Origin of the sequence: Streptomyces zinciresistens K42 (genome assembly GCF_000225525.1) — a bacterium.
Lineage (GTDB): Bacteria > Actinomycetota > Actinomycetes > Streptomycetales > Streptomycetaceae > Streptomyces > Streptomyces zinciresistens.
This window is the reverse complement of record NZ_AGBF01000029.1, coordinates 1-54483: the sequence shown is the minus strand read 5'-3', so window position 1 is coordinate 54483 and position 54483 is coordinate 1. Positions and strand designations below refer to the sequence as shown.

Annotated in this window: 65 protein-coding genes (1 of these 65 only partly in view); 55 read left to right on the top strand and 10 right to left on the bottom strand. The window is 70.3% G+C overall.

Going from position 1 to position 54483, the window contains the following annotated elements; translation table 11 throughout:
* From rpoB to truA, 38 genes are all read left to right on the top strand, one after another.
* Positions 1-384, top strand: partial view of a DNA-directed RNA polymerase subunit beta gene (gene rpoB / locus SZN_RS12365; protein WP_007494784.1) — the 3' portion only. Its footprint begins 3102 nt before the window's first position; only the last 384 of its 3486 coding nucleotides appear in the window; its start codon lies beyond the left edge, outside the window; it ends in the stop codon at positions 382-384.
* Positions 385-481: 97 nt separating this feature from the next.
* A complete protein-coding gene (locus SZN_RS12360) occupies positions 482-4381 on the top strand; it encodes a DNA-directed RNA polymerase subunit beta' (protein ID WP_007494783.1) in 3900 nt (1299 codons plus the stop codon).
* A 169-nt stretch (positions 4382-4550) separates the two neighbouring features.
* On the top strand, positions 4551-5162 hold the full coding sequence (locus SZN_RS12355) for a DUF1707 and DUF4190 domain-containing protein (protein WP_078508546.1): 612 nt from the start codon (positions 4551-4553) through the stop codon (positions 5160-5162).
* Positions 5163-5502: 340 nt separating this feature from the next.
* Complete coding sequence (gene rpsL / locus SZN_RS12350) at positions 5503-5874, top strand: 30S ribosomal protein S12 (RefSeq protein WP_003948652.1); 372 nt, start codon at positions 5503-5505, stop codon at positions 5872-5874.
* 2 nt (positions 5875-5876) lie between these two features.
* Entirely contained in the window at positions 5877-6347 is a 471-nt protein-coding gene (rpsG, locus tag SZN_RS12345; protein WP_003992340.1) for a 30S ribosomal protein S7, read from the top strand.
* Between the two features lie 39 nt (positions 6348-6386).
* A complete protein-coding gene (gene fusA / locus SZN_RS12340) occupies positions 6387-8513 on the top strand; it encodes an elongation factor G (RefSeq protein WP_007494781.1) in 2127 nt (708 codons plus the stop codon).
* A 156-nt stretch (positions 8514-8669) separates the two neighbouring features.
* Positions 8670-9863 (top strand): elongation factor Tu, encoded by a 1194-nt coding sequence (gene tuf, locus SZN_RS12335; protein WP_007494780.1) that lies wholly within the window; start codon positions 8670-8672, stop codon positions 9861-9863.
* Positions 9864-10481: 618 nt separating this feature from the next.
* Positions 10482-10790, top strand: a complete 309-nt coding sequence (gene rpsJ / locus SZN_RS12330; protein WP_003948644.1) for a 30S ribosomal protein S10 — start codon at positions 10482-10484, stop codon at positions 10788-10790.
* Between the two features lie 16 nt (positions 10791-10806).
* Positions 10807-11451 carry a 50S ribosomal protein L3 gene (gene rplC / locus SZN_RS12325; protein WP_007494778.1) on the top strand — a complete coding sequence of 215 codons (645 nt, stop codon included), beginning with the start codon at positions 10807-10809 and terminating at the stop codon, positions 11449-11451.
* An 8-nt stretch (positions 11452-11459) separates the two neighbouring features.
* Positions 11460-12116, top strand: a complete 657-nt coding sequence (gene rplD / locus SZN_RS12320; RefSeq protein WP_007494776.1) for a 50S ribosomal protein L4 — start codon at positions 11460-11462, stop codon at positions 12114-12116.
* Entirely contained in the window at positions 12116-12535 is a 420-nt protein-coding gene (gene rplW, locus SZN_RS12315) for a 50S ribosomal protein L23 (RefSeq protein ID WP_007494774.1), read from the top strand. Before rplD ends, rplW begins: the two co-directional genes overlap by 1 nt.
* A 38-nt stretch (positions 12536-12573) precedes the next feature.
* Positions 12574-13410: a 50S ribosomal protein L2 gene (gene rplB / locus SZN_RS12310; RefSeq protein WP_007494772.1), complete on the top strand. Its 837-nt coding sequence runs from the start codon at positions 12574-12576 to the stop codon at positions 13408-13410.
* A gap of 12 nt (positions 13411-13422) precedes the next feature.
* Positions 13423-13704: a 30S ribosomal protein S19 gene (rpsS, locus tag SZN_RS12305; protein ID WP_007494770.1), complete on the top strand. Its 282-nt coding sequence runs from the start codon at positions 13423-13425 to the stop codon at positions 13702-13704.
* Between the two features lie 43 nt (positions 13705-13747).
* Positions 13748-14095: a 50S ribosomal protein L22 gene (gene rplV / locus SZN_RS12300; RefSeq protein WP_007494769.1), complete on the top strand. Its 348-nt coding sequence runs from the start codon at positions 13748-13750 to the stop codon at positions 14093-14095.
* Positions 14095-14916 carry a 30S ribosomal protein S3 gene (gene rpsC / locus SZN_RS12295; protein WP_007494766.1) on the top strand — a complete coding sequence of 274 codons (822 nt, stop codon included), beginning with the start codon at positions 14095-14097 and terminating at the stop codon, positions 14914-14916. The genes rplV and rpsC overlap by 1 nt, the downstream gene beginning before the upstream one ends.
* A gap of 5 nt (positions 14917-14921) precedes the next feature.
* Complete coding sequence (gene rplP, locus SZN_RS12290; protein ID WP_007494765.1) at positions 14922-15341, top strand: 50S ribosomal protein L16; 420 nt, start codon at positions 14922-14924, stop codon at positions 15339-15341.
* A complete protein-coding gene (gene rpmC / locus SZN_RS12285) occupies positions 15341-15565 on the top strand; it encodes a 50S ribosomal protein L29 (protein ID WP_007494763.1) in 225 nt (74 codons plus the stop codon). The genes rplP and rpmC overlap by 1 nt, the downstream gene beginning before the upstream one ends.
* Positions 15565-15846: a 30S ribosomal protein S17 gene (gene rpsQ, locus SZN_RS12280; protein WP_007494761.1), complete on the top strand. Its 282-nt coding sequence runs from the start codon at positions 15565-15567 to the stop codon at positions 15844-15846. The genes rpmC and rpsQ overlap by 1 nt, the downstream gene beginning before the upstream one ends.
* Before the next feature lie 99 nt (positions 15847-15945).
* A complete protein-coding gene (gene rplN / locus SZN_RS12275) occupies positions 15946-16314 on the top strand; it encodes a 50S ribosomal protein L14 (RefSeq protein ID WP_003998823.1) in 369 nt (122 codons plus the stop codon).
* A 2-nt stretch (positions 16315-16316) separates the two neighbouring features.
* The gene (gene rplX / locus SZN_RS12270; RefSeq protein WP_007494760.1) at positions 16317-16640 is read left to right on the top strand and encodes a 50S ribosomal protein L24; all 324 of its coding nucleotides are present in this window, start codon (positions 16317-16319) and stop codon (positions 16638-16640) included.
* Positions 16640-17197 carry a 50S ribosomal protein L5 gene (rplE, locus tag SZN_RS12265; protein ID WP_007494758.1) on the top strand — a complete coding sequence of 186 codons (558 nt, stop codon included), beginning with the start codon at positions 16640-16642 and terminating at the stop codon, positions 17195-17197. The genes rplX and rplE overlap by 1 nt, the downstream gene beginning before the upstream one ends.
* A 5-nt stretch (positions 17198-17202) precedes the next feature.
* Positions 17203-17388 (top strand): type Z 30S ribosomal protein S14, encoded by a 186-nt coding sequence (locus tag SZN_RS12260; RefSeq protein WP_003948630.1) that lies wholly within the window; start codon positions 17203-17205, stop codon positions 17386-17388.
* Between the two features lie 212 nt (positions 17389-17600).
* The gene (rpsH, locus tag SZN_RS12255; protein ID WP_007494756.1) at positions 17601-17999 is read left to right on the top strand and encodes a 30S ribosomal protein S8; all 399 of its coding nucleotides are present in this window, start codon (positions 17601-17603) and stop codon (positions 17997-17999) included.
* 24 nt (positions 18000-18023) lie between these two features.
* Positions 18024-18563, top strand: a complete 540-nt coding sequence (rplF, locus tag SZN_RS12250; RefSeq protein WP_007494755.1) for a 50S ribosomal protein L6 — start codon at positions 18024-18026, stop codon at positions 18561-18563.
* A gap of 3 nt (positions 18564-18566) precedes the next feature.
* Entirely contained in the window at positions 18567-18950 is a 384-nt protein-coding gene (rplR, locus tag SZN_RS12245) for a 50S ribosomal protein L18 (RefSeq protein ID WP_007494754.1), read from the top strand.
* A 41-nt stretch (positions 18951-18991) separates the two neighbouring features.
* Positions 18992-19597 (top strand): 30S ribosomal protein S5, encoded by a 606-nt coding sequence (gene rpsE, locus SZN_RS12240; protein ID WP_007494753.1) that lies wholly within the window; start codon positions 18992-18994, stop codon positions 19595-19597.
* A gap of 2 nt (positions 19598-19599) precedes the next feature.
* A complete protein-coding gene (gene rpmD / locus SZN_RS12235) occupies positions 19600-19782 on the top strand; it encodes a 50S ribosomal protein L30 (RefSeq protein ID WP_003974250.1) in 183 nt (60 codons plus the stop codon).
* Between the two features lie 2 nt (positions 19783-19784).
* Positions 19785-20240 carry a 50S ribosomal protein L15 gene (gene rplO / locus SZN_RS12230; RefSeq protein ID WP_007494752.1) on the top strand — a complete coding sequence of 152 codons (456 nt, stop codon included), beginning with the start codon at positions 19785-19787 and terminating at the stop codon, positions 20238-20240.
* A 245-nt stretch (positions 20241-20485) separates the two neighbouring features.
* Complete coding sequence (gene secY, locus SZN_RS12225; RefSeq protein WP_007494751.1) at positions 20486-21802, top strand: preprotein translocase subunit SecY; 1317 nt, start codon at positions 20486-20488, stop codon at positions 21800-21802.
* Positions 21802-22464 carry an adenylate kinase gene (locus SZN_RS12220; RefSeq protein WP_007494750.1) on the top strand — a complete coding sequence of 221 codons (663 nt, stop codon included), beginning with the start codon at positions 21802-21804 and terminating at the stop codon, positions 22462-22464. The genes secY and SZN_RS12220 overlap by 1 nt, the downstream gene beginning before the upstream one ends.
* Before the next feature lie 146 nt (positions 22465-22610).
* Positions 22611-23447 carry a type I methionyl aminopeptidase gene (gene map / locus SZN_RS12215; RefSeq protein WP_007494749.1) on the top strand — a complete coding sequence of 279 codons (837 nt, stop codon included), beginning with the start codon at positions 22611-22613 and terminating at the stop codon, positions 23445-23447.
* 169 nt (positions 23448-23616) lie between these two features.
* Positions 23617-23838: a translation initiation factor IF-1 gene (infA, locus tag SZN_RS12210; protein ID WP_003948620.1), complete on the top strand. Its 222-nt coding sequence runs from the start codon at positions 23617-23619 to the stop codon at positions 23836-23838.
* A gap of 59 nt (positions 23839-23897) precedes the next feature.
* Positions 23898-24011, top strand: coding sequence for a 50S ribosomal protein L36 (gene rpmJ, locus SZN_RS12205; protein WP_003998809.1), 114 nt, complete (start codon positions 23898-23900; stop codon positions 24009-24011).
* A gap of 194 nt (positions 24012-24205) precedes the next feature.
* Entirely contained in the window at positions 24206-24586 is a 381-nt protein-coding gene (rpsM, locus tag SZN_RS12200) for a 30S ribosomal protein S13 (protein WP_007494748.1), read from the top strand.
* Positions 24587-24652: 66 nt separating this feature from the next.
* Positions 24653-25057: a 30S ribosomal protein S11 gene (gene rpsK / locus SZN_RS12195; protein ID WP_003956432.1), complete on the top strand. Its 405-nt coding sequence runs from the start codon at positions 24653-24655 to the stop codon at positions 25055-25057.
* A 147-nt stretch (positions 25058-25204) separates the two neighbouring features.
* On the top strand, positions 25205-26227 hold the full coding sequence (locus tag SZN_RS12190; RefSeq protein ID WP_007494747.1) for a DNA-directed RNA polymerase subunit alpha: 1023 nt from the start codon (positions 25205-25207) through the stop codon (positions 26225-26227).
* A 167-nt stretch (positions 26228-26394) separates the two neighbouring features.
* Complete coding sequence (rplQ, locus tag SZN_RS12185; RefSeq protein ID WP_007494744.1) at positions 26395-26883, top strand: 50S ribosomal protein L17; 489 nt, start codon at positions 26395-26397, stop codon at positions 26881-26883.
* 84 nt (positions 26884-26967) lie between these two features.
* The gene (truA, locus tag SZN_RS12180) at positions 26968-27828 is read left to right on the top strand and encodes a tRNA pseudouridine(38-40) synthase TruA (RefSeq protein ID WP_043730190.1); all 861 of its coding nucleotides are present in this window, start codon (positions 26968-26970) and stop codon (positions 27826-27828) included.
* Positions 27829-27847: 19 nt separating this feature from the next.
* Here the strand turns inward: truA and SZN_RS12175 are convergent, their stop codons facing one another.
* Positions 27848-28732 carry a hypothetical protein gene (locus SZN_RS12175; protein ID WP_007494742.1) on the bottom strand — a complete coding sequence of 295 codons (885 nt, stop codon included), beginning with the start codon at positions 28730-28732 and terminating at the stop codon, positions 27848-27850.
* Between the two features lie 73 nt (positions 28733-28805).
* On the opposite strand from SZN_RS12175, the gene SZN_RS12170 reads away from it, so the two are divergent.
* From SZN_RS12170 to glmM, 4 genes are all read left to right on the top strand, one after another.
* A complete protein-coding gene (locus SZN_RS12170; RefSeq protein WP_078508545.1) occupies positions 28806-30050 on the top strand; it encodes a glycosyltransferase 87 family protein in 1245 nt (414 codons plus the stop codon).
* Positions 30051-30325: 275 nt separating this feature from the next.
* Entirely contained in the window at positions 30326-30769 is a 444-nt protein-coding gene (gene rplM / locus SZN_RS12165; protein WP_007494740.1) for a 50S ribosomal protein L13, read from the top strand.
* A gap of 42 nt (positions 30770-30811) precedes the next feature.
* Positions 30812-31336, top strand: coding sequence for a 30S ribosomal protein S9 (gene rpsI, locus SZN_RS12160; RefSeq protein WP_007494739.1), 525 nt, complete (start codon positions 30812-30814; stop codon positions 31334-31336).
* A gap of 234 nt (positions 31337-31570) precedes the next feature.
* On the top strand, positions 31571-32929 hold the full coding sequence (gene glmM, locus SZN_RS12155) for a phosphoglucosamine mutase (RefSeq protein ID WP_007494738.1): 1359 nt from the start codon (positions 31571-31573) through the stop codon (positions 32927-32929).
* 68 nt (positions 32930-32997) lie between these two features.
* On the opposite strand, the gene SZN_RS12150 is transcribed toward glmM, so the two are convergent.
* Together SZN_RS12150 and coaA are read right to left on the bottom strand one after the other, a co-directional pair.
* Positions 32998-33939: a DUF389 domain-containing protein gene (locus tag SZN_RS12150; RefSeq protein WP_007494737.1), complete on the bottom strand. Its 942-nt coding sequence runs from the start codon at positions 33937-33939 to the stop codon at positions 32998-33000.
* 16 nt (positions 33940-33955) lie between these two features.
* Positions 33956-34945 (bottom strand): type I pantothenate kinase, encoded by a 990-nt coding sequence (gene coaA / locus SZN_RS12145; protein WP_007494736.1) that lies wholly within the window; start codon positions 34943-34945, stop codon positions 33956-33958.
* Between the two features lie 174 nt (positions 34946-35119).
* Between coaA and glmS the strand changes: the two genes are divergently transcribed.
* Complete coding sequence (glmS, locus tag SZN_RS12140; RefSeq protein ID WP_007494735.1) at positions 35120-36967, top strand: glutamine--fructose-6-phosphate transaminase (isomerizing); 1848 nt, start codon at positions 35120-35122, stop codon at positions 36965-36967.
* Here the strand turns inward: glmS and SZN_RS12135 are convergent.
* Both SZN_RS12135 and SZN_RS12130 read right to left on the bottom strand, forming a co-directional pair.
* Complete coding sequence (locus tag SZN_RS12135; protein ID WP_007494734.1) at positions 36928-37149, bottom strand: DUF397 domain-containing protein; 222 nt, start codon at positions 37147-37149, stop codon at positions 36928-36930. The genes glmS and SZN_RS12135 overlap by 40 nt on opposite strands.
* A gap of 8 nt (positions 37150-37157) precedes the next feature.
* The gene (locus SZN_RS12130; protein ID WP_007494732.1) at positions 37158-37997 is read right to left on the bottom strand and encodes a helix-turn-helix domain-containing protein; all 840 of its coding nucleotides are present in this window, start codon (positions 37995-37997) and stop codon (positions 37158-37160) included.
* A 193-nt stretch (positions 37998-38190) separates the two neighbouring features.
* Between SZN_RS12130 and SZN_RS12125 the strand changes: the two genes are divergently transcribed.
* Complete coding sequence (locus SZN_RS12125; protein ID WP_007494730.1) at positions 38191-38601, top strand: ATP-binding protein; 411 nt, start codon at positions 38191-38193, stop codon at positions 38599-38601.
* 189 nt (positions 38602-38790) lie between these two features.
* Positions 38791-39567 (top strand): hypothetical protein, encoded by a 777-nt coding sequence (locus SZN_RS12120; protein WP_007494728.1) that lies wholly within the window; start codon positions 38791-38793, stop codon positions 39565-39567.
* 41 nt (positions 39568-39608) lie between these two features.
* On the opposite strand, the gene SZN_RS12115 is transcribed toward SZN_RS12120, so the two are convergent.
* Both SZN_RS12115 and SZN_RS12110 read right to left on the bottom strand, forming a co-directional pair.
* Complete coding sequence (locus SZN_RS12115; RefSeq protein ID WP_043730183.1) at positions 39609-41045, bottom strand: bifunctional ADP-dependent NAD(P)H-hydrate dehydratase/NAD(P)H-hydrate epimerase; 1437 nt, start codon at positions 41043-41045, stop codon at positions 39609-39611.
* A gap of 84 nt (positions 41046-41129) precedes the next feature.
* Positions 41130-41501, bottom strand: coding sequence for a holo-ACP synthase (locus SZN_RS12110; protein ID WP_043730179.1), 372 nt, complete (start codon positions 41499-41501; stop codon positions 41130-41132).
* Between the two features lie 121 nt (positions 41502-41622).
* Here SZN_RS12110 and SZN_RS12105 point away from each other — a divergent pair, with 121 nt between their 5' ends.
* From SZN_RS12105 to SZN_RS12085, 5 genes are all read left to right on the top strand, one after another.
* Positions 41623-42429, top strand: a complete 807-nt coding sequence (locus tag SZN_RS12105; RefSeq protein WP_007494722.1) for a L,D-transpeptidase family protein — start codon at positions 41623-41625, stop codon at positions 42427-42429.
* 58 nt (positions 42430-42487) lie between these two features.
* Positions 42488-43654, top strand: coding sequence for an alanine racemase (gene alr, locus SZN_RS12100; RefSeq protein ID WP_007494720.1), 1167 nt, complete (start codon positions 42488-42490; stop codon positions 43652-43654).
* A 176-nt stretch (positions 43655-43830) separates the two neighbouring features.
* Positions 43831-45075: an alpha/beta fold hydrolase gene (locus SZN_RS12095; RefSeq protein WP_007494719.1), complete on the top strand. Its 1245-nt coding sequence runs from the start codon at positions 43831-43833 to the stop codon at positions 45073-45075.
* Complete coding sequence (gene tsaE / locus SZN_RS12090) at positions 45041-45553, top strand: tRNA (adenosine(37)-N6)-threonylcarbamoyltransferase complex ATPase subunit type 1 TsaE (protein ID WP_007494717.1); 513 nt, start codon at positions 45041-45043, stop codon at positions 45551-45553. Before SZN_RS12095 ends, tsaE begins: the two co-directional genes overlap by 35 nt.
* 141 nt (positions 45554-45694) lie before the next feature.
* Positions 45695-45877 carry a hypothetical protein gene (locus tag SZN_RS12085; protein WP_007494715.1) on the top strand — a complete coding sequence of 61 codons (183 nt, stop codon included), beginning with the start codon at positions 45695-45697 and terminating at the stop codon, positions 45875-45877.
* A 127-nt stretch (positions 45878-46004) separates the two neighbouring features.
* On the opposite strand, the gene SZN_RS12080 is transcribed toward SZN_RS12085, so the two are convergent.
* Positions 46005-46556, bottom strand: a complete 552-nt coding sequence (locus SZN_RS12080; RefSeq protein WP_086021372.1) for a hypothetical protein — start codon at positions 46554-46556, stop codon at positions 46005-46007.
* 113 nt (positions 46557-46669) lie between these two features.
* On the opposite strand from SZN_RS12080, the gene tsaB reads away from it, so the two are divergent.
* Genes tsaB through SZN_RS12060 form a run of 4 tightly spaced genes read left to right on the top strand, consistent with a single transcriptional unit; the run spans position 46670 to position 49233 of the window.
* Positions 46670-47326: a tRNA (adenosine(37)-N6)-threonylcarbamoyltransferase complex dimerization subunit type 1 TsaB gene (gene tsaB / locus SZN_RS12075; protein WP_007494711.1), complete on the top strand. Its 657-nt coding sequence runs from the start codon at positions 46670-46672 to the stop codon at positions 47324-47326.
* Between the two features lie 50 nt (positions 47327-47376).
* Positions 47377-47874 (top strand): ribosomal protein S18-alanine N-acetyltransferase, encoded by a 498-nt coding sequence (gene rimI / locus SZN_RS12070; protein WP_043730205.1) that lies wholly within the window; start codon positions 47377-47379, stop codon positions 47872-47874.
* Positions 47867-48973: a tRNA (adenosine(37)-N6)-threonylcarbamoyltransferase complex transferase subunit TsaD gene (gene tsaD / locus SZN_RS12065; RefSeq protein ID WP_007494706.1), complete on the top strand. Its 1107-nt coding sequence runs from the start codon at positions 47867-47869 to the stop codon at positions 48971-48973. The genes rimI and tsaD overlap by 8 nt, the downstream gene beginning before the upstream one ends.
* Positions 48970-49233 carry a hypothetical protein gene (locus tag SZN_RS12060; RefSeq protein WP_007494704.1) on the top strand — a complete coding sequence of 88 codons (264 nt, stop codon included), beginning with the start codon at positions 48970-48972 and terminating at the stop codon, positions 49231-49233. The genes tsaD and SZN_RS12060 overlap by 4 nt, the downstream gene beginning before the upstream one ends.
* 69 nt (positions 49234-49302) lie before the next feature.
* Here the strand turns inward: SZN_RS12060 and SZN_RS12055 are convergent, their stop codons facing one another.
* Positions 49303-51615: a beta-xylosidase/alpha-l-arabinosidase gene (locus SZN_RS12055; protein WP_007494702.1), complete on the bottom strand. Its 2313-nt coding sequence runs from the start codon at positions 51613-51615 to the stop codon at positions 49303-49305.
* Positions 51616-51737: 122 nt separating this feature from the next.
* Between SZN_RS12055 and SZN_RS12050 the strand changes: the two genes are divergently transcribed.
* Positions 51738-52847, top strand: coding sequence for a LacI family DNA-binding transcriptional regulator (locus SZN_RS12050; RefSeq protein WP_007494699.1), 1110 nt, complete (start codon positions 51738-51740; stop codon positions 52845-52847).
* A 212-nt stretch (positions 52848-53059) separates the two neighbouring features.
* Here the strand turns inward: SZN_RS12050 and SZN_RS12045 are convergent, their stop codons facing one another.
* The gene (locus tag SZN_RS12045; RefSeq protein ID WP_078508544.1) at positions 53060-54325 is read right to left on the bottom strand and encodes a class I SAM-dependent methyltransferase; all 1266 of its coding nucleotides are present in this window, start codon (positions 54323-54325) and stop codon (positions 53060-53062) included.
* Between the last annotated feature and the right edge of the window lie 158 nt (positions 54326-54483).

The window sequence follows — 54483 nt, the reverse complement described above, 5'->3', positions numbered from 1 at the left end:
TCGATGATCACCCAGCAGCCGCTGGGCGGTAAGGCCCAGTTCGGCGGCCAGCGCTTCGGTGAGATGGAGGTGTGGGCGCTGGAGGCTTACGGCGCCGCGTACGCCCTCCAGGAGCTGCTGACCATCAAGTCCGACGACGTCACCGGCCGCGTGAAGGTCTACGAGGCCATCGTCAAGGGCGAGAACATCCCCGAGCCCGGCATCCCCGAGTCCTTCAAGGTGCTCATCAAGGAGATGCAGTCGCTCTGCCTGAACGTGGAGGTGCTGTCCAGCGACGGTATGTCCATCGAGATGCGTGACACCGACGAGGACGTCTTCCGCGCGGCGGAGGAGCTCGGCATCGACCTGTCGCGGCGCGAGCCGAGCAGCGTCGAAGAGGTCTGACGGGAGTCCGGCGGGCCCTGAGCGATCAGGGCGCCGCCGACCCCCAGGCCCCCGTTTCAGACCAAAGACTTACAACCCTGAGAGGGATTGACGCATAGTGCTCGACGTCAACTTCTTCGACGAGCTCCGGATCGGCCTGGCCACGGCGGACGACATCCGTCAGTGGAGCCACGGCGAGGTCAAGAAGCCCGAGACCATCAACTACCGCACCCTCAAGCCCGAGAAGGACGGACTCTTCTGCGAGAAGATCTTCGGTCCGACCCGGGACTGGGAGTGCTACTGCGGCAAGTACAAGCGCGTCCGCTTCAAGGGCATCATCTGTGAGCGCTGCGGCGTCGAGGTGACCCGCGCCAAGGTGCGCCGCGAGCGGATGGGCCACATCGAACTGGCCGCCCCCGTCACCCACATCTGGTACTTCAAGGGCGTTCCGTCGCGGCTGGGCTACCTGCTCGACCTCGCCCCGAAGGACCTGGAGAAGGTCATCTACTTCGCGGCGTACATGATCACGTACGTCGACGAGGAGCGCCGTACGCGCGACCTGCCCTCCCTGGAGGCCCACGTCTCCGTCGAGCGCCAGCAGGTCGAGAACCGCCGGGACGCCGACCTGGAGGCCCGCGCCAAGAAGCTCGAGACCGACCTGGCCGAGCTGGAGGCCGAGGGCGCCAAGGCCGACGTGCGCCGCAAGGTGCGCGAGGGTGCCGAGCGCGAGATGAAGCAGCTGCGCGACCGCGCGCAGCGCGAGATCGACCGCCTCGACGAGGTGTGGACCCGGTTCAAGAACCTCAAGGTCCAGGACCTGGAGGGCGACGAGCTCCTCTACCGCGAGCTGCGCGACCGCTTCGGCACGTACTTCGACGGTTCGATGGGTGCCGCGGCGCTGCAGAAGCGCCTGGAGTCCTTCGACCTCGACGAGGAGGCCGAGAAGCTCCGCGAGATCATCCGCACCGGCAAGGGCCAGAAGAAGACCCGTGCGCTGAAGCGGCTGAAGGTCGTCTCCGCCTTCCTGCAGACCTCCAACAGCCCCAAGGGCATGGTCCTCGACTGCGTCCCGGTCATCCCGCCGGACCTTCGCCCGATGGTGCAGCTGGACGGTGGCCGCTTCGCGACCTCCGACCTGAACGACCTGTACCGCCGTGTGATCAACCGCAACAACCGCCTGAAGCGGCTTCTCGACCTCGGCGCGCCCGAGATCATCGTGAACAACGAGAAGCGCATGCTCCAGGAGGCCGTCGACGCCCTCTTCGACAACGGCCGCCGCGGCCGGCCGGTGACCGGTCCCGGCAACCGTCCGCTGAAGTCCCTGAGCGACATGCTCAAGGGCAAGCAGGGCCGCTTCCGTCAGAACCTGCTCGGCAAGCGCGTGGACTACTCCGCGCGTTCCGTGATCGTCGTCGGTCCGCAGCTGAAGCTGCACCAGTGCGGTCTGCCGAAGGCGATGGCGCTGGAGCTGTTCAAGCCGTTCGTGATGAAGCGCCTGGTCGACCTGAACCACGCGCAGAACATCAAGAGCGCCAAGCGCATGGTGGAGCGCGGCCGCACGGTCGTGTACGACGTCCTCGAAGAGGTCATCGCCGAGCACCCGGTTCTGCTGAACCGTGCTCCCACCCTGCACCGCCTGGGCATCCAGGCCTTCGAGCCGCAGCTGGTCGAGGGCAAGGCCATCCAGATCCACCCGCTCGTCTGCACCGCGTTCAACGCGGACTTCGACGGTGACCAGATGGCCGTGCACCTGCCGCTGTCCGCGGAGGCGCAGGCCGAGGCCCGCATCCTGATGCTGTCCTCGAACAACATCCTCAAGCCCGCCGACGGCCGTCCGGTGACGATGCCGACCCAGGACATGGTCCTCGGTCTGTTCTTCCTCACCACCGACGGCGAGATGCGGAACGTCAAGGGCGAGGACCGCTCCTTCTCCTCGGTGGCCGAGGCGATCATGGCCTTCGACGCGGGCGAGCTCTCGCTCCAGTCGAAGATCGACGTCCGCTTCCCGGTCGGCACCATCCCGCCCCGCGGCTGGATGCCGCCGGCGCAGGAGGAGGGCGAGCCGGAGTGGCAGCAGGGTGACTCGTTCCGGCTGCGGACGACCCTGGGCCGCGCGCTCTTCAACGAGCTGCTGCCCGAGGACTACCCGTTCGTCGACTACGAGGTCGGCAAGAAGCAGCTCTCCGAGATCGTCAACGACCTCGCCGAGCGCTACCCCAAGGTCATCGTGGCGGCGACGCTCGACAACCTGAAGGCGTCCGGCTTCTTCTGGGCCACCCGTTCCGGCGTGACCGTCGCCATCTCCGACGTCGTCGTTCCCGAGGCGAAGAAGGAGATCGTCCGCGGCTACGAGGCGCAGGACGAGAAGGTCCAGAAGCAGTACGAGCGCGGTCTGATCACCAAGGACGAGCGCACGCAGGAGCTCATCGCGATCTGGACCAAGGCGACCAACGAGGTCGCCGAGGCGATGAACGACAACTTCCCGAAGACCAACCCGATCTTCATGATGGTGAACTCGGGCGCGCGAGGCAACATGATGCAGATGCGTCAGATCGCCGGTATGCGTGGTCTGGTGTCGAACGCGAAGAACGAGACGATCCCGCGTCCGATCAAGGCGTCGTTCCGCGAGGGCCTGTCCGTGCTGGAGTACTTCATCTCCACGCACGGCGCCCGCAAGGGTCTGGCGGACACCGCCCTGCGTACCGCCGACTCCGGTTACCTCACCCGTCGTCTGGTCGACGTCTCCCAGGACGTCATCATTCGCGAGGAGGACTGCGGCACCGAGCGCGGTCTGAAGCTGAAGATCGCCCACCGCGACGCCGACGGCGTGCTGCGCAAGGCCGACGACGTCGAGACCAGCGTCTACGCCCGGATGCTCGCCGAGGACGTCGTCATCGACGGCAAGGTGATCGCGCCGGCCAACGTGGACCTGGGCGACGTGCTCATCGACCAGCTCGTGCACCACGGTGTCGAGGAGGTCAAGACCCGCTCGATCCTGACCTGCGAGTCGCACGTCGGCACCTGCGCCATGTGCTACGGCCGCTCGCTGGCCACCGGCAAGCTGGTCGACATCGGTGAGGCGGTCGGCATCATCGCCGCCCAGTCCATCGGTGAGCCCGGTACCCAGCTGACGATGCGCACCTTCCACACCGGTGGTGTGGCCGGTGACGACATCACCCAGGGTCTGCCGCGTGTCGTCGAGCTCTTCGAGGCCCGTACCCCGAAGGGTGTCGCCCCGATCTCCGAGGCGACCGGCCGCGTGCGGATCGAGGAGACCGAGAAGACCAAGAAGATCGTCGTCACCCCGGACGACGGCAGCGACGAGACGGCGTACCCGATCTCGAAGCGTGCCCGGCTCCTGGTCAGCGAGGGCGAGCACGTCGAGGTGGGCCAGAAGCTCACCGTGGGTGCCACCAACCCGCACGACGTGCTGCGCATCCTGGGTCAGCGTGCCGTCCAGGTCCACCTGGTCGGCGAGGTCCAGAAGGTCTACAACTCGCAGGGTGTGTCGATCCACGACAAGCACATCGAGATCATCATCCGGCAGATGCTGCGCCGTGTGACGATCATCGAGTCGGGCGACGCGGAGCTGCTGCCCGGCGAGCTGGTCGAGCGTTCGAAGTTCGAGACCGAGAACCGTCGTGTGGTCCAGGAAGGCGGCCACCCGGCCTCCGGCCGTCCGCAGCTGATGGGTATCACCAAGGCCTCGCTGGCGACCGAGTCGTGGCTGTCGGCGGCGTCCTTCCAGGAGACGACCAGGGTCCTCACGGACGCGGCGATCAACGCCAAGTCCGACTCCCTGATCGGTCTCAAGGAGAACGTCATCATCGGCAAGCTCATCCCGGCCGGTACGGGTCTGTCCCGCTACCGCAACATCCGGGTCGAGCCGACCGAGGAGGCCAAGGCCGCGATGTACTCGGCCGTCGGCTACGACGACATCGACTACTCGCCGTTCGGCACCGGCTCCGGCCAGGCCGTTCCGCTGGAGGACTACGACTACGGTCCGTACAACCAGTAGGCGAGCGATCGTGTGAAGGGCGGTCACCCCTCGGGGTGGCCGCCCTTCGGCGTGCCCGGACCACCGTGAATTTTCGGGATCAGGGACATATCCGGGTCCGAAACCGATGCCTGGCTTCGCGGTTCGGCGCATCATGGAAGGAATCCGACCGTTGCGGGGGTGGTGCTTCATGACGCAGCCGTGGCAGCCGTGGCACGGGAACCAGGGACCGCAGCCCTGGTACGGGGGCCAGCCGGTGCCCCCGCCATGGGCCGGCGTGCCCGCGCCCGCTCCCGCGAGCGGGAGCGCGCCCGCGATGCTGGCCTCGCACGCCGACCGGGAGCGGACCGTGGACGTGCTGCGCGCCGGGTTCGGCGAGGGGCGCCTGGAGCAGCCCGAGTTCGAGAAGCGGGTCGCGCGGGCCTACCGCGCCCGGACGGTGGGGGAGCTGGCGCTGCTCGTCGCCGACCTGCCGCAGGGCCCGGTGCCGCTGCCGGCGCCCGTGGTGCCGATGCCCGTGCCCGTGCCGCGGACCTTCCTGCCTGTCGCGCAGCCGCCGACCAACGGCAAGGCGGTCGGGTCGGCCGTCTGCGGGGTGCTGTGCCTGGTGAGCCTCGGGCTGACCGGCATCCCGGCCGTGGTGCTGGGGCACGCGGCGCGTTCGGAGATCCGCCGCACCGGCGAGGGCGGTGACGGGCTGGCGCTGACGGGACTGGTGCTCGGGTGGCTGTCCACGGCGGGCTGGGCCCTGCTGATCATGCTCACGATTGTGGCGGCGGTCGCATCCGCGTCACATCGGTGAGGGGCGTCCCCGGGCTCCGCGGACCGGTCGCCGGCCCGCCGGGACCGGCGTTTCGAAGATCGAACACGTCGTGCGGTCTTGACATCGGCCGCGGGGCGTTGCGGGCCGGGCCCATTTGTTTTGACCGCAGCGAATGAGGTAGGTACGCTCAGACCTTGTGCCTGGGGTGTGCCCTGGCTCCCGTGCGTGCCTTCAACCGCACAGCGAGCCGTGAGCGGCCACCGCAATCGTGCCTTTCCGCCTCGCGGCGGGAGTCCGCGGGATTCGACACACCCGACCGCGTGGGTCGGAGATGTTCCAGGTTAGCTTCACCATTCGGCACACAGAAACCGGAGAAGTAGTGCCTACGATCCAGCAGCTGGTCCGCAAGGGCCGGCAGGACAAGGTCGAGAAGAACAAGACGCCCGCACTCGAGGGTTCCCCTCAGCGCCGCGGCGTCTGCACGCGTGTGTTCACGACCACCCCGAAGAAGCCGAACTCGGCCCTGCGTAAGGTCGCGCGTGTGCGTCTGACCAGCGGGATCGAGGTCACCGCTTACATTCCGGGTGAGGGACACAACCTGCAGGAGCACTCCATCGTGCTCGTGCGTGGTGGCCGTGTGAAGGACCTGCCGGGTGTTCGCTACAAGATCATCCGCGGTTCCCTTGACACCCAGGGTGTGAAGAACCGCAAGCAGGCCCGCAGCCGCTACGGCGCCAAGAAGGAGAAGTAAGAATGCCTCGTAAGGGCCCCGCCCCGAAGCGCCCGGTCATCATCGACCCGGTCTACGGTTCTCCTCTTGTCACGTCGCTCATCAACAAGGTGCTGCTGAACGGCAAGCGTTCCACCGCCGAGCGCATCGTCTACGGCGCCATGGAGGGTCTGCGTGAGAAGACGGGCAACGACCCGATCATCACGCTGAAGCGCGCGCTGGAGAACATCAAGCCGACCCTTGAGGTCAAGTCCCGCCGTGTCGGTGGTGCGACGTACCAGGTTCCGATCGAGGTCAAGCCCGGTCGCGCCAACACGCTCGCGCTGCGCTGGCTGGTCGGCTACTCCCGTGCCCGTCGCGAGAAGACCATGACCGAGCGTCTCCTCAACGAGCTTCTCGACGCCTCGAACGGCCTCGGCGCGGCCGTGAAGAAGCGCGAGGACACCCACAAGATGGCCGAGTCCAACAAGGCCTTCGCGCACTACCGCTGGTAGTCGCAGACCCCATCGAGACCGAGAGAAGACTGAAGCCTCATGGCTACCACTTCACTTGACCTGGCCAAGGTCCGCAACATCGGGATCATGGCCCACATCGACGCGGGCAAGACGACCACCACCGAGCGGATCCTCTTCTACACCGGCGTCAGCTACAAGATCGGTGAAGTCCACGACGGCGCCGCCACCATGGACTGGATGGAGCAGGAGCAGGAGCGTGGCATCACGATCACCTCTGCTGCCACCACCTGTCACTGGCCCCTCGAGGACAACGACTACACGATCAACATCATCGACACCCCCGGGCACGTCGACTTCACGGTCGAGGTGGAGCGTTCGCTCCGCGTCCTCGACGGTGCCGTCACGGTGTTCGACGGTGTCGCGGGTGTCGAGCCGCAGTCCGAGACGGTGTGGCGTCAGGCCGACCGTTACGGCGTGCCGCGTATCTGCTTCGTGAACAAGCTGGACCGCACCGGCGCCGAGTTCCACCGCTGCGTGGACATGATCTCGGACCGCCTGGGCGCCCAGCCGCTCGTCATGCAGCTCCCGATCGGTGCCGAGGCCGACTTCAAGGGCGTCGTGGACCTGGTCCGCATGAAGGCGCTCGTGTGGTCCGCCGAGGCCGCCAAGGGTGAGATGTACGACGTCGTCGACATCCCGGCCACGCACACCGAGGCCGCCGAGGAGTGGCGCGGCAAGCTGGTCGAGGCCGTCGCGGAGAACGACGAAGAGATCATGGAGCTGTACCTGGAGGGCCAGGAGCCCACCGAGGAGCAGCTGTACGCCGCGATCCGCCGCATCACCATCGCGTCCGGCAAGTCCAACGACACCACGGTCACCCCGGTGTTCTGCGGCACCGCGTTCAAGAACAAGGGCGTCCAGCCCCTGCTCGACGCGGTCGTGCGCTACCTGCCGACCCCGCTCGACGTCGAGGCCATCGAGGGCCACGACGTGAAGGACCCCGAGCTGGTCGTCAAGCGCAAGCCGTCGGACGAGGAGCCGCTGTCGGCGCTCGCGTTCAAGATCATGAGCGACCCGCACCTCGGCAAGCTCACCTTCGTCCGGATCTACTCCGGTCGCCTGGAGTCCGGCACCGCCGTGCTGAACTCCGTCAAGGGCAAGAAGGAGCGCATCGGCAAGATCTACCGCATGCACGCGAACAAGCGTGAGGAGATCGAGTCGGTGGGCGCCGGCGACATCGTCGCCGTCATGGGCCTCAAGCAGACCACCACCGGTGAGACGCTGAGCGACGACAAGGCCCCGGTGATCCTGGAGTCCATGGACTTCCCGGCGCCGGTCATCCAGGTCGCCATCGAGCCCAAGTCCAAGGGCGACCAGGAGAAGCTGGGTGTCGCCATCCAGCGTCTCGCGGAGGAGGACCCCTCCTTCCAGGTCCACTCGGACGAGGAGACGGGCCAGACCATCATCGGTGGTATGGGCGAGCTGCACCTCGAGGTGCTGGTCGACCGTATGCGCCGTGAGTTCAAGGTCGAGGCCAACGTCGGCAAGCCGCAGGTCGCGTACCGCGAGACGATCCGCAAGGCCGTCGAGCGCGTCGACTACACGCACAAGAAGCAGACTGGCGGTACCGGCCAGTTCGCGAAGGTGCAGATCGCGATCGAGCCGATCGAGGGCGGCGACGCCTCGTACGAGTTCGTGAACAAGGTCACCGGTGGCCGTATCCCGAAGGAGTACATCCCTTCGGTGGACGCCGGTGCGCAGGAGGCCATGCAGTTCGGCATCCTCGCGGGCTACGAGATGACCGGCGTGCGCGTCACGCTGCTCGACGGTGGCTACCACGAGGTCGACTCCTCGGAGCTCGCCTTCAAGATCGCCGGCTCGCAGGCCTTCAAGGAGGCCGCGCGCAAGGCCAGCCCCGTGCTCCTGGAGCCGATGATGGCCGTCGAGGTCACCACGCCCGAGGACTACATGGGTGAGGTCATCGGCGACATCAACTCCCGCCGTGGCCAGATCCAGGCCATGGAGGAGCGGGCCGGTGCCCGCGTCGTGAAGGGTCTCGTGCCCCTCTCGGAGATGTTCGGCTACGTCGGCGACCTGCGCAGCAAGACGTCCGGCCGGGCCAGCTACTCCATGCAGTTCGACTCCTACGCCGAGGTTCCGCGGAACGTCGCCGAGGAGATCATCGCGAAGGCCAAGGGCGAGTAACGCTCCGCGTTCACACGCTTTAGGCTTGACTCCGGAGCCTCAGGGGGCATTCCACCGCAATAGCGGTCGGAGTGCCCCGGGGCCCGGGCTTTCCAGCAAAGATCACCTGGCGCCGATGAAGCAAGGCGTTCAGAACCACTCCACAGGAGGACCCCAGTGGCGAAGGCGAAGTTCGAGCGGACTAAGCCGCACGTCAACATCGGCACCATCGGTCACATCGACCACGGTAAGACGACCCTCACGGCCGCCATTACCAAGGTGCTGCACGACGCGTACCCGGACCTGAACGAGGCCTCGGCCTTCGACCAGATCGACAAGGCTCCTGAGGAGCGCCAGCGCGGTATCACCATCTCCATCGCGCACGTCGAGTACCAGACCGAGACGCGTCACTACGCCCACGTCGACTGCCCCGGTCACGCGGACTACATCAAGAACATGATCACGGGTGCGGCGCAGATGGACGGCGCCATCCTCGTCGTCGCCGCCACCGACGGCCCGATGCCGCAGACCAAGGAGCACGTGCTCCTGGCCCGCCAGGTCGGCGTTCCGTACATCGTCGTCGCCCTGAACAAGGCCGACATGGTGGACGACGAGGAGATCCTGGAGCTCGTCGAGCTCGAGGTCCGCGAGCTGCTCTCCGAGTACGAGTTCCCGGGCGACGACCTGCCGGTCGTCAAGGTCTCCGCGCTCAAGGCCCTTGAGGGCGACAAGGAGTGGGGCCAGACCGTCCTCGACCTGATGAAGGCCGTCGACGAGCACATCCCGCAGCCCGAGCGCGACGTCGACAAGCCGTTCCTCATGCCGATCGAGGACGTCTTCACGATCACCGGTCGCGGCACGGTCGTCACCGGCCGTATCGAGCGTGGTGTCCTCAAGGTCAACGAGACCGTCGACATCGTGGGCATCAAGCAGGACAAGACCACCACCACGGTCACCGGCATCGAGATGTTCCGCAAGCTGCTCGACGAGGGCCAGGCCGGTGAGAACGTCGGTCTGCTCCTCCGCGGCATCAAGCGCGAGGACGTCGAGCGCGGCCAGGTCATCATCAAGCCGGGCTCGGTCACCCCGCACACCGAGTTCGAGGCCCAGGCGTACATCCTGTCCAAGGACGAGGGTGGCCGCCACACGCCGTTCTTCAACAACTACCGGCCGCAGTTCTACTTCCGTACGACGGACGTGACCGGCGTCGTGACCCTCCCCGAGGGCACCGAGATGGTCATGCCGGGTGACAACACCGAGATGAAGGTGGAGCTCATCCAGCCCGTCGCCATGGAAGAGGGCCTGAAGTTCGCCATCCGCGAGGGTGGCCGGACCGTGGGCGCCGGCCAGGTCATCAAGATCAACAAGTAAGTCTGCTGATCTGACCTGGTAGCTCCAGCGCGAGCTCCGGAAGGGGCCCGTACGACCGTGGTCGTACGGGCCCCTTCGCCATGCCCGCGGCCCGCGGCCGCCGGCTCCGCCGCGCGGGCGGGAGGGGCGGCGGGAGGGGCGGCACGGGTCCGCGGAGGACGTCCGGGGCGAGCGGGAGGTGTGCGACGCGGGAGGGGCGGGCGCGCTGGTTTGACCTGCGTCACCCTCGGGGTATTCTCTCCGGCTCGATTGGCCAGGCCCCTGCCCCGTATGGCAGACTAGCGGGGTTGCTCGGCCGAGTGTTGATGCTGCGCGCCTCCCGCCGGGAGGACCGGAAGCGAGTCCCACAGTACTCGTCGCCCTAACTGCCGCAAGGCAGCGCTGGGGCGGACGTACGGGAATCTTCCGGGAAGTGTGAGCGCGACGCCGGCCAGGCACCCGGTGGGCCTCCTGGCTCCCGGCCCGCGGTTCCGGAAGGGCCGCGTTCCCATGCAGGGATGTTCGAACAAGGGGCATCTGTGTCAGCGGGAGCGCGACACGCCCGACCGCGTGGGTCGGAGGAGGCGAGCAGAGTGCCGGGTTCCGGAGCGTAAGAAGAGACAGGACTACTGAGTAGCCATGGCGGGACAGAAGATCCGCATCCGGCTCAAGGCCTACGACCACGAGGTCATCGACTCCTCGGCGAAGAAGATCGTCGAGACGGTGACCCGCACGGGTGCGTCGGTCGCGGGCCCGGTGCCGCTGCCCACTGAGAAGAACGTGTACTGCGTCATCAAGTCGCCGCACAAGTACAAGGACTCGCGCGAGCACTTCGAGATGCGCACGCACAAGCGCCTGATCGACATCCTCGACCCGACCCCCAAGACCGTTGACTCCCTGATGCGACTCGACCTCCCGGCCGGTGTCGACATCGAGATCAAGCTCTGAGGCCGGTGATCTGAGAATGGCTAAGCAGATCAAGGGAATCCTGGGCGAGAAGCTCGGCATGACGCAGGTGTGGGACGCGAACAACCGCGTCGTCCCCGTCACCGTCGTCAAGGCCGGCCCCAACGTCGTGACCCAGGTCCGTACGAACGACGCCGACGGCTACGAGTCGGTCCAGATCGCCTTCGGCGAGATCGACCCGCGCAAGGTGAACAAGCCCCTCAAGGGCCACTTCGCCAAGGCCGACGTCACCCCCCGCCGCCACCTCGTCGAGATCCGCACCGCTGACGCCGCCGAGTACACGCTCGGCCAGGAAGTCACGGCCGAGGTCTTCGAGGCCGGCGTGAAGGTCGACGTCACCGGCAAGAGCAAGGGCAAGGGCTTCGCCGGTGTCATGAAGCGTCACAACTTCAAGGGCCTCGGCGCCGGTCACGGCACCCAGCGCAAGCACCGCTCTCCCGGTTCCATCGGTGGCTGCGCCACCCCGGGCCGTGTGTTCAAGGGCCTCCGCATGGCGGGTCGCATGGGCAACGAGCGGGTCACCACCCAGAACCTGACCGTCCACGCCGTTGACGCGGAGAAGGGTCTGCTGCTCATCAAGGGCGCGGTTCCCGGTCCGAACGGCGGCCTCGTCCTGGTCCGCACCGCGGCCAAGGGGGCCTGAGGTAACCGATGAGCACTGTTGACATCCTTTCGCCGGCGGGCGAAAAGGCCGGTTCCGTCGAGCTCCCCGCGGAGATCTTCGACGTAGAGAAGGTCAGCGTCCCGCTGCTCCACCAGGTCGTCGTCGCGCAGCTGGCCGCTGCCCGCCAGGGCACGCACAAGACCAAGACGCGTGGCGAGGTCCGCGGTGGTGGCCGCAAGCCGTACCGCCAGAAGGGCACCGGTCGCGCCCGCCAGGGTTCGACCCGCGCGCCCCAGTTCGCCGGTGGTGGCGTCGTGCACGGTCCCGTGCCGCGTGACTACTCGCAGCGGACCCCGAAGAAGATGAAGGCCGCGGCCCTGCGCCACGCCCTCACCGACCGGGCCCGCAACAACCGCATCCACGTCGTCTCCGGCGTCATCGAGGGCGAGACCCCGTCCACGAAGTCCGCCAAGTCGCTGTTCGGCAAGATCTCGGAGCGCAAGAACCTGCTCCTGGTCGTCGAGCGCGCCGACGAGGCCGCGTGGCTGTCCGCCCGCAACCTGCCCCAGGTCCACATCCTGGAGCCGGGCCAGCTGAACACGTACGACGTTCTCGTCTCGGACGACGTGGTCTTCACCCAGGCCGCTTTCGAGTCCTTCGTGTCTGGCCCCAAGGCCGCTGACACCGAAGGGAGCGAAGCCTGATGGCCACGCGTCACCCGAGCATTGCCTCCAAGGCCGCCAAGGCGGCCAAGGCCGCGCGCGTCGCCAAGGCGCGCCGCCACGCCACCGAGGGCAAGAACACCGTCGAGACGCCGCTGAGCAAGTCGTACACGGACCCCCGTGACGTCCTGCTGAAGCCGGTCGTGTCGGAGAAGAGCTACGCGCTCCTCGACGAGAACAAGTACACGTTCATCGTCGACCCCAACGCCAACAAGACCCAGATCAAGCAGGCCGTCCAGGCGGTCTTCTCGGTCACGGTCACCGGGGTCAACACGATCAACCGCCAGGGCAAGCGCAAGCGCACCCGCACCGGTTTCGGCCAGCGTGCCGGCACCAAGCGCGCGATCGTGACCCTTGCCGAGGGCGACCGTATCGACATCTTCGGCGGTCCGACCGCGTAAGCGGGTCGGATCGTCCGATATCGGACGAGGACTGAGAAATGGGAATCCGCAAGTACAAGCCGACTACGCCGGGCCGTCGTGGTTCCAGCGTCGCCGACTTCGTCGAGGTCACGCGGTCCACGCCGGAGAAGTCGCTGGTCCGCCCCCTGCACAGCAAGGGCGGCCGTAACAACGCCGGTCGTGTGACCGTTCGCCACCAGGGTGGCGGACACAAGCGCGCCTACCGAGTGATCGACTTCCGTCGTCACGACAAGGACGGCGTGCCGGCGAAGGTCGCGCACATCGAGTACGACCCCAACCGCACCGCGCGCATCGCGCTGCTGCACTACGCCGACGGCGAGAAGCGCTACATCCTCGCCCCGCGCAACCTGCAGCAGGGCGACCGCGTCGAGAACGGTCCCGGGGCCGACATCAAGCCGGGCAACAACCTGGCGCTGCGCAACATCCCGGTCGGTACCACGATCCACGCGATCGAGCTCCGTCCCGGTGGCGGCGCCAAGTTCGCCCGCTCCGCCGGTGCCTCCGTGCAGCTGCTCGCGAAGGAGGGCTCGATGGCCCACCTGCGCATGCCGTCCGGTGAGATCCGCCTGGTCGACCAGCGCTGCCGCGCCACGGTCGGCGAGGTCGGCAACGCCGAGCAGAGCAACATCAACTGGGGCAAGGCCGGCCGCAAGCGCTGGCTGGGCGTCCGCCCGACCGTTCGCGGTGTGGCGATGAACCCGGTTGACCACCCCCACGGTGGTGGTGAGGGCAAGACCTCCGGTGGTCGCCACCCGGTCAGCCCCTGGGGCCAGAAGGAGGGTCGTACGCGTTCGCCGAAGAAGGCTTCGAACAAGTACATCGTCCGCCGCCGCAAGACGAACAAGAAGCGCTAGGAGCGGGTTTAGATGCCGCGCAGTCTCAAGAAGGGGCCCTTCGTCGACGACCACCTGATCAAGAAGGTGGAAGTCCAGAACGAAGCCGGCACCAAGAACGTCATCAAGACCTGGTCCCGTCGCTCCATGATCGTGCCGGCCATGCTCGGCCACACGCTCGCGGTGCACAACGGCAAGACCCACATCCCGGTGTTCGTCACCGAGTCGATGGTCGGCCACAAGCTCGGCGAGTTCTCGCCGACGCGCACCTTCCGCGGCCACGTCAAGGACGACCGGAAGTCGAAGCGCCGCTAGCAGCGGATCGCATTCAGACACGTAAGAAACTGAAGGGACAACCATGGAAGCCAGGGCCCAGGCGCGGTACATCCGCGTCACGCCCATGAAGGCCCGCCGTGTGGTGGACCTCATCCGTGGCATGGACGCCACGGAGGCCCAGGCGGTCCTGCGATTCGCTCCGCAGGCTGCCTCTGTGCCGGTCGGCAAGGTGCTCGACAGCGCCATCGCCAACGCCGCGCACAACTACGACCACACGGACGCCTCCTCGCTGGTCATCAGCGAGGCGTACGTCGACGAAGGCCCGACCCTGAAGCGGTTCCGTCCGCGCGCCCAGGGCCGTGCCTACCGGATCCGCAAGCGGACCAGCCACATCACCGTGGTCGTCGCCAGCAAGGAAGGAACCCGGTAATGGGCCAGAAGGTAAACCCGCACGGGTTCCGGCTCGGTATCACCACCGACTTCAAGTCGCGTTGGTACGCCGACAAGCTGTACAAGGACTACGTCAAGGAAGACGTCGCCATCCGCCGGATGATGACGTCCGGCATGGAGCGCGCCGGCATCTCGAAGGTGGAGATCGAGCGCACCCGTGACCGCGTGCGGGTGGACATCCACACCGCCCGTCCGGGCATCGTCATCGGCCGCCGCGGCGCCGAGGCCGACCGCATCCGCGGTGACCTCGAGAAGCTCACGGGCAAGCAGGTCCAGCTGAACATCCTCGAGGTCAAGAACCCCGAGACGGACGCTCAGCTCGTGGCCCAGGCCGTGGCCGAGCAGCTCTCCTCCCGCGTCTCCTTCCGCCGTGCCATGCGCAAGAGCATGCAGACGGCGATGAAGGCCGGCGCCAAGGGCATCAAGATCCAGTGCGGTGGCCGCCTCGGCGGCGCCGAGATGTCCCGCTCGGAGTTCTACCGCGAGGGCCGCGTGCCCCTGCACACGCTCCGCGCGAACGTGGACTACGGCTTCTTCGAGGCCAAGACGACCTTCGGCCGCATCGGCGTGAAGGTCTGGATCTACAAGGGCGATGTCAAGAACATCGCCGAGGTCCGCGCCGAGAACGCTGCGGCCCGTGCGGGTAACCGCCCGGCCCGTGGTGGTGCCGACCGCCCGGCCCGTGGTGGCCGCGGTGGCGAGCGGCGCGGTCGCAAGCCGCAGCAGGCTGCCGGCGCCGAGGCCCCCAAGGCCGAGGCTCCCGCGTCCGCTCCGGCTGAGAGCACCGGAACGGAGGCCTGACCGACATGCTGATCCCCCGTAGGGTCAAGCACCGCAAGCAGCACCACCCGGGACGCAGCGGCGCTGCCAAGGGCGGCACGACGGTCGCGTTCGGCGAGTACGGCATCCAGGCGCTCACCCCGGCGTACGTGACGAACCGTCAGATCGAGGCCGCTCGTATCGCCATGACGCGTCACATCAAGCGTGGTGGCAAGGTCTGGATCAACATCTACCCGGACCGTCCCCTCACCAAGAAGCCCGCCGAGACCCGCATGGGTTCCGGTAAGGGTTCGCCGGAGTGGTGGATCGCCAACGTCAAGCCCGGACGCGTGATGTTCGAGCTGTCGTACCCCAACGAGAAGATCGCCCGTGAGGCGCTGACCCGCGCGGCCCACAAGCTGCCGATGAAGTGCCGGATCGTCAAGCGCGAGGCAGGTGAAGCGTGATGTCGGCCGGTACCAAGGCGTCCGAGCTGCGCGAGCTGGGCAACGAGGAGCTTCTGGCGAAGCTCCGCGAGGCCAAGGAAGAGCTGTTCAACCTCCGCTTCCAGGCGGCGACGGGCCAGCTCGAGAACCACGGCCGTCTGAAGGCGGTCCGCAAGGACATCGCGCGGATCTACACCCTGATGCGCGAGCGTGAGCTGGGCATCGAAACGGTGGAGAACGCCTGATGAGCGAGAAGAACGTGACTGAGCAGACCGAGCGCAACGCACGGAAGACCCGTGAGGGCCTGGTCGTCAGCGACAAGATGGACAAGACCGTCGTCGTCGCCGTCGAGGACCGTGTGAAGCACGCGCTGTACGGCAAGGTCATCCGCCGTACGAACAAGCTCAAGGCGCACGACGAGCAGAACGCCGCCGGCGTCGGCGACCGCGTCCTCCTGATGGAGACCCGGAAGCTGTCCGCCAGCAAGCACTGGCGCGTCGTGGAGATCCTCGAGAAGGCCAAGTAAGTCTCCTGCGGGGCATTCCCCGCAGGACAGTTCCGCCAGGCTCCGGGGGCCGCTCGACGAGCGGCCCCCGGGGAACCGGCAGACAAACAGGAGATAGACGTGATCCAGCAGGAGTCGCGACTGCGTGTCGCCGACAACACTGGTGCGAAGGAGATCCTTTGCATCCGTGTGCTCGGTGGCTCCGGTCGCCGCTACGCGGGCATCGGTGACGTCATCGTCGCCACCGTCAAGGACGCGATCCCCGGTGGCAACGTGAAGAAGGGTGACGTCGTCAAGGCGGTCATCGTTCGCACCGTCAAGGAGCGCCGCCGTCCGGACGGCTCGTACATCCGCTTCGACGAGAACGCCGCCGTCATTCTGAAGAACGACGGCGACCCTCGCGGCACCCGTATCTTCGGCCCGGTCGGCCGTGAGCTGCGCGAGAAGAAGTTCATGAAGATCATCTCGCTCGCGCCGGAGGTGCTGTAAGCATGAAGATCAAGAAGGGCGACCTGGTCCAGGTCATCACCGGCAAGGACAAGGGCAAGCAGGGCAAGGTCATTGCCGCTTACCCGCGCGACGAGCGCGTCCTGGTCGAGGGTGTCAACCGGGTCAAGAAGCACACCAAGGCCGGCCCGACCGCCAAGGGTTCGCAGGCCGGTGGCATCGTCACCACCGAGGCGCCGGTCCACGTCTCCAACGTCCAGCTGGTCGTGGAGAAGGACGGCAACAAGGTCGTCACGCGTGTCGGTTACCGCTTCGACGACGAGGGCAACAAGATCCGCGTTGCCAAGCGGACGGGTGAGGACATCTGATGGCTACCACCACCACTCCGCGTCTCAAGACGAAGTACCGCGAGGAGATCGCGGGCAAGCTGCGTGACGAGTTCAAGTACGAGAACGTCATGCAGATCCCCGGCCTCGTGAAGATCGTGGTCAACATGGGTGTCGGCGACGCCGCCCGTGACTCGAAGCTGATCGAGGGCGCGATCCGCGACCTGACCACCATCACCGGTCAGAAGCCGGCCGTCACCAAGGCCCGCAAGTCCATCGCGCAGTTCAAGCTGCGCGAGGGTCAGCCGATCGGTGCCCACGTCACGCTCCGCGGTGACCGCATGTGGGAGTTCCTGGACCGCACCCTGTCGCTCGCGCTGCCGCGCATCCGCGACTTCCGCGGTCTGTCCCCCAAGCAGTTCGACGGCCGTGGCAACTACACCTTCGGTCTCACGGAGCAGGTCATGTTCCACGAGATCGACCAGGACAAGATCGACCGCGTCCGGGGTATGGACATCACCGTGGTGACCACGGCGACCAACGACGCTGAGGGCCGCGCGCTCCTTCGTCACCTCGGCTTCCCCTTCAAGGAGGCGTGAGCGAGATGGCGAAGAAGGCTCTCATCGCGAAGGCTGCTCGCAAGCCCAAGTTCGGCGTGCGTGGCTACACGCGCTGCCAGCGCTGCGGCCGTCCCCACTCCGTGTACCGCAAGTTCGGCCTGTGCCGCGTGTGCCTTCGTGAGATGGCTCACCGTGGCGAGCTGCCGGGCGTGACCAAGAGCTCCTGGTAGTCCCGCTTTTCAGGGATCCAGAGGCTCTCGGTAAGCAATGGGCACTGTCAGGCGCCCACCCTTCCATGCCGTAGGCTAGGAGGGTTGGGCGTCTGACATGCCCGTACGACTTACTACGCCGTAGGTCCACCGCGCCGCACCCGTCCCGTCTCGGATCGGGGAGAGGGATGGCGCACCAGGAAACCCCGGCGAGAGAGGCCGAAGGCCAATTCATGACCATGACTGATCCGATCGCAGACATGCTTACGCGTCTGCGGAACGCGAACTCGGCATACCACGACTCCGTGACGATGCCGGCATCGAAGATCAAGTCGCACATCGCGGAGATCCTCCAGCAGGAGGGCTTCATCACGGGCTGGAAGATCGAGGACGCCGAGGTCGGCAAGAACCTCGTTCTCGAGCTGAAGTTCGGCCCGAACCGTGAGCGCTCCATCGCGGGCATCAAGCGGATCTCCAAGCCCGGTCTCCGGGTGTACGCGAAGTCCACCAACCTGCCGAAGGTGCTCGGCGGCCTCGGCGTGGCGATCATCTCCACGTCGCACGGGCTCCTCACCGACAAGCAGGCCGGCAAGAAGGGCGTGGGTGGGGAAGTCCTCGCCTACGTCTGGTAGCGGAAGGGAACGGAGGAAACAGCTATGTCGCGTATTGGCAAGCTCCCCATCACGGTTCCCGCCGGCGTGGACGTCACCATCGACGGCCGTACGGTCTCGGTCAAGGGCCCCAAGGGCAGCCTGACCCACACCGTTGCCGCGCCGATCGACATCGCCAAGGGTGAGGACGGCGTGCTCAGCGTCACCCGCCCCAACGACGAGCGTCAGAACAAGGCCCTGCACGGCCTGTCCCGCACGCTGGTGGCGAACATGATCACCGGCGTGACCGAGGGTTACGTGAAGAAGCTCGAGATCAGCGGTGTCGGTTACCGCGTTGCGGCCAAGGGTTCGAACCTCGAGTTCGCGCTCGGCTACAGCCACTCGATCACCGTCGAAGCCCCCGAGGGCATCACCTTCAAGGTCGAGAACCCGACCCGTTTCTCGGTCGAGGGCATCGACAAGCAGAAGGTCGGCGAGGTTGCGGCCAACATCCGCAAGCTGCGCAAGCCCGACCCGTACAAGGCCAAGGGCGTCAAGTACGAGGGCGAAGTCATCCGCCGCAAGGTCGGAAAGGCGGGTAAGTAAGCCATGGCATACGGACAGAAGATCCTCAAGGGCGACGCCTACAAGCGCGCCGCGATCAAGCGCCGCCACATCCGGATCCGTAAGCACATCAACGGAACGGCGGAGCGTCCGCGTCTGGTCGTTACCCGCTCGAACCGCCACATCGTGGCCCAGGTGATCGACGACATCAAGGGTCACACCCTGGCGTCGGCGTCCACCCTGGACACCTCGATCCGTGGTGGCGAGGGCGACAAGTCCGCGCAGGCCAAGCAGGTCGGCGCCCTGGTCGCCGAGCGCGCCAAGGCCGCGGGCGTGGAGGCCGTCGTGTTCGACCGTGGTGGCAACCAGTACGCCGGGCGCATCGCCGCCCTGGCGGACGCCGCCCGCGAAGCCGGGCTCAAGTTCTGAGCCGCTTCCGTAGCTAGCGGAAAAAGAGAGAGGTAATTCCAATGGCTGGACCCCAGCGCCGCGGTGGCGGTGCCGGTGGCGGCGAGCGGCGGGACCGGAAGGGCCGTGACGGCGGCGCAGCTGCCGCCGAGAAGACCGCTTACGTTGAGCGCGTTGTCGCGATCAACCGTGTCGCCAAGGTTGTGAAGGGTGGTCGTCGCTTCAGCTTCACCGCGCTGGTCGTGGTGGGCGACGGTGACGGCACCGTGGGTGTCGGTTACGGCAAGGCCAAGGAGGTGCCGGCCGCCATCGCCAAGGGTGTTGAGGAGGCCAAGAAGCACTTCTTCAAGGTCCCCCGTATCCAGGGCACCATCCCGCACCCCATCCAGGGTGAGAAGGCTGCCGGCGTCGTGCTGCTCAAGCCCGCGTCGCCCGGTACCGGTGTGATCGCCGGTGGTCCGGTGCGCGCCGTGCTCGAGTGCGCCGGCATCCACGACATCCTGTCGAAGTCGCTCGGCTCCGACAACGCGATCAACATCGTGCACGCGACCGTGGCGGCCCTCAAGGGCCTGCAGCGTCCCGAGGAGGTCGCGGCCCGCCGCGGTCTGCCGCTTGAGGACGTCGCCCCCGCGGCCCTTCTCCGCGCACGTGCCGGGGCGGGTGCGTAATCATGGCGCAGCTCAAGATTACGCAGGTCAAGTCCTACATCGGCAGCAAGCAGAACCACCGTGACACCCTGCGTTCCCTTGGTCTCAAGGGCATCAACACGCAGGTCGTCAAGGAGGACCGCCCCGAGTTCCGCGGCATGGTGCACACCGTCCGCCACCTCGTGACGGTCGAGGAGGTCGACTGATCATGGCGGAGAACAAGCCGCTCAAGATCCACAACCTCCGTCCCGCCCCGGGCGCCAAGACCGCCAAGACCCGTGTGGGTCGTGGTGAGGCGTCGAAGGGTAAGACGGCCGGTCGTGGTACCAAGGGCACGAAGGCCCGCTACCAGGTTCCGGAGCGCTTCGAGGGCGGGCAGATGCCCCTCCACATGCGCCTTCCGAAGCTGAAGGGCTTCAAGAACCCGTTCAAGACCGAGTACCAGGTCGTCAACCTGGACAAGCTCGCCGCCCTCTACCCCGAGGGTGGCGAGGTCACGGTCGCGGACCTGGTCGACAAGGGCGCCGTTCGCAAGAACAGCCTTGTCAAGGTGCTCGGCCAGGGTGAGATCACCGTGGCGCTGCAGGTGACGGTCGACGCCGTCTCCGGCTCCGCCAAGGAGAAGATCACCGCGGCCGGCGGCACCGTCACCGAGCTCGTCTGAATTCATCAGGCGTCTCGATGACCTGAACGATCCCGACCGGGGATACCCCACAAATGGGGTATCCCCGGTTGGTCGTTCCAAGGGGGGCGGTCTCGCCGGTAAGGTGGCCTGCACTGCCCACTTTTGCTGGGTGCTTCTTGTGGGGCACTCTGAGCGGCAGTTGACCGTTAGCTAAGTCGTTCCCATCAGTCGAACCTCAAGACCGTCACCCTTGACGCAGTTGCGCGGGGGTCGCAGGAGGCACCGTGCTCACCGCGTTCGCCCGGGCGTTCAAGACGCCCGACCTGCGCAAGAAACTGCTCTTCACGCTCGGCATCATCGTGGTCTACCGGGTCGGTACGCATGTGCCGATCCCCGGTGTCGACTACCGGGCCGTTCAGGTCTGCGTCGACCAGGCGAACGCCAACCAGGGCATCTTCGGCCTGGTCAACATGTTCAGTGGCGGCGCGCTGCTCCAGATCACGATCTTCGCCCTCGGCATCATGCCGTACATCACGGCGAGCATCATTCTGCAGCTGCTGACCGTCGTGATCCCGCGACTGGAAGCCCTGAAGAAGGAGGGCCAGGCCGGCACGGCGAAGATCACGCAGTACACCCGTTACCTGACCGTGGCGCTCGCCATCCTCCAGGGCACGGGTCTGGTGGCGACCGCGCGCAGCGGTTCGCTCTTCCAGAACTGCCCGGCCGCCGGCCAGATCGTGCCGGACCGCTCGATCTTCGTGACCATCACCATGGTCATCACCATGACCGCCGGCACCGCCCTCGTGATGTGGCTCGGCGAGCTCATCACCGACCGCGGCATCGGCAACGGCATGTCGATCCTGATGTTCATCTCGATCGCCGCGACCTTCCCGTCGTCCCTGTGGGCCATCAAGACGCAGGGCAACCTGGCGGGCGGCTGGATCGAGTTCGCCACCGTCATCGCCGTCGGCCTGTTCATGGTCGGCCTGGTGGTCTTCGTGGAGCAGGCCCAGCGCCGTGTTCCGGTGCAGTACGCGAAGCGCATGATCGGCCGCCGCTCCTACGGCGGTACTTCCACGTACATCCCGCTCAAGGTGAACCAGGCCGGCGTGATCCCGGTCATCTTCGCCTCGTCGCTGCTCTACATCCCGGCCCTGATCGTGCAGTTCTCGAACTCCGCGGAGTCCGGCTGGGCGAAATGGATCACGAAGAACCTGGCGGACCCGGCGGCGCCGGTCCACATCACCTTCTACTTCTTCCTCATTGTCTTCTTCGCGTTCTTCTACGTGGCGATCTCCTTCAACCCCGAGGAAGTCGCGGACAACATGAAGAAGTATGGTGGCTTCATCCCGGGCATCCGGGCTGGCCGACCGACCGCTGAGTACCTCTCGTACGTGCTCAACAGGATCACGTGGCCGGGCTCGCTGTACTTGGGTCTGATCGCTCTCGTGCCGACGATGGCGTTGGCCGGTTTCGGGGCAAACCAAAACTTCCCGCTCGGCGGTACCAGCATCCTGATCATCGTGGGTGTGGGTCTGGAGACGGTGAAGCAGATCGAGAGCCAGCTCCAGCAGCGCAATTACGAAGGGTTCCTCCGCTGATGCGAATCGTCCTCGTCGGGCCGCCGGGTGCCGGCAAGGGAACGCAGGCCGCGTTCCTGGCCAAGAACCTGTCGATCCCGCACATCTCCACGGGCGACCTGTTCCGCGCCAACATCAGCCGGCAGACGGAGCTCGGGAAGCTCGCGAAGTCCTACATGGACGCGGGCAACCTGGTGCCGGACGAGGTCACCATCGGGATGGCCAAGGACCGCATGGAGCAGCCCGACGCCGAGGGCGGCTTCCTGCTCGACGGTTTCCCGCGCAACGTGTCCCAGGCCGAGGCCCTCGACGAGATGCTCCAGGCCGAGAGCATGAAGCTGGACGCCGTCCTCGACCTCGAAGTCCCCGAGGAAGAGGTCGTGAAGCGGATCGCCGGCCGGCGGATCTGCCGCAAGGACTCCAGCCACGTCTTCCACGTCACGTACAGCCCGCCGAAGAACGAGGGCGTCTGCGACGTCTGCGGCGGCGAGCTGTACCAGCGCGACGACGACTCGGAGGGCACGGTCCGCAAGCGGCTGGAGGTCTACCACACGCAGACCGAGCCGATCATCGACTACTACAAGGCGCAGGGGCTGGTCGTGACCATCTCCGCGCTCGGCAAGGTCGAGGAGGTCACGGCCCGCGCCATGGAGGCGCTCCAGCGTGACGAGGACGGCGCGTAGCGGCCGTTCGCAGCGTGCAGCAGCTTCAAAGGCCGCGGCTCCCGGTGAGGGGGGCCGCGGCCGCTGTGTGGGGGGTGGGGCGCGTGGGCTCCGCCCTTATGGTGGAAGCAGTCCCCGTGTCCGGTCCGAGAAAGGCCCCCGTCCCCATGGTGCAGATCAAGAGCCCCGAGCAGATCGCCAAGATGCGCGAGGCGGGGCTGGTCGTCGCCGCCATCCACGCGGCCACGCGTGAGGTGGCGGTGCCGGGAGCGAGCACCAGGGATCTGGACGAGGCGGCCCGCAAGGTGCTCGCCGAGCACGGGGCCAAGTCGAACTTCCTCGGCTACGGCGGCTTCCCCGCGACGATCTGCACCTCGGTGAACGACGTCGTCGTCCACGGCATCCCGTCCGAGGACGTCGTCCTCAAGGACGGCGACCTCATCTCCGTCGACTGCGGCGCCGTCGTCGACGGCTGGCACGGTGACGCGGCCTACACGGCGTTCGTGGGCTCGGGTCACGCTCCGGAGCTGGTGGAGCTGTCCCGGGTGACGGAGGAGTCGATGTGGGCCGGTATCGCGGCCATGAAGCAGGGCGGCCGCCTGGTCGACGTCTCCCGCGCCGTCGAGACCTACATCCGCCGGCAGCCCAAGCCGGGCGGCGGCAAGTACGGGATCATCGAGGACTACGGCGGCCACGGCATCGGCACCGAGATGCACATGGACCCGCATCTGCTGAACTACGTCGACCGGCGCCGCGGCAAGGGCCCGAAGCTGGTCCCCGGCTTCTGCCTCGCGATCGAGCCGATGGTGTCGCTCGGCACCCCGCGGACCAAGGTGCTGGAGGACGAGTGGACGGTCATCACGACCGACGGCACGTGGTCCTCGCACTGGGAGCACTCCGTCGCCCTGACCGAGCAGGGGCCGCTGGTGCTCACCGCCCCCGACGGCGGCAGGGCCAAGCTGGCCGAACTCGGTGTCGCCGCCGCACCGGACCCGCTCGGCTGAGCTTCGCCCGCTTAAGGATCGGCCTCCCGGGGCAGGATCACTCGATTCGTCTTTCCGGGTGCGCTGACGTAGACTGACTCGTCGGCTCTCGTGCACCCGCATGTCTTCATGCGCCCGTCAGGGAAAAGTGCAGGGGTCGATCAAGGTAGTCGATTCCGAAGGGCGAAGCGTGGCCAAGAAGCAAGGTGCCATCGAGATCGAGGGCACTGTCGTCGAGTCTCTGCCGAACGCCATGTTCAAGGTCGAGCTCCAGAACGGCCACCAGGTCCTGGCACACATCAGCGGCAAGATGCGTATGCACTACATCCGCATCCTCCCTGACGACCGGGTCGTGGTGGAGTTGTCTCCGTACGACCTGACGCGTGGCCGGATCGTCTACCGCTACAAGTAGATCTTGCCCGCACCCCGGCCCGTCCGGGGTGGTGGCACTGACCCGGAGAACCTCACCCCATGAAGGTCAAGCCGAGCGTCAAGAAGATCTGCGACAAGTGCAGGGTGATCCGCCGTCACGGCCGGGTCATGGTCATTTGCGAGAACCCGCGCCACAAGCAGCGCCAGGGCTGACGCACGACCACCCTCTGCATCTCTGTCGCAGAGTCTTCGCGCGACGCGAGCTGAATATGTTCATAGGCAGAACCCAGCGGACGCGTGTCCGTCTGACACCCCCGGTTCGGAGGCCGGGGACCCAGTTCGTACCTGGTACGGCGGCTGGGAGTCGGTTCTGCGGAAGACCTCCGAAGATCACCAGGAGCCATTGAATGGCACGCGTTTCCGGTGTTGACATCCCGCGCGAAAAGCGCGTGGAGGTCGCCCTCACCTACGTGTTCGGCATCGGCCGGACCCTTGCTCAGCAGACGCTGGCCGCCACCGGCGTCGACCCGAACACCCGCGTTCGCGACCTCTCCGAGGAGCAGCTCGTCGCGATCCGCGAGTACGTGGACAACAACTTCAGGACCGAGGGCGACCTCCGTCGTGAGATTCAGGCCGACATCCGCCGCAAGGTCGAGATCGGCTGCTACCAGGGTCTGCGCCACCGCCGTGGCCTGCCGGTCCGCGGTCAGCGCACCAGCACCAACGCCCGCACCCGCAAGGGCCCGCGTCGCGCCATCGCCGGCAAGAAGAAGCCGGGCAAGAAGTAGTCCACAGCGGACTTCACCGTCCAGCGGTCTTCGCTGTAGGACCGACCACCTCCCGTAGGAGTACAGATGCCCCCCAAGGGTCGTCAGGGCGCTGCCAAGAAGGTGCGCCGCAAGGAAAAGAAGAACGTCGCTCACGGCCACGCGCACATCAAGAGCACGTTCAACAACACGATCGTCTCGATCACGGACCCGTCCGGCAACGTGATCTCCTGGGCCTCCGCCGGCCACGTCGGCTTCAAGGGCTCCCGGAAGTCCACGCCGTTCGCCGCGCAGATGGCCGCCGAGTCGGCCGCCCGCCGCGCCCAGGAGCACGGCATGCGCAAGGTCGACGTGTTCGTCAAGGGCCCGGGTTCCGGTCGTGAGACCGCGATCCGCTCCCTCCAGGCCACGGGTCTCGAGGTCGGCTCCATCCAGGACGTCACCCCGACCCCGCACAACGGCTGCCGTCCGCCGAAGCGTCGTCGCGTCTGACGCACGCTTGCTCGCGTGAAGGATCCGGGCGGTACGGCCTGTCAGGGCCGTACCGCCCGTACCCTTGCAGTACCCGCACTTCTCACGGGTGCGGTTTCCGTCGGGCGTCAAATAGCGGGCGTCCACGAAAGAAGGATCTGACCACCCATGCTGATCGCTCAGCGTCCCTCGTTGGCCGAAGAGGTCGTCGACGAGTTCCGTTCCCGGTTCGTGATCGAGCCGCTGGAGCCGGGCTTCGGTTACACCCTCGGCAACTCCCTGCGCCGGACCCTCCTGTCCTCGATCCCGGGTGCGGCGGTCACGTCGATCCGGATCGACGGCGTGCTGCACGAGTTCACCACCGTGCCGGGCGTCAAGGAGGACGTCACCGACCTGATCCTCAACATCAAGCAGCTGGTCGTCTCCTCGGAGCACGACGAGCCGGTCGTGATGTACCTGCGCAAGCAGGGTCCGGGTCTGGTCACCGCCGCCGACATCGCGCCGCCGGCCGGTGTCGAGGTGCACAACCCCGACCTGGTCCTGGCCACGCTCAACGGCAAGGGCAAGCTGGAGATGGAGCTGACGGTCGAGCGCGGCCGCGGCTATGTCTCGGCCGTGCAGAACAAGCAGGTGGGCCAGGAGATCGGCCGGATTCCGGTCGACTCGATCTACTCGCCGGTGCTGAAGGTCACGTACAAGGTCGAGGCCACGCGTGTCGAGCAGCGCACCGACTTCGACAAGCTGATCGTGGACGTCGAGACCAAGCAGGCGATGCGTCCGCGTGACGCGATGGCGTCGGCGGGCAAGACGCTGGTCGAGCTGTTCGGTCTGGCGCGTGAGCTGAACATCGACGCCGAGGGCATCGACATGGGTCCGTCCCCGACGGACGCCGCCCTCGCCGCCGATCTGGCGCTGCCGATCGAGGAGCTGGAGCTGACGGTTCGCTCCTACAACTGCCTCAAGCGCGAGGGCATCCACTCGGTGGGTGAGCTCGTGGCGCGTTCCGAGGCGGACCTGCTCGACATCCGCAACTTCGGCGCGAAGTCGATCGACGAGGTCAAGGCGAAGCTGGCCGGCATGGGCCTGGCCCTGAAGGACAGCCCGCCCGGATTCGACCCGACCGCCGCCGCGGACGCCTTCGGCGCCGACGACGACGCGGACGCCGGGTTCGTGGAGACCGAGCAGTACTGATGCTCCGCGTCCGGCCCCCCGGGGCCGGTCGCGCGGGTTCCCGCACCCCTCGGGGCGCGGACCCTCCGGGCGTCCGACAGGGCGCCCGGATCTCCGACAGGTAACCGCCTGCTCGGATACTGACCCCGGTACCTCATACGGCCGGGGCAGACACACAGGAGATTGACATGCCGAAGCCCACCAAGGGTGCCCGTCTGGGCGGCAGCGCCGCGCACGAGAAGCTCCTCCTCGCGAACCTCGCGAAGGCGCTCTTCGAGCACGGCCGCATCACCACCACGGAGGCGAAGGCCCGCCGCCTGCGCCCGTACGCCGAGCGTCTGGTCACCAAGGCGAAGAAGGGCGACCTTCACAACCGCCGTCAGGTGCTCCAGGTGATCACGGACAAGAGCATCGTCCACACGCTCTTCACCGAGATCGGCCCGCGCTACGAGAACCGTCCCGGTGGCTACACCCGCATCACCAAGGTCGGCAACCGCCGCGGTGACAACGCGCCCATGGCCGTCATCGAGCTGGTCGAGGCGCTGACGGTCGCTCAGGAGGCGACCGGCGAGGCCGAGGCCGCCACCAAGCGCGCGGTCAAGGAAGACGTCCTCAAGAAGGACGAGGCCGTCGAGGCCACGTCCGAGGACGCCGCCGAGGAGTCGAAGGACGCGTAAGCGTTCCCTCGCTCCATGGCGTGGGCGGGGCCGTTCCCTTCCAAGGGGCGGCCCCGCCCTTTTCGTTGCTGAGAGGATCTACGGGTGAGTGACGAAGCAGAGCCCGGACACGTCCGTGTGCGTCTCGACCTGTCCTACGACGGGAGCGAGTTCTCCGGGTGGGCCAAGCAGGCCGGCGGGCGGCGGACCGTTCAGGGGGAGATCGAGGACGCGCTGCGGACCGTGACCCGGTCCGGCGGCACGACGTACGAGCTGACGGTGGCGGGGCGGACCGACGCCGGGGTGCACGCCCGCGGCCAGGTCGCGCACGTCGACCTGCCGCGCGAGGTGTGGGCCGCGCACAGCGAGAAGCTGCTGAAGCGGCTGGCCGGGCGGCTGTCCAGGGACGTCCGGGTGTGGGCGCTCAGGGAGGCGCCCGCCGGGTTCGACGCGCGGTTCTCGGCGGTGTGGCGGCGCTACGCCTACCGCGTCACCGACAACCCGGGCGGGGTCGATCCGCTGCTGCGCGGCCATGTCCTGTGGCACGACTGGCCGCTGGACGTGGCCGCCATGAACGAGGCCGCCGGGCGGCTGCTCGGCGAGCACGACTTCGCCGCGTACTGCAAGAAGCGGGAGGGTGCCACCACCATCCGCACCCTTCAGGAGCTGAGCCTGGTGCGCGGGGACGACGGGATCGTGACGGCGACCGTGCGGGCGGACGCCTTCTGCCACAACATGGTGCGCTCGCTCATCGGGGCGCTGCTGTTCGTGGGGGACGGGCACCGGCCCGCCGACTGGCCCGGCAAGGTGCTCGCCGCCGGTGTCCGCGACTCCGCCGTGCACGTCGTGCGCCCCCACGGGCTGACCCTGGAAGAGGTCGGCTACCCCCCGGACGACCTGCTCGCGGCGCGCGGCAGGGAGGCCCGCAACAAGCGGACGCTGCCGGGGGGCACGGGCTGCTGCTGAACGGCCGGGCGGCCGGCGGTCACTCGCCGGCCGCTGCCGACGCCTGTGCCTCGCCCCGTCGGCGGATCTGGCGGAAGGTGAACTCGGCCAGGTCGTCGCCCGCCTTGAAGGCCGCGGTGTCCTTGGTCGTCATGTCCCGGCCGCCGGTGAAGCCGGTGATGGTGAAGTAGGCATAGCGGCCGTAGGAGTTGGACGTCGAACGGCAGACCGCGGACGTGCAGAAGTCCTTGACGCCCTTGCCCGACAGCGAACGGACGATGTCCCGCTTGGTGTTCACCCCGCTCTTGACCTTCTGGGCCGCCGCCTCGGTGTCGAAGACCGCCACGCCGACCGTCACCGCGATGCCGTCCTTGACGTAGGACACGCGCATGAAGCCGGTGCAGGCGTTGTCGCTGAGGATCTTCGGCAGACCGCCCTTGGTGACCGCGGAGCAGCTCTTGGTGTCGTCCGTCGCGCCCTTCTTGTACACCGCCGCGCCCATGGTCAACTGGGTGCCGGGGTAGAGGATCTGCGCGCTGAGCGGAGCGGTGTCCTTGGCCTTGCTGGAGATGAAGTCCTTCGGGTCCAGCGGCGGCGGGGCGCTCGTGGCGGCGAACGACGGCGCTCCGGCGGTCTGCCCCGGCAGCCCGGCCGACGACGGCAGGTCCGATGACGGCTTGCCGGACGCCGAGTTGCCGTCGCCGGCGGAGACCACGGCCACGGCGACGGCGGCACCGACCGCGAGGGTGGCCAGCGCGCCCCCGCCGATGAACAGCATCCGGCGCCGCTTGTTGCGGTTCTCGGACGCCTCCGCGAGCGCGGCCCAGTCCGGGGTCTGATCGCTGCCGCCGTCCCACGGCTGCTGGGAATGCGGTTTCCAGGGATCCCACTGGGACGGGGGTCCCCCCTGCTGCCCGTAGCTCATGGGGCGCATCTTAGACGGACCCGGGGTGTGCCGGTCCGCCCCAAGAGGCGTCCGGGCCCCTAGCGTTCACGGGATGAGCGAGCGCAAAAGCGACATCTCCGGGTGGTTGGTGCGGCCGGCCACCTGGCACATGTGGGCGGTGCTCGGGACCGTCCTGGCGGTCCTGGTGACCCGCACGGCCCGTGTGACCTCGGACGGAGGGATGGACAACGCCATCGTCGTGCGGGCGGCGCGGGTCTGGCTGGTGGGCGGATCGCCGTATGACGACTCCCACTTCCTCTATCTGCCGAGCGCGGTGCTCGCCGCGGTTCCCCAGGCGCTGGTGCCGTGGAGCGTGCTGCGCGTGCTGGTGCCCCTCGCGGTGACCGGGGCCCTGGCGGGGGGCTGGGCCTGTGCGCTGCGGCTGCACGGTGTCCCGCCGCGCAGCCGCTTCGCGGTGCTCGGACTGACCGGCCTCGCCGCCTCCTTCGCGCCCTTCGCGCATCTCGTCCTGCTGGGGAACTGGACGGCCACGGCGGTGCTCGCGCTCCCGCTCGGGCTGCTGCTGGCGGGCCGGGGGCGGTGGGTGGCGGCCGGGGCCGTCCTCGGGGCGGCGATCGCGCTGAAGCCGCTGCTGGCGCCCGCGGGGCTGCTGTTCGTCTTCGCGCGGCGGTGGCGGGCGCTCGCGGCGCTGGCCGGGGTGCCGGCGGCGGCGTCCGCCGCGGCGGCGCTGGTGCTGCCCGACCCGGCGGGCTTCCTCACCCGGACCCTGCCCTTCCTGCTGCGGGGCGACGACGGCTTCGTACGGCTCTACGAGGCGTCGCCCGCCGCCGTCCTGCCCCGGCTCGGCGTGCCCGCCCCGGCGGCCGGGGGGATCGCGCTGCTGGCCGCCGCGGCGGGCGTGGTGTGCGCCCACCGGCGCTGGTGCCGCGGCGACGCCGGGCCGCTGCGGCTCGTGGAGACGGCGGTGACGCTGATGCTCTCGGCGTTCCTGGTCTCGCGGCCGTCCTACGACCACTACCTGCTCGTCGTCGTGCCGCTGCTGCTGGCGGGGGCGCTGCGCGAGGGCGCCGCCGTGCGGGGGCCGTGGTTCTGGCTGTCCCTGCTGCCGCAGCTGCCCGGGGTGCCCTGGCCGTACGTGGAGGCGGGGCAGCGCCGGGCCTTCAAGGACGCGGTGACGCTGTGCGGTCTCGCGGTGACGCTGGCGTTGCACTGCCGGCGCCCGGACGGGCGGCCGCGCGGGGGCGCGCGGCCCCTTGCCGTGCCCTCCTCCCGGGCGGGCGCGCGCGGGCGGGCCGGGGTCGGGGCGGACTCCGGGGCCGCTGGTCCGGCGGAGTGACCCCGGTCCGGGGCGGGCGGTTAAGCTGGGGGCGGAGCAGCGGGAGTCTGCCGTCGCCAACCCGTTTTGACCGGGCCTGGGCGCCGCAGGTATCCTGCATGTTCGTTGTGTATTGGCTTGCTCATTCTCACGGGACGGGCCCTTACACCGGTCCACCGGGCCGATGACCAGCGACCCCATGTACGCGGTATGCGTCGCCGCCGTGCGGTCCAGGCTGTCGTGATCGTTTCGGTGACCTGTTCAGGACCATTCACTCGAAGCGAAGGCTACGAACCGTGCGTACGTACAGCCCCAAGCCCGGCGATGTGACGCGCCAGTGGCACGTCATCGACGCCCAGGACATCGTCCTGGGCCGTCTCGCCAGCACCGCCGCCTCCATCCTGCGGGGCAAGCACAAGCCGATCTACGCGCCCCACGTCGACACCGGTGACTTCGTCATCATCATCAACGCCGACAAGGTGCACCTCTCCGGCAACAAGCGGACCCAGAAGATGGCGTACCGCCACTCCGGCTACCCGGGTGGTCTGCGCTCCGTCCGCTACGACGAGCTCCTCGACAAGAACCCCGAGAAGGCCATCGAGAAGGCCGTCAAGGGCATGCTCCCCAAGAACACGCTGGGCCGTCAGATGCTCTCGAAGCTGAAGGTCTACAAGGGTGACCAGCACCCGCACGGCGCGCAGCAGCCGCAGCCGTACGAGATCACCCAGGTCGCGCAGTAAGTCCGGCCACCCCCTAAGCCTGAAGAGAATCTGAGGAGAATCGTGGCCGAGACCACTGCCGAGCAGCCGCTCGACGAGAACGTCGAGAACATCGACATCGACAGCTACACCACCGAGTCCGAGGTGCCCGTCGAGGGCGAGTACACCTCGGAGTCGATGGCGTCCCGCTTCGGTGAGCCCCAGCCGGCTGCCGGCCTGGGCCGCCGCAAGAACGCCATCGCCCGCGTCCGGATCGTCCCGGGCTCCGGCAAGTGGAAGATCAACGGTCGCACCCTTGAGGACTACTTCCCCAACAAGGTGCACCAGCAGGAAGTCAACGAGCCGTTCAAGGTGCTCGAACTCGAGGGCCGCTACGACGTCGTCGCCCGCATCGCCGGCGGCGGTGTCTCCGGCCAGGCCGGTGCCCTCCGTCTCGGTGTCGCCCGCGCCCTGAACGAGGCCGACGTCGACAACAACCGCGGCGCGCTGAAGAAGGCCGGCTTCCTCAAGCGCGACGACCGTGCGGTCGAGCGCAAGAAGGCCGGTCTCAAGAAGGCCCGCAAGGCTCCGCAGTACAGCAAGCGCTAAGCGCGAGCTGCCCCTGCCCGTACTTCGGTACTCCGAACGCCCCGGCGGCACGCCACAGTGCCGCCGGGGCGTTCGTCTTATCACCGGCCTCGGGCGTATAACGGCACAAGACGTTCAAAGGCTTGTGTGATCCGTTGCCCAGGCATGGAATGCCCGGAGGCGGGAGCCACCGGCGGTGCGTGAACAGCGAGCGCCGGCTCCGCTTCCGGAACTGAAGTTTCCTCAGGAGGACAAGTGGGACGACTCTTCGGCACGGACGGCGTGCGTGGTGTCGCCAACGCGGATCTGACGGCCGAGATGGCGCTCGGTCTCTCCGTGGCGGCGGCGCACGTACTGGCCGAGGCAGGCACCTTCGCGGGCCACCGGCCGACCGCGGTGGTCGGGCGGGACCCGCGCGCGTCCGGGGAGTTCCTGGAGGCCGCCGTGGTCGCGGGCCTCGCCAGCGCCGGGGTGGACGTCCTCAGCGTCGGTGTGCTGCCGACGCCCGCGGTGGCGTATCTGACGGGCGCGCTCGGCGCGGACCTCGGTGTGATGCTCTCCGCCAGCCACAACGCCATGCCCGACAACGGGATCAAATTCTTCGCGCGCGGCGGCCACAAGCTCGCCGACGAACTGGAGGACAGGATCGAGTCGGTGTACGAGGGGCACCGGCACGGCGAGCCGTGGCAGCGCCCGACCGGCGCCGGGGTCGGCCGCATCCGGGCCTACGACCAGGGGTTCGACGAGTACGTCGGCCATCTGACCGGGGTGCTGCCCAACCGGCTGGACGGGCTGAAGATCGTCCTGGACGAGGCGCACGGCGCCGCGTCCGGGGTCTCGCCGGAGGCGTTCCGGCGGGCCGGGGCCGAGGTCGTCACGATCGGCGCCGAGCCCGACGGGCTGAACATCAACGACGGCTGCGGGTCCACGCACCTGGAACCGCTGAAGGCGGCCGTCCTGGAGCACGGCGCCGACTTCGGCATCGCCCACGACGGGGACGCCGACCGCTGCCTGGCCGTGGACCACACCGGCGAGGAGGTGGACGGCGACCAGATCCTCGCCGTGCTGGCGCTCGACATGCGCGAGCGGTCGGTGCTGCGGTCCGAGACCGTCGTCGCGACCGTGATGTCCAACCTCGGCTTCAAGCTGGCGCTGGAGCGCGAGGGGCTGAGCCTGGTGCAGACCGCGGTCGGCGACCGCTACGTCCTGGAGGAGATGAAGGAGCACGGCTACGCCCTCGGGGGCGAGCAGTCCGGGCACGTCATCATCCTCGACCACGCGACGACCGGGGACGGCACGCTGACCGGGCTGCTGCTGGCGGCCCGCGTCGCGCGCACCGGGCGTTCCCTGCGGGACCTCGCCGCGGTGATGGAGCGGCTGCCGCAGGTGCTGATCAACGTGCCGGACGTGGACAGGTCGCGGGTGGGGACGTCCGCGGAGCTCGCGGCGGCCGTCGCGGACGCCGAGCGGGAACTGGGCGCCACGGGCCGGGTGCTGCTGCGCCCCTCCGGCACCGAGCCGCTGGTGCGCGTGATGGTCGAGGCGGCGGACATCGAGCAGGCCCGGTCCGTCGCGGGCCGGCTGGCCGACGTCGTGAAGTCCGCGCTGGGTTAGTCGCGGCTTCCGGTGCGGGGGTCGCGCGGCCCCCCACCGGAACGGCGGCCCCCCGCCGGAACGGCGGCCTACGGGGCGGTGCGTGTGCGCCGGCGCCGGGCCGACCACAGCGCCTTCTGGGCCAGCAGGGTCAGGACGCCGGCCAGGATGATGCCCAGCAGGTTCAGCAGGAGCTGTTCCGTGGAGCCCCAGGTCTGGCGCGTGTCGCCGTAGCTGAGGGCGACGGCGGCGTTGGCGGCGGCGGGCACCGTGGTGACCGAGATGGCCACGCCGACCAGGGCGCCGGACTTCGCGGCGGTCAGCGAGAGCGTGCCGGCGACGCCGGCGAGGACCGCCACGATGAACGAGAACCAGTCCGGGGCGTAGACGAAGGCCGTGTTGGGCCGGTCCGCCTCCAACCGGGCCTCGGAGAACAGGCCCAGGGCGTCCATGAACCAGCTGAAGCCCACGGTCACCGCCATGGCCGCGGCGAATCCGGCGATGAGCGCGATCAGGGAGCGCAGCGCGAGGCGCGGGGCCCGCTGGACCACCGCCGTGCTGATGCCTGCCAGCGGGCCGAACTCCGGCCCGACCGCCATCGCGCCGACGATGAGGATGGCGTTGTCCAGGACGACACCGCAGGCCGCGATCATCGTCGCGAGCGTGATGAACGCGAGGTAGGTGACGGAGAGCGTCGACTCCTCGTGGGTGGCGTCCGTCAGGTGCTCCCACAGCACCGCGTCCGCCGCCTCGCCCGGGGCGTCCTTCTCGGCCCGGTCGGCCCGCTTCGACAGGGACAGGTCGACGGCCTCCACGGCGATCGACCCGGTGTCCTCGATGCCCAACCGCCGGAGCCCGCTGAGCAGTTCGTCGCCCGCCTCGCGCGCCACGTCGCACAGCACCAGGTCTCCCGCGGGGTCGCGCGCGGCGCCGGGCAGGACGGCCAGGTGGGTCGTGCCCACCGTGTGCTCGATGAGGCGGACCACGTCGTCGGTCCGGTCGGACGGCGTGATCAGGCGGAGGTGGAGCATGACGGCAGCGTAGCCGTCACAGTTTGCGCAGGCTCAGCCGCTGCACCTTGTGGTCCTGGCCCTTGCGCACGACCAGGGTGGCCCGGCCGCGGGTGGGGGCGATGTTCTCCACGAGGTTGGGCTTGTTGATGGTGCGCCACATCGTGCGCGCGTAGTCCAGGGCCTCGTCCTCGGAGACCTGGGTGTACTTGCGGAAGTACGAGGACGGGTCCTGGAAGGCGGTCTCGCGCAGCCGCTTGAAGCGGTTGAGGTACCAGTGCTCGATGTCCTCGGTGCGGGCGTCGACGTACACGCTGAAGTCGAAGTAGTCGGCGAGGCCGACCCGGGTGCGGCCGTCCTTGCCGGGCAGCGCGGGCTGCAGGACGTTGAGCCCCTCGACGATCAGGATGTCCGGGCGGCGGACGGTCAGGCGCCGGTCCGGGACGATGTCGTAGATCAGGTGGGAGTAGACGGGGGCCGTGACCTCGTCCTTGCCGGCCTTGATGTCGGCGACGAAGCGGGTGAGGGCCCGGCGGTCGTAGGACTCGGGGAAGCCCTTGCGCGACATCAGGCCGCGGGCCTGGAGCTCCCTGGTGGGCAGCAGGAAGCCGTCGGTGGTCACCAGTTCGACCCGCGGGTGCTCGGGCCAGCGCGACAGCAGGGCCTGAAGGAGCCGGGCGACGGTGGACTTGCCCACGGCGACCGAGCCGGCGACCCCTATCACGAACGGGGTGCCGGACTGGGAGCCCTGCTCGCCGAGGAAGGTGTTCAGGGCGCCGCGCAGGCCGTCGGTGGCGCCGATGTAGAGGTTGAGCAGCCGGGAGAGCGGCAGGTAGATGTCCCGCACCTCGTCGAGGTCGATGACGTCGCCGAGTCCGCGCAGCTTCTCGACCTCCTCCGCCGTGAGCGGCAGCGGGGTCTTGTCGCGCAGCGCGCTCCACTCCGAGCGGGTGAGGTCGACGTAGGGAGTCGCCTCCGGCCGCTGCCGGTGGGCGCTCCGGGGAATCGAGGAGACCGGGGAGATCACAGTCCATTGTTACGGGAGTACGAACACACGGCAGGGTGGCATGCGTCACTCGGTGACCGGCGCGTCCCGCCGCTCGTCCCGTCGGCTCTCCGGGTGTCCGCACCCTGTGGGAATTTCCGGAATCGGGCAGGATGTGACCGATTGCGGACGCGGTTCGGTCGTAGGCTGCCGCGCATGTGCGGAATCGTGGGATACGTGGGGTCGCAGTCGGCGCTCGACATCGTGATGGCCGGACTGAAGCGGCTGGAGTACCGGGGGTACGACTCGGCGGGCGTCGCCGTGCTGTCGGACGGGGGCCTCGCCGGAGCCAAGAAGGCGGGCAAGCTGGCGAACCTGGAGAAGGAGCTGGCCGAGCGGCCGCTGCCGACCGGGACCACGGGGATCGGGCACACCCGCTGGGCCACCCACGGCGGGCCCACGGACGCCAACGCGCACCCGCATCTGGACAACGCCGGGCGCGTCGCGGTCGTGCACAACGGGATCATCGAGAACTTCGCCGCGCTGCGGGCCGAGTTGGCCGAGCGCGGGCACGACCTGGGGTCGGAGACGGACACCGAGGTCGTGGCGCATCTGCTCGCCGAGGAGTTCTCCGCCTGCGCCGACCTCGCCGAGGCCATGCGGCTCGTCTGCGGCCGGCTGGAGGGCGCCTTCACACTGGTCGCCGTGCACGCCGACGAGCCCGACGCCGTCGTCGGAGCCCGCCGCAACTCCCCGCTCGTGGTGGGCGTCGGGGACGGCGAGTCGTTCCTCGCCTCGGACGTCGCCGCCTTCATCGCCCACACCCGCTCGGCGATCGAGCTGGGCCAGGACCAGGTGGTGGAGCTGCGCCGGGACGGGGTGCGGGTCACCGGCTTCGACGGCCGCCCCGCGGACGTCCGCCCGTACCACGTCGACTGGGACGTCTCCGCCGCGGAGAAGGGCGGCTACGACTACTTCATGCTCAAGGAGATCGCCGAGCAGCCCAAGGCGGTCGCCGACACCCTTCTCGGGCGCATCGACGCCGCCGGCTCGCTGTCGCTGGACGAGGTCCGCATCAGCGCCGCCGAGCTGCGCGAGCTGGACAAGGTCGTCATCGTCGCCTGCGGCACGGCCTTCCACGCCGGGCTGATCGCCAAGTACGCCATCGAGCACTGGACGCGGATTCCCTGCGAGGTGGAGCTGGCCAGCGAGTTCCGCTACCGGGACCCGATCCTCGACCAGCAGACCCTGGTCGTCGCCATCTCCCAGTCCGGCGAGACCATGGACACCCTCATGGCGCTGCGGCACGCCCGGGAGCAGGGCGCCCGGGTGCTCGCGATCTGCAACACCAACGGTTCGACGATCCCGCGCGAGTCGGACGCGGTGCTCTACACGCACGCCGGGCCGGAGGTCGCGGTCGCCTCCACGAAGGCGTTCCTGACCCAGCTCGTCGCCTGCTACCTGGTCGCGCTGTACCTCGGCCAGGTGCGCGGCACGAAGTGGGGCGACGAGATCGGCGCGGTCGTCCGCGACCTGTCACGGATCTCGCACGAGGTCGAACGGGTCCTGGAGACCATGGAGCCGGTGCGGGAGCTGGCCCGCTCGCTCGCCGCGAAGAACACGGTGCTGTTCCTGGGGCGGCACGTCGGCTACCCGGTGGCCCTGGAGGGCGCCCTGAAGCTGAAGGAACTGGCGTACATGCACGCCGAGGGTTTCGCGGCGGGCGAGCTGAAGCACGGGCCGATCGCCCTGATCGACGAGGACCTGCCCGTCGTCGTGGTCGTGCCGTCGCCGCGCGGCCGGTCCGTCCTGCACGACAAGATCGTCTCCAACATCCAGGAGATCCGGGCGCGCGGTGCCCGCACGATCGTCATCGCGGAGGAGGGCGACGAGGCGGTCGTGCCGTACGCCGACCACCTGATCCGCATCCCGGCCACGCCGACGCTGCTCCAGCCGCTGGTGGCGACGGTGCCGCTCCAGGTCTTCGCCTGCGAACTGGCGACGGCCCGCGGCAACGAGGTCGATCAGCCGCGGAACCTGGCGAAGTCGGTGACCGTGGAGTAGCCGCCCTTGACCCCGTCGAGGAAGGCGGCGAAGGTCCCGGCCGGGAAGGTGAGGGTGCCGCCGGCCGGGTCTTTGGTGTCGCGTACGGCGGTGTGGGTGGGGGTGGTGGCGATCTCGACGCAGTCGTTGCCGTCGCCGCCGCCAGAGTAGGTCGACTTCCGCCAGCTCTCGGGGGGAATCATCGGAGACCTCACAGCTCATTCGCCAACCTGTGGATGAAGTCACGCGAGCGTACGGGTTCGAGTGACATGGCCTCCACTCTACGGAACAGCTTTCTGAAGGAACCGAGTTGAGCCTCGGAGTCGAGGAAGACGGTGCCGTGCGGGGCGTCGCGCACCACGGTGTCCAGCTGGGCGACGGGCCCGTTCACGTAGGTCATCGCGCTCGCTGCCAGGCCGAACCCGTCCAGGTCGAAGGGGATCACCCGCACGGTCACGTGGTCGGCTTCGGAGAGCTCCACGATCCGGGAGAGCTGGGCGAGGGACGTCGCACGGTCCCGGACCCTGATGCGCAGCGCCGCCTCGTGGATCACTCCCTCGTAGGGGACGGTGACGACCTGCTGTCGCCGCATCCGGTGCTCGACCCGCAGTTCGACCTCGGCAGGGGTGAGTTCGGGGATCCGGTCCGAGAACACGGCTCGGGCGTAGCCTTCCGTCTGAAGCAGGCCCGGTACGTACAACGTGGCCACGTTTCGCAGGGAGCGAGCGTGGTGGTCGAGTTCCGACAGGTCCAGGAAGGACGTGGGCAGTTGCCCCCGGTACTCCTCCCACCACCCGCGCGTGCGGTCGGTGGCCATCGTGGCGAGTGCGTCGACGAACTCCTTGTCCGTGCAGGCGTAGTGGGACGCGAGGCGGCGCAGTCGCTCCTCGCTCACGCCGGTGAGGCCGGACTCGATGTGGCTGATCTGTACGGAACTCACGCCGAGCAGCGCCGCTGCCTCGCGAGCCTTGAGTCCCGCCGCGTCGCGCAGTCTGCGCAGTTCGGTCGCCAGACGCAGCTGACGTGCCGTCGGTTCGCGCCTGGTCGTCATCAACTACTCCTTGGTGCAACGCGCTTGAGGTGAATCTTTCGGGGTCAGGTTACGCGATCGGCTTGCTCTGGGTGAAATCTTAGGTCTACTGTCGGTCACGCAGAGCACACGCTGCGGAAGCGCACCGCTCCGTCCTGCCTCGACGGCCGCGGCAATGACACCGCACCCCCCACCACCCGAACGGAGTTCAGCCGTGCCCGAAAGCGAACCCTGGGAGTACACGCTGTACGTCCCGAACGACGTCCGAGCCGTCACCGTCTCCCGTCGTACCCTCCGCCTGATCCTCACGATGCACGGCCTCATCGGCCTCGTGGACACCGCCGAACTCCTCGCCACCGAACTGGTCGCCAACGCCGTACGCCACACGAAGGGCCCCGCCGCGCTGCGCGTGCGCTGGTCGGCCGGCGTGCTGCGGATCGGGGCGTGGGACGCCGACCCCGAACCACCACGCCCGCCCGCGGAGTTGGCGAACCTCGGTGACGCCGAGGAGGGCCGCGGACTGGCGCTGGTGCGGGCCTGCGCCGACCTGTGGGGCTGGCAGCCCCTGACCAGGGACGGCAACCGGGGCAAGTACGTGTGGTGCGAACTGACCACGGCGGCGTGAGGGCCCGGTTGCCGCTCGAAAGCGTGAACCCGGATCGATCGACCGCTCATCCGATCTTCGACCTGAATAGGTTGCAGGCATGGTTACATCCACCCACGAGTCCTCGCACCGGATCAGGATCACCCGGAGGTTCTCGCGCCCGTCTTCGAAGCGTTAGGTCTTCCGCCGCCGGTCAAGGCGGACATCGAAGTGCTCACGCCCGACACCACCGAGATCAAGCCGCTTGAGCGCCGCGTGGACACGGTGCTGAAGGTCGATTCTGCGGACGGGGACAGCTTCCTTCTCGCCATCGAGGCACAGACCCGGCGCGCTCCCGACAAGGAGACCACCTGGGCCTACTACGTCGCCTACCTGCGGGCGAAGTTCAACCTGCCGGTGCTGCTCGTCGCCGTCTGCCGGAACCGGGCCACCGCTACGTGGGCTGCCGGACCCTTTGAGTGCCGGGTGGGGTCATGGCCGACCCAGGTCACACGACCGTTCGTGCTGGGGCCGCAGAACGTTTCTGAGATCGATGACGAGTCCATGGTGGCGCGGCATCCGGCACTGGCGACGTTCGCGGCCATCGTGCACAGCGAAAGCAGGAACAGCTCGGCCATACTGAAGCTGATAGCCCATGGGATGCGGTCCCTCGACAAGGCCACGGCCATGTACTGGTGCGAGTTTCTGGAAGTTGGCCTGGAGGACACACCGGCCAGGGAGACATGGAGGGAGTTGGAGAAGATGGTCGCCACCTACTTTCCCGGCAGGGGAACGCTGTTCGAGGAGACGTACCTGGAGGGCAAGGCGAAGGGCGAGGCCGGGGGGAAGGCGCAGGGAGTTCTGCGCGTCCTTGAGGTGCGTGGCATCGCCGTCCCCGATGAGGCGCGTGAGCGCATCGCCGGCTGCACGGACCTTCCGCGCGTCGACGACTGGCTCGACCGGGTCGGCGGTGTCGAGCGGGTCGAGGAGCTGTTCTCCGAGGAGTGACCGTGCCGGGCGGGCCGGGGCGCCGGCCGCCCCGGCGGCCCTCAGCCCCGTACCTCGCGCCACGCCCGAGGGATGTTCTCCGCCACGTCGTGGGCGCTCACCGGGGCCCCGTCCGCCGCGAACCTCGCCGACAGGCCGTGCAGGTACGCGCCCGTGCTCGCCGCGTCCATCGGGCGCAGTCCCGCCGCCAGCAGCGAACCCGTCAGTCCCGACAGGACGTCCCCGCTGCCGGCCGTCGCCAGCCATGACGTGCCCGTCGGGTTGACGCGGACCGCTCCGGCGCCCCCCGGGGCGGCCACCAGCGTCGTCGACCCCTTCAGCAGCACCGTGGCCGCGTAGCGTGCGGCCAATTCCCGTACCGAGGCCAGCCGCGCCCCCTCGACCTCCTCGCGGGAGACACCGAGCAGCGCCGCCGCCTCCCCGGCGTGCGGGGTCATCAGCGTCGGTGCCGCCCGCCCCCGTACCGCCTCCGGGTCCGCCAGCCGCAGCCCGTCCGCGTCGATCAGCACCGGTACGTCCGCCGCCAGCACCTCGGCCACGGGCGCCGCGTCGTCACCGGCCCCCGGACCGACCACCCACGCCTGCACGCGCCCGGCCCTGCGCGGTCCGCCGCCGGACACCAGCGTCTCGGGGAACCGCGCGATCACCGCGTCCCCGGCCGGACCCGCGTACCGCACGGCCCCGGCGCCGCCCCGCAGCGCGCCCGCCACCGCCAGCACGGCCGCGCCCGGGTACCGCGAGGAGCCCGCGGCGATGCCCACGACGCCCCGCCGGTACTTGTCCGACTCGGCGGCGGGCAGCGGCAACAGCCGCGCCACGTCAGCGTGTTGCAACGCCTCCAGCTCCACCGCGTCCCGCGGCGGCGCGAGCCCGATGTCCACCAGCCGCACCACACCGGCGTACGCGCGCGCCGGGTCGATCAGCAGGCCCGGCTTGTGCGTGCCGAAGGTGACGGTGAGGTCGGCGCGCAACGCCGTCCCGCGCACCTCGCCCGTGCCGGGGTCCACCCCGCTCGGCAGGTCGACGGCGACCACCGCGGCCCGGGAGCGGGCGGCGGCACCGGCCAGCGGCTCCGCCTCCGCCCGCAGTCCGCCCGTGCCCCCGATCCCGACGATGCCGTCCACGACCAGGTCCGCCTTCTCGACCAACTCCTCGCCCGCGGCGGTCCCCACCGCACGGCCGCCCGCCCGGCGCAGGGCCGCGAGGCCCGCCGGATGGGCGCGGCCGGGGGCGAGCAGGACCGCCGTGACCCCGGCCCCGCGCCGCGCCAGCCGCGCCCCGGCGAACAGCGCGTCCCCGCCGTTGTCGCCGCTGCCGACCAGCAGGACGACCCGGCTGCCGTACACCCGCCCCAGCAGATCCGCGCAGGCCGCGGCCAGTCCGGCCGCCGCCCGCTGCATCAGCGCGCCCTCCGGGAGCCGTGCCATCAGCTCCCGTTCGGCCGCTCTCACCGTCTCAACGCCGTACGCAGTCCGCATGGGGACGAGTCTCGCGCACCGGGCGCGGTCCGTCGCGTCCGGCGGCGCGCCGCCCCGCGCCGGCGCGACCGGGCCCCCTCGGGGCTACCCCTCCGCGACCACCACCGCCGAGGCCACCCCGGCGTCATGGCTCAGCGACACATGCCAGGAACGCACGCCCAGTTCGGCGGCGCGGGCCGCCACCGTGCCCGACACCCGCAGCCGCGGCTGCCCGCTGTCCTCGACCCAGACCTCGGCGTCGGTCCAGTGCAGACCGGCCGGGGCGCCCAGCGCCTTCGCCAGCGCCTCCTTCGCGGCGAAGCGCGCGGCGAGCGAGGCGATGCCCCGGCGCTCCCCGCCGGGCAGCAGCAACTCGCTCGTGAGGAACAGCCGTTCGGCCAGTCCCGGTGTGCGTTGCAGCGCCGCGTCGAACCTGTCGATCTCGGCCACGTCGATACCGACCCCGATGATGCTCATGACCCGCACTGTAGGGCTCCTCGTACGGGTGACCCCGCCGCGCGGCGCCCACCACGCGGCGGGTTCACCACGCTTCCCTGTGCGCATGATCAGCGGACGTATCGCATGCCGGAGCATCGCCGTGGTGCTCACGGCGGCCTCCCTGCTGCCCGTTGGCAGCGCCTCGGCCGACCCCGCCCCGCCCGCCCCCGCACCCCGGGCCGCGGACGCGCCGGAACCGGCCGGCACCCCGGACCGGGCGCAGCCGCCGAAGGAGGGCGAGCCCGTCGCCCGGGAGCGCCCGCGCGAGGCCGACGAGGGCGCGTACGACCTCGCGGAGACCGCGCCCGCCGACGCGGACGTCCGGTGCACCGACGAGTCCGGTCCCTACCAGCGCCAGATCGAGCGCGGACTCGGACTGACCGTCGACGGCGAGCAGTCCGCGGCGGACTGCCGGGCCGTGCGCGCCTTCCAGACCAAGCAGGGCATCGAGCCCGCCATCGGGTTCACGGGCCCGGTGACCTGGGCGTCCCTCCAGCTCGCCGGTGCCCGCGCCCACCCGAACGCCGCGAAGAAGTGCCCCGTGCGCGCCTACCGCGTCGCCTGCGTCGACCTCGACCGGCAGCTGACCTGGGTGCAGCAGGGCCGCAAGGTCGTCTTCGGCCCGGTCAGCGTGCGCAGCGGACGCACCGGCTACGACACCCGGACCGGCTGGTACCGGGTCTACTGGCGGGACCGGGACCACGTGTCCTCGCTCTACAACAGCCCCATGCCCTACTCGCAGTTCTTCAGCGGCGGCCAGGCGTTCCACGGCGTCTACGGCAGCATCTACACCACCGTCGGCTCCATGGGCTGCGTCAACATGCGCCTGGACCACGCCCGCACCCTGTGGGGGCTGCTCAAGAACGAGGACCGGGTCTACGTCTGGGGCCGCCGGCCGGTCGTGTAGGCCGTCAGGGGTCCGGCCCGGCGCCGCCGCCGGACCCCTCTGCGACACTGGGGGCGCGATGACAGAGACAGCAGCCCTGCGGACCGCGCCCCTGCGGGCCCGCGCCGAGATCGACCTGGCCGCCCTGCGGGCCAATGTGCGGACCCTGCGCGGCCGTGCGCCGGGGGCGGCCCTGATGGCCGTGGTCAAGTCCGACGCCTACGGCCACGGGGCGCCGCAGTGCGCCCGCGCCGCCGTGCAGGCGGGCGCCACCTGGCTCGGCACGGCCACCCCGGAGGAGGCCCTCGCGCTCCGCGCCGCCGGGCTGACGGACGTACGCGTCATGTGCTGGCTGTGGACGCCGGGCGGGCCCTGGCAGGAGGCCGTCGAGGCCGACCTGGACGTCTCCGTCAGCGGCATGTGGGCGCTGCGGGAGGTCACCGCCGCCGCACGGCGGGCCGGCCTCCCCGCGCGGGTCCACCTCAAGGCCGACACCGGGCTCGGCCGGGGCGGCTGCCAGCCGGGCGGGGACTGGGCCGAGCTGGTCCGCGAGGCCCTGCGGGCCGAGGCCGGCGGGCTGATCCGGATCACCGGGCTGTGGTCGCACTTCGCCTGCGCCGACGAGCCCGGCCACCCCTCCGTCGCCGCCCAGCTCGCCCTGTTCCGGGAGATGACCGCCCACGCCGAGGGGCGGGGCGTACGGCCCGAGGTGCGGCACATCGCCAACTCGCCCGCCACGCTCACCCTGCCCGAGAGCCACTTCGACCTGGTCCGCACCGGCATCGCGGTCTACGGCATCTCGCCCAGCCCCGAGCTGGGCGTCCCCGCCGACTTCGGACTGCGGCCCGTGATGACGCTCTCGGCGTCCCTCTCGCTGGTCAAGCAGGTCCCGGGCGGCCACGGCGTCAGCTACGGGCACCACTACGTCACCCCGGGCGAGACCACCCTCGGCCTCGTCCCGCTCGGCTACGCCGACGGCATCCCGCGGCACGCCTCCGGCGCGGGCCCGGTCCTGGTCGGCGGCAAGTGGCGCACGGTCGCGGGCCGGATCGCGATGGACCAGTTCGTCGTGGACCTCGGCGGCGACGAGCCCGGGGCGGGGGAGCAGGCCGTGCTGTTCGGCCCCGGCGACCACGGCGAGCCCACCGCCGAGGACTGGGCGCAGGCGGCCGGGACCATCGCGTACGAGATCGTCACCCGCATCGGCACCCGCGTCCCCCGCGTCCATGTGAACGAGTCCGTGTAGACGCGGCCGCGAGAGCGGCGCGCACCCGCAGCGGGGCGGGTGCGCCCACCCGGATGCTACTAGTGAGTACATTCGTGTGAACGAGGAACGCGTGCGGTGACCCCGCCCCGCAGTCCGGCACCGTCCACCACCGATGCCACACCGGCACCACCCGACCCAGCGAAGAGGAGCGGTACGTGAGCGAGAGCAGCGCGGAGGCCGTCGCGGCCGTCGCCTCCGCCACGGGGGCGGCCGCCGCGAACTGGCGCAGGGCCACCGGTATCGCCGGTGCCGCGATAGGCGTGATCGCGGCGGGCGCCGCGGCGGGCGTCGCCATAGAGCGGATGACGGTGGGCCGCGGCATGCGGCAGAAGGCCCGCCTCGCCCTCGACGCGGCAGGCCCCTACGGCTCGCTGCGCGGCACCCCCGGCAAGGCGTACGCCGACGACGGCACCGAGCTGTACTACGAGGTCGACGACGTCGATCCCGAGGCCGCCCCCGCCCTCGGTCCGCGCCGGCGCCGCCTCTTCGGCCGCAAGTCACCGGCCCCCGTCACCGTCGTCTTCAGCCACGGCTACTGCCTCAGCCAGGACTCCTGGCACTTCCAGCGGGCCGCGCTCCGGGGCGTCGTGCGGACCGTGCACTGGGACCAGCGCAGCCACGGCCGCTCCGGGCGGGGCGTCGCCCAGCGCGAGGAGGGCACGCACGTCGACATCGAGCAGCTGGGGCGCGACCTGAAGGCCGTCATCGACGCCGCCGCCCCCGAGGGCCCGCTCGTGCTGGTGGGCCACTCCATGGGCGGGATGACCATGATGGCGCTCGCCGACGCCTACCCGGAGCTGATCCGCGACCGCGTCGTCGCCACCGCCTTCGTCGGCACGTCGTCCGGAAGGCTCGGCGAGGTCAACTTCGGGCTGCCCGTCGCGGGGGTGAACGCGGTGCGGCGCGTGCTGCCGGGCGTGCTCAAGGCGCTGGGGCAGCGGGCCGAGCTCGTGGAGCGGGGCCGGCGGGCCACCGCCGACCTGTTCGCCGGGGTCATCAAGCGGTACTCCTTCTCGTCCCGGGACGTCGACCCGGCCGTCGCGCGGTTCGCCGAGCGGATGATCGAGGCGACGCCGATCGACGTGGTCGCGGAGTTCTACCCGGCCTTCACCGACCACGACAAGACCGCGGCGCTCGCCCTCTTCGCCGACATGCCGGTGCTCGTGCTGGCCGGCGTGGGCGACCTCGTCACCCCGAGCGAGCACAGCGAGGCCATCGCCGACCTGCTGCCGGAGGCCGAGCTGGTCCTGGTCCCGGACGCCGGGCACCTGGTGATGCTGGAGCACCCGGAGGTGGTCACCGACCGCCTCGCGGACCTGCTCACCCGGGCGGGCGCCGTGCCCGCAGGGGCTACGGTTAGTGGCTATGGAAGCACCAGCAGCACCGCACGACGCGGCTGACCTCCGGCTCACCGTCACCTCTCCCGACCAGATGCGGGAGCTGGGCCGCCGCCTCGCCGGGCTGCTGCGCGCCGGCGACCTGCTGATGCTCAGCGGGGAGCTGGGCGCGGGCAAGACGACCCTGACCCGCGGGCTCGGCGAGGGCATGGGCGTGCGGGGCGCGGTCACCTCCCCGACCTTCGTGATCGCCCGGGTGCACCCCGCCCTCGGTGACGGCCCGCCGCTCGTCCACGTCGACGCCTACCGGCTCTCCGGCGGGCTGGACGAGATGGAGGACCTCGACCTCGACGTCTCGCTGCCCGAGTCGGTGGTCGTCGTGGAGTGGGGCGAGGGCAAGGTCGAGGAGCTGACCGAGGAGCGGCTCCAGGTCGTCATCCACCGCGCGGTCGGCGACACCACCGACGAGGTGCGGCACGTCACGGTGACCGGGCTCGGCGAGCGCTGGGCGCGGGCCGACCTGAGCGCCCTGGCGGCCTGAACCGGCGCGGACGGCCGTCCCGGAGATTCCGACAGGACGTCGGCAAGATATTGCGTTCGCCCTCGTGCGCGTGGTCACATGGTACCCAGTTCGTAGTTAGGTGTACCTAACTTCGTCCGCCCCCGGGCCCAGGAGGCGTCCATGCAGGCATCGCAGAACACCACGCGGAGCGGGGCACGGCCCTGCCCGCCGGTCACCGGGGTGTCCATGAGCGACCTGCTGGCGGCGAACGCCGCCGCCGAGCTGATCTCGACCCCGCCGCCCGCGCCCGAGCCCCGGCGCCACACCGGGGAGCAGACCGAGGAGCACCGGGAGGCGGCGTAGGCACCCGGCGCCGAGGACGTCGGTGCCTTCGCCGGTCCGCGGGGTCCGCGGGGTCCGCGTAGTCCGCGGGGTGCGCGGGTGCGCGGGTCCGGCCGCCGACCGCTCAGCGGATCACTCAGGGGACGACTCAGCGGATCACGACGACCGAGCGGCCGATCGTGGCGAACTCCCACATGGCCTCGCCGTCCTCGCGGGACTCCCGGATGCCGCCCGTGCGCGCGGTGGGGTCCGGCTGCGGCGTCGCGCCGGGGACCTTCGCGCTGAAGCCGACGGTCACGCCCTCCACCTCCGCGAAGCGGACCACGTGCTCGACCGGCAGGCCGTCGGAGCCGGTGACGCTGCTGGAGCGGGAGCCGACGACGTAGGGGCCCGGCACCGGATCGACCGATCCGGGCGCCACCCGGAACGTCCGCCGGACCTTGCCGCCCGCCTCGACGAGCCACACCCGGTCGTCGTCCACCGAGTACACGACCCGCTCTCCCGAGCCGGATCCCGCGGGCAGCGCGCGGGGGTCCTCGCGGTCACGCGGCGCCTTGGACGTACTCACACCGGGTGAGTCGCCGGAGCGCCGTCCGAGGTCGGGCGGCACGCTCGCCGACGCCTGGAAGGTGAGCACGCCGACGGTCGCGAGAGCGGCCGCCATCAGGCCCGTCACGAATCCCGAGCTGCTGCCCGCCACCGTCACCACCTCCGCGTCCGCCGGGTCCGCCGTGATCACGGCCGACCGTAGCAGCCGTCACGCGTCCGACCGGGTCGGCGCTTCCGGGGGCCGGGGCGCCGTAGGCTGTTTGCGTGCTCTTGCTCGCTCTGGATACCGCCACCCCCGCCGTCACCGTCGCGCTCCACGACGGCACGGACGCCATCGCCTCGTCGAGCCAGGTGGACGCACGCCGGCACGGCGAGCTGCTGCTGCCCGCCGTCGACCGGGTCCTCACCGAGGCCGGTGTGACACTCGACGCCGTCACCGGAGTCGTCGTGGGCGTCGGCCCCGGCCCCTACACCGGTCTGCGCGTCGGACTGATGACCGCCGACACCTTCGGGCTCGTCCTCGGCGTCCCCGTGCACGGCCTGTGCACGCTGGACGCCCTGGCCTACGCCGCCGACATCGAGAAGGGCCCGTTCGTCGTCGCGACCGACGCCCGGCGCAAGGAGGTGTACTGGGCGCGCTACGCCGACTCCCGGACCCGGCTGAGCGAGCCGGCCGTCGACCGGCCCGCCGACATCGCCGCCGAGGTCGCCGGACTGCCCGCCGTCGGCGCGGGCGCGCTGCTGTACCCGGAGACCTTCCCGCGCGCCCACGAGCCCGAGCACGTGTCGGCGGCGGCCCTCGCCGCGCTCGCCGCCGAACGGCTGGCGGCGGGGGAGGAACTGCCCGCGCCCCGGCCGCTGTACCTGCGCCGGCCCGACGCCCAGGTCCCCAAGAACTACAAGGTGGTCACCCCCAAGTGACCGGACCCGAGACGACACCCGCTCCTCCCGCGGGCCCGCCGCTGCGCGAGATGCGCTGGTGGGACATCGACCGCGTGCTGACGCTGGAGAAGGACCTCTTCCCCGAGGACGCCTGGTCTCGGGGCATGTTCTGGTCCGAACTGGCCCACGCGCGCGGGTCCGAGGCCACCCGGCGCTATGTCGTCGCCGAGAACGACGGGCGGCTGGTCGGCTACGCCGGCCTCGCCTCCTCCGGGGACCTCGCCGACATCCAGACCATCGCCGTCGCCCGCGACCACTGGGGGACCGGGCTCGGCGGCCGGCTGCTCACCGAACTGCTGCACGCCGCCACGGCCTTCGAGTGCGCCCAGGTGATGCTGGAGTGCCGGGTGGACAACGTCCGCGCGCAGAAGCTCTACGAGCGCTTCGGCTTCGCGGCCATCGGCTTCCGGCGCGGCTACTACCAGCCGGGGAACGTCGACGCCCTGGTGATGCGACTGACGACAGCACCCGACGGCGCCGGCGCCGCGGGTGACACCTCCGCACAAGGAACAGAGATCAATGGCTGACCCGCGGGACGAACCCCTGGTCCTGGGCATCGAGACCTCCTGCGACGAGACCGGCGTCGGCATCGTCCGCGGCACCACGCTGCTCGCCGACGCCATCGCCTCCAGCGTCGACGAGCACGCGCGCTTCGGCGGTGTCGTGCCGGAGGTCGCCTCCCGGGCCCATCTGGAGGCGATGGTCCCGACCATCGACCGCGCCCTGAAGGAGGCGGGGGTCAGCGCCCGCGACCTCGACGGCATCGCGGTCACCGCCGGTCCGGGCCTCGCGGGCGCGCTGCTCGTCGGGGTGTCGGCGGCGAAGGCGTACGCCTACGCGCTGGGCAAGCCGCTCTACGGCGTCAACCACCTCGCCTCGCACATCTGCGTGGACCAGCTGGAGCACGGCGCGCTGCCGGAGCCGACGATGGCCCTGCTGGTGAGCGGCGGCCACTCCTCGCTGCTGCTGTCCAGCGACATCACCTCCGACGTACGGCCGATGGGCGCGACCATCGACGACGCGGCCGGCGAGGCGTTCGACAAGATCGCCCGGGTGCTGAACCTGGGCTTCCCCGGCGGCCCGGTCATCGACCGCTACGCCCGCGAGGGCGACCCGAACGCGATCGCCTTCCCCCGGGGACTGACGGGCCCGCGCGATCCCGCGTACGACTTCTCCTTCTCGGGACTGAAGACGGCCGTCGCCCGCTGGATCGAGGCCAGGCGCGCGGCGGGCGAGGACGTGCCCGTACGGGACGTCTCGGCGTCCTTCCAGGAGGCCGTCGTCGACGTGCTGACCCGCAAGGCCGTGCGCGCGTGCAAGGACGAGGGCGTCGACCACCTGATGATCGGCGGCGGCGTGGCCGCGAACTCCCGGCTGCGGGCGCTGGCCCGGGAGCGCTGCGAGGCGGCCGGCATCCGGCTGCGCGTGCCGCGGCCGAAGCTCTGCACGGACAACGGCGCGATGGTCGCCGCGCTCGGCGCGGAGATGGTCGCCCGCAACCGCCCGGCGTCCTCCTGGGACCTGTCCGCGGACTCCTCGCTGCCGGTGACCGAGACCCATGTGCCGGGCACCGGCCACGGACACGACCACGCGCACGAGGCCGGCAAGGAGAACCTGTACTCGTGACGGTCGCGCTGATGTGGGAGGCGCGGGCGGTCCGGGGCGGGGGAGCGGACCTGCTCGCCTGGGCCGGGGCGCAGGAGCTGCCGCGGCGGCCCCTGCGCCGCGAGACCCTGCGCGCGCCCGGGGACCGGGTCCTCGTCATCACCTGGTGGGACGCGGACCTCGACGCCGAACTCCCCGAACTCCCCGACCCGGCACCGGAGTTGATCACCCGCGCGGTGCACCGCTGGCGATTCGAGTCGGTGTCCACGTCCCCGGGCTGAGCCAGCCGCGGGGCAGCCGGTCCCCGGGCTGCGCCGTCCCCGGGGCGGAGCGGGCGGCGGCCGGGTGGCTCAGTCCTGCGGCCGGGCCGTCGTCGGGCAGAGCAGGCGGCGGTCGGTGCCGAGGGTGCGGTGGGGGCCGGTCAGGGTGAGACGGGCGGTGTGCCGCACGTCGGCGGAGGAGGCCGCCAGGCGCAGTTCCAGGTCGCCGGGTTCGACGACGCGGCGGCCCGTGCGGTCCGTGAACCCCGACAGGTCCGCGTGGAAGCCGAAGCCCACCCGGCACGCCTCGCCCGGAGCCAGCTCCACGCGCCGGTAGCCGATCAGCCGGACGTCCGGCCGGGTCACCGACGCCACCGGGTCGTGCAGATAGAGCTGGACGACCTCGGCGCCCGCGCGCTCCCCGGTGTTGCGGACGGTGAGCGAGAGGTCGCAGCCGCCGTCCGTGGCGATCTCCGCGGCCGGCCCGCGGAAGTCCTCCCAGGCGAAGCGGGTGTAGGACCGCCCGTGCCCGAAGGGGAACAGCGGGGTCGGGTCGAGGCTGCTGACCTCGCCCGCCAGACCCAGCGGCGGCTGGAGGTACGTCCACGGCTGCCCGCCGGGCTCGCGCGGCACGCTCACCGGCAGCCGCCCCGACGGGGTGACCCGGCCCGACAGCACCCCCGCCACCGCCGGGCCGCCCTCCTCGCCCGGGAAGAACGCCTGGACCACGGCGGCGAGCCGGCCGTCCCAGCGGCCCAGCGCGTACGGGCGGCCGGTCAGCAGGACCAGGACGACCGGGACGCCCGTCGCCACCAGCGCGTCCAGCAGGTCGCCCTGCGCACCGGGCAGCCGCAGGTCGCTCACGTCGCAGCCCTCGCCCGAGGTGCCCCGCCCGAACAGTCCCGCCCTGTCGCCCAGCACCGCGAGGCACACGTCCGCCTCCGACGCCCGGCCCACCGCCGCCGCGAAACCGGCCGCGCCGGGGTCCGAGACACCGCAGCCCTCGGCGAACGTCACCTTGGCGTCGGGGAGTTCGGCGCGCAGCGCGTCGAGGAGCGTCGGGATCGCGATGCCCGCCGGCACCCCGGGGTGGTGCGGGAGGACGTGGGAGGGGAAGGAGTAGCAGCCCAGCATCGCCAGCGCGTCCGCCGCGCGCGGCCCCACGACCGCGATCCGGGCGTCGGGGGAGAGCGGCAGGAGCCCGGCCGGGTTGTCCAGCAGCACCACCGACTCCTCGGCCAGCCGGCGGGCCAGCGCGCGGTTGGCGGGCGGGTCCAGGTCGATCGGCCCGGCGGCCGGTTCCGGCGTCCAGTCCTCGTCCAGCAGGCCGAGTTCGCACTTCTGGAGCAGGACCCGGCGGGCCGCCCGGTCCACCAGTTCCCCGGGGACCCCGCCGGCCCGCACGGCCTCAAGGAGCGGCTCCCCGTAGCAGTCCAGGGTCGGCAGCTCCACGTCGACGCCGGCCGCCAGCGCGGCGTGCGCGGCCTCGGCGGGCGTACCGGCCACGCGGTGCAGCGTCCGCAGGAAGGCGACGCCGAAGTAGTCGGCGACCACCGTCCCGGTGAAACCCCATTCCCCGCGCAGGAGTTCGCTCAGCAGTGCCGGGTCCGCGGACGCGGGTACGCCGTCCGTCTCGGTGTACGCCGCCATCACCGAGCGCGCCCCGCCCTCGCGCAGCGCCATCTCGAACGGGGGGAGCGTGACGTCGGCGAACTCCCGCACGCCCGCCCGCACCGGCGCGAGGTTGCGGGCGCCCGCCGAGGAGGCGTATCCGGCGAAGTGCTTGAGCGTGGCGACCACTCCGGCCGACTGGAGCCCCCGGACGTAGGCCGCGCCGATCGTGCCGGTCAGATACGGGTCCTCGCCGATGGTCTCCTCGACCCGGCCCCAGCGCGGATCGCGTACGACGTCCAGGACCGGTGCGAGGCCCTGGTGGACGCCGACCGCGCGCAGGTCCTCGCCGATGCGCCGGGCCATCTCCTCGACGAGCGGCGCGTCGAAGCTCGCTCCCCAGGCCAGCGGCACCGGGTAGGCGGTGGCCCGCCAGGCCGTGAAGCCCGCGAGGCACTCCTCGTGGGCCACCGCCGGGATGCCGAAGCGGCCCGCCGCGGCGATCCGGCGCTGGGCGCGGGCGAGCGCGCGGGCGCCCACGTCCGGGTCCACGGGGGCCGTGCCGAAGGAGCGGGTGAGCTGGCCGATCCCCTGGGTGATCAGCTCGTCCCAGGCGCCGACGGCGTCGGCCATCTCGTGCTGGTGCGGGGCGACCCCCTCGCCGTCCGTGGCGGCGCCCACCCACACGCCGTACAGCTGGGCGGTCTTCTCCCGCAGGGTCATCCGGGAGAGGAGGTCGTCGACACGGGCGGCGGCGGGCAGAGCCCGGTCGCGCCAGGGGGCGGCGGTCATGAAACTCCTGTCGGGGCCGAATGCCCACTCGCGAATGTTTCGTTGAAGATCTCGAATGTTCCGGAACCTAGGCGGGGTGAGAAGGGTTCGTCAAGAGGCCGCACAGGGATACGATCGCCGCCATGACAGCCCGTGAGCCCGCTGAATCCAGGACGGCAGCGCCGACGACCCGGACGGCCCCGCCGGAGACCCGGACGGCCGCGGCGGCGACGGCGGCGGGCCGGACCGCGACCCTGGCCGAGATCGCCCGGGAGGCCGGCGTCTCCGCCCCGACCGTCTCGAAGGTCCTCAACGGCCGCGCCGACGTCGCCCCGGCCACCCGCACCCGGGTCGAGGAACTGCTGCGCGCCCACGGCTACCGGCGCCGCCGGGCCGAGTCCGGCCGCTCCCCCCTGATCGACCTGGTCTTCCACGAACTGGAGAGCGCCTGGGCGATGGAGGTCATCCGGGGCGTGGAGAACGTCGCCCGGGACGCGGGGCTCAGCGTCGTGCTCAGCGAGAGCGCGGGCCGTCTGACCCCGGGCAGGACCTGGGCCGACCAGGTGGCCGCCCGCCGCCCGCACGGCGTCATCCTCGTACTGTCCGGTCTGGACGGTGCCCAGCGCGCCCTGCTGACCAGCCGCTCGATCCCGTTCGTGGTGATGGACCCGGCGGGCGACCCGGGGGCGGACGTGCCGTCCATCGGCGCGACCAACTGGCAGGGCGGGCTCGCCGCCACCCGTCACCTCGTCGAGCTGGGCCACCGCAGGATCGGCGCGATCACCGGACCGTCGCGGATGATGTGCGCCCGCGCCCGCGCCGACGGCTACCGCGCCGCCCTGGAGACCGCCGGACTGCCGGTCGAGCCCGGCCTGGTCAGGCCCGGCGACTTCCACCACGAGACCGGCCGCCGGCAGGGGCTGGAGCTGCTGCGCGGCCCGGACCGGCCGACCGCCGTCTTCGCGGGCAACGACCTCCAGGCGCTCGGACTGTACGAGGCCGCCCGCGAACTCGGGCTGCGGATCCCGGAGGACCTGAGCGTGGTCGGCTTCGACGATCTGCCGGTCGCGCGCTGGGTCGGGCCGCCGCTGACGACCGTACGGCAGCCGCTGACGGAGATGGCGGAGGCCGCGGCCAGGCTGGTCCTCGACCTGGCCCGGCAGGAGGGGGCGCCGGCGGCGACCCGGGTGGAGCTGGCGACCTCGCTGGTGGTCCGCAGCAGTACCGCGCCGCCGCCGAAGGAAGTCGGCTGACCTTCCGAAACTTTCGGCCGAGCTCGACCGGTTCCGGCGTCCGGCCGTGTCCCGTCCCCGTCCGCCTCCCTCCCCGGGGCGCGCAACGGGACCGCGGGCGCGGCGCTGGTGAGAAGTCTGAGAATTCCTGAAGAAAACGCTCCCTGGCGTCCTGGCCGTCGTAATGCGGACGTACGTTCCTGTCCGCTACGGAACGCGGCGCGGACGGAGCACTAGGCGGGCCGGCCGATCAGCATCGTGGGTGCCCCGGCCACCCGGGTCAGGAAGACCGTCGCCGCGTGCGGCCCCTGCGGTTTGACCTTGCGGCGCAGCTCCTCCGGTTCGACGGCCGACCCGCGCTTCTTCACGGTCAGCGTGCCCACCTCGCGCTCCCGCAGGAGTGCCTTGAGCTTCTTGACGTTGAAGGGCAGCCGGTCGGTGATCTCGTACGCGGTCGCGTAGGGCGTCGGGCGCAGGGCGTCGGCCGTGACGTAGGCGATGGTGGCGTCGATCAGCCCGCCGTCCAGCTCCTCGGCGGCCTCGGCGACCAGGTGGGCGCGGATGACGGCCCCGTCGGGCTCGTACAGGTACCGCCCGACGGGACGGACCGCGGGGTCGGGCAGCCCGCGCGAGCGCAGGGTCCGCGGCCCCGGCAGCAGGGTGGCCCGCACCGCCCCCGGGTCGGTCCCGAACCACAGGACCGCCTCCTTCACGTCCCCGCCGTCCGAGATCCACTCGGCGTCGGCGTCGGCGGGGATCGCCTCGTGCGGGACGCCCGGTGCGATCTTCAGGGCGGCGCGGGGCGCCCTGCGGGCGGCCTCGACGGCCCAGGACAGCGGGGGCGAGTACGCCTCGGGGTCGAAGATCCGGCCGCGGCCGCCGCGCCGGCCCGGATCGACGAACACGGCGTCGGTGCCGCCGGTGTGCACCTCGGTCACGTCGGCCTCGCGCACCTCGACCAGCCGCGTGAGCCCCAGGGCCTCGACGTTGGCGCGGGCCACCGCCGCCGTCACCGGGTCGCGGTCCACCGCCAGCACCCGGATGCCGGCCCGGGCCAGCGCGATGGCGTCGCCGCCGATCCCGCAGCACAGGTCGGCGACCGAGGCGATCCCCAGCTCCCGCATCCGCGCGGCCCGGTACGCGGCCACGCTCGCGCGGGTCGACTGCTCGACGCCGTTCGGGGTGAAGAACATCCGCCCGGCGTCCGCCGCCCCGAACTTGGCCGCGGCCCGCTGCCGCAGCCGGGCCTGGCCGAGCGCCGCCGAGACCAGCGCGGCGGGGTGCGCGCGGCGCAGCCGGGTCGCGACGGCGAGTTCGTCGGCGGGGTCGGTGTCGCGCACGGTGTCGAGGAGCGCGCGGCCCTCGGGGGTCAGCAGCACGGAGAAGTCGGCGAGGTGGTCGTTCACCGGGTCATTGTCGGCCAGTCGGTGGATGGTGCGCCCCGCGGCGGCGCTGTCGACCCGGCCCGGGGGCGGTGTCCTGCCAGGATCCGGCTCCATGCGACTTGTAGTACAAAATGACAAAAAAGACCGCAAGGGGACGCCCCCGGGGCGGCGCCCCGCACGGGCCGCCGCGGGCCGGGCCGTCGCGGGCGCCCGGGTTCACGGAGTCCTCGCCGTGCTCACCGCCGCCGCCCTCGCCGCGGGCTGCGCGCCGG

Excerpts from the sequence above, each read along its gene's own strand:
- SZN_RS12355 (WP_078508546.1), top strand. The coding sequence starts at position 4,551 with ATGACGCAGCCGTGGCAGCCGTGGCACGGGAACCAGGGACCGCAGCCC.
- rpsG (WP_003992340.1), top strand. The coding sequence starts at position 5,877 with ATGCCTCGTAAGGGCCCCGCCCCGAAGCGCCCGGTCATCATCGACCCG.
- fusA (WP_007494781.1), top strand. The coding sequence starts at position 6,387 with ATGGCTACCACTTCACTTGACCTGGCCAAGGTCCGCAACATCGGGATC.
- rpsJ (WP_003948644.1), top strand. The coding sequence starts at position 10,482 with ATGGCGGGACAGAAGATCCGCATCCGGCTCAAGGCCTACGACCACGAG.
- rplC (WP_007494778.1), top strand. The coding sequence starts at position 10,807 with ATGGCTAAGCAGATCAAGGGAATCCTGGGCGAGAAGCTCGGCATGACG.
- rplD (WP_007494776.1), top strand. The coding sequence starts at position 11,460 with ATGAGCACTGTTGACATCCTTTCGCCGGCGGGCGAAAAGGCCGGTTCC.
- rplW (WP_007494774.1), top strand. The coding sequence starts at position 12,116 with ATGGCCACGCGTCACCCGAGCATTGCCTCCAAGGCCGCCAAGGCGGCC.
- rplB (WP_007494772.1), top strand. The coding sequence starts at position 12,574 with ATGGGAATCCGCAAGTACAAGCCGACTACGCCGGGCCGTCGTGGTTCC.
- rpsS (WP_007494770.1), top strand. The coding sequence starts at position 13,423 with ATGCCGCGCAGTCTCAAGAAGGGGCCCTTCGTCGACGACCACCTGATC.
- rplV (WP_007494769.1), top strand. The coding sequence starts at position 13,748 with ATGGAAGCCAGGGCCCAGGCGCGGTACATCCGCGTCACGCCCATGAAG.
- rpsC (WP_007494766.1), top strand. The coding sequence starts at position 14,095 with ATGGGCCAGAAGGTAAACCCGCACGGGTTCCGGCTCGGTATCACCACC.
- rplP (WP_007494765.1), top strand. The coding sequence starts at position 14,922 with ATGCTGATCCCCCGTAGGGTCAAGCACCGCAAGCAGCACCACCCGGGA.
- rpmC (WP_007494763.1), top strand. The coding sequence starts at position 15,341 with ATGTCGGCCGGTACCAAGGCGTCCGAGCTGCGCGAGCTGGGCAACGAG.
- rpsQ (WP_007494761.1), top strand. The coding sequence starts at position 15,565 with ATGAGCGAGAAGAACGTGACTGAGCAGACCGAGCGCAACGCACGGAAG.
- rplX (WP_007494760.1), top strand. The coding sequence starts at position 16,317 with ATGAAGATCAAGAAGGGCGACCTGGTCCAGGTCATCACCGGCAAGGAC.
- rplE (WP_007494758.1), top strand. The coding sequence starts at position 16,640 with ATGGCTACCACCACCACTCCGCGTCTCAAGACGAAGTACCGCGAGGAG.
- SZN_RS12260 (WP_003948630.1), top strand. The coding sequence starts at position 17,203 with ATGGCGAAGAAGGCTCTCATCGCGAAGGCTGCTCGCAAGCCCAAGTTC.
- rpsH (WP_007494756.1), top strand. The coding sequence starts at position 17,601 with ATGACCATGACTGATCCGATCGCAGACATGCTTACGCGTCTGCGGAAC.
- rplF (WP_007494755.1), top strand. The coding sequence starts at position 18,024 with ATGTCGCGTATTGGCAAGCTCCCCATCACGGTTCCCGCCGGCGTGGAC.
- rplR (WP_007494754.1), top strand. The coding sequence starts at position 18,567 with ATGGCATACGGACAGAAGATCCTCAAGGGCGACGCCTACAAGCGCGCC.
- rpsE (WP_007494753.1), top strand. The coding sequence starts at position 18,992 with ATGGCTGGACCCCAGCGCCGCGGTGGCGGTGCCGGTGGCGGCGAGCGG.
- rpmD (WP_003974250.1), top strand. The coding sequence starts at position 19,600 with ATGGCGCAGCTCAAGATTACGCAGGTCAAGTCCTACATCGGCAGCAAG.
- rplO (WP_007494752.1), top strand. The coding sequence starts at position 19,785 with ATGGCGGAGAACAAGCCGCTCAAGATCCACAACCTCCGTCCCGCCCCG.
- SZN_RS12220 (WP_007494750.1), top strand. The coding sequence starts at position 21,802 with ATGCGAATCGTCCTCGTCGGGCCGCCGGGTGCCGGCAAGGGAACGCAG.
- map (WP_007494749.1), top strand. The coding sequence starts at position 22,611 with ATGGTGCAGATCAAGAGCCCCGAGCAGATCGCCAAGATGCGCGAGGCG.
- rpmJ (WP_003998809.1), top strand. The coding sequence starts at position 23,898 with ATGAAGGTCAAGCCGAGCGTCAAGAAGATCTGCGACAAGTGCAGGGTG.
- rpsM (WP_007494748.1), top strand. The coding sequence starts at position 24,206 with ATGGCACGCGTTTCCGGTGTTGACATCCCGCGCGAAAAGCGCGTGGAG.
- rpsK (WP_003956432.1), top strand. The coding sequence starts at position 24,653 with ATGCCCCCCAAGGGTCGTCAGGGCGCTGCCAAGAAGGTGCGCCGCAAG.
- SZN_RS12190 (WP_007494747.1), top strand. The coding sequence starts at position 25,205 with ATGCTGATCGCTCAGCGTCCCTCGTTGGCCGAAGAGGTCGTCGACGAG.
- rplQ (WP_007494744.1), top strand. The coding sequence starts at position 26,395 with ATGCCGAAGCCCACCAAGGGTGCCCGTCTGGGCGGCAGCGCCGCGCAC.
- SZN_RS12175 (WP_007494742.1), bottom strand. The coding sequence starts at position 28,732 with ATGAGCTACGGGCAGCAGGGGGGACCCCCGTCCCAGTGGGATCCCTGG.
- SZN_RS12170 (WP_078508545.1), top strand. The coding sequence starts at position 28,806 with ATGAGCGAGCGCAAAAGCGACATCTCCGGGTGGTTGGTGCGGCCGGCC.
- SZN_RS12150 (WP_007494737.1), bottom strand. The coding sequence starts at position 33,939 with ATGCTCCACCTCCGCCTGATCACGCCGTCCGACCGGACCGACGACGTG.
- glmS (WP_007494735.1), top strand. The coding sequence starts at position 35,120 with ATGTGCGGAATCGTGGGATACGTGGGGTCGCAGTCGGCGCTCGACATC.
- SZN_RS12135 (WP_007494734.1), bottom strand. The coding sequence starts at position 37,149 with ATGATTCCCCCCGAGAGCTGGCGGAAGTCGACCTACTCTGGCGGCGGC.
- SZN_RS12130 (WP_007494732.1), bottom strand. The coding sequence starts at position 37,997 with ATGACGACCAGGCGCGAACCGACGGCACGTCAGCTGCGTCTGGCGACC.
- SZN_RS12115 (WP_043730183.1), bottom strand. The coding sequence starts at position 41,045 with ATGCGGACTGCGTACGGCGTTGAGACGGTGAGAGCGGCCGAACGGGAG.
- SZN_RS12110 (WP_043730179.1), bottom strand. The coding sequence starts at position 41,501 with ATGAGCATCATCGGGGTCGGTATCGACGTGGCCGAGATCGACAGGTTC.
- alr (WP_007494720.1), top strand. The coding sequence starts at position 42,488 with ATGACAGAGACAGCAGCCCTGCGGACCGCGCCCCTGCGGGCCCGCGCC.
- tsaE (WP_007494717.1), top strand. The coding sequence starts at position 45,041 with ATGGAAGCACCAGCAGCACCGCACGACGCGGCTGACCTCCGGCTCACC.
- SZN_RS12085 (WP_007494715.1), top strand. The coding sequence starts at position 45,695 with ATGCAGGCATCGCAGAACACCACGCGGAGCGGGGCACGGCCCTGCCCG.
- rimI (WP_043730205.1), top strand. The coding sequence starts at position 47,377 with ATGCGCTGGTGGGACATCGACCGCGTGCTGACGCTGGAGAAGGACCTC.
- tsaD (WP_007494706.1), top strand. The coding sequence starts at position 47,867 with ATGGCTGACCCGCGGGACGAACCCCTGGTCCTGGGCATCGAGACCTCC.
- SZN_RS12055 (WP_007494702.1), bottom strand. The coding sequence starts at position 51,615 with ATGACCGCCGCCCCCTGGCGCGACCGGGCTCTGCCCGCCGCCGCCCGT.
- SZN_RS12050 (WP_007494699.1), top strand. The coding sequence starts at position 51,738 with ATGACAGCCCGTGAGCCCGCTGAATCCAGGACGGCAGCGCCGACGACC.
- SZN_RS12045 (WP_078508544.1), bottom strand. The coding sequence starts at position 54,325 with ATGGAGCCGGATCCTGGCAGGACACCGCCCCCGGGCCGGGTCGACAGC.